The organism is Streptomyces actinomycinicus (assembly GCF_016741775.1).
Lineage (GTDB): Bacteria > Actinomycetota > Actinomycetes > Streptomycetales > Streptomycetaceae > Streptomyces > Streptomyces actinomycinicus.
Genome location: NZ_JAERRK010000027.1, coordinates 1 through 56,638, shown reverse-complemented (window position 1 = coordinate 56,638; position 56,638 = coordinate 1). Strand labels below are relative to the sequence as shown.

At 72.5% G+C, this 56,638-nt stretch carries 51 protein-coding genes and 1 riboswitch (1 of these 52 cut by a window edge); of the genes, 12 read left to right on the top strand and 39 right to left on the bottom strand.

Features of this window, described 5'->3' with window-relative positions:
• Positions 1-313 carry the 5' portion of an Lrp/AsnC family transcriptional regulator gene (locus JK359_RS34605; RefSeq protein WP_201825251.1) on the bottom strand. It extends 128 nt beyond the left edge of the window, so only the first 313 of its 441 coding nucleotides appear in the window; its start codon is at positions 311-313; its stop codon lies off the left edge, out of view.
• 234 nt (positions 314-547) lie between these two features.
• Here JK359_RS34605 and JK359_RS34600 point away from each other — a divergent pair, with 234 nt between their 5' ends.
• Positions 548-982, top strand: a complete 435-nt coding sequence (locus tag JK359_RS34600) for a hypothetical protein (RefSeq protein WP_201843593.1) — start codon at positions 548-550, stop codon at positions 980-982.
• Positions 983-1,016: 34 nt separating this feature from the next.
• Here the strand turns inward: JK359_RS34600 and JK359_RS34595 are convergent, their stop codons facing one another.
• From JK359_RS34595 to JK359_RS34585, 3 genes are all read right to left on the bottom strand, one after another.
• Positions 1,017-2,114 carry a phosphotransferase family protein gene (locus tag JK359_RS34595; RefSeq protein WP_201843592.1) on the bottom strand — a complete coding sequence of 366 codons (1,098 nt, stop codon included), beginning with the start codon at positions 2,112-2,114 and terminating at the stop codon, positions 1,017-1,019.
• A gap of 11 nt (positions 2,115-2,125) precedes the next feature.
• A complete protein-coding gene (locus tag JK359_RS34590) occupies positions 2,126-3,226 on the bottom strand; it encodes an Rv3169 family protein (protein ID WP_201843591.1) in 1,101 nt (366 codons plus the stop codon).
• A 342-nt stretch (positions 3,227-3,568) separates the two neighbouring features.
• Positions 3,569-4,741 (bottom strand): acyl-CoA dehydrogenase family protein, encoded by a 1,173-nt coding sequence (locus JK359_RS34585; protein WP_201843590.1) that lies wholly within the window; start codon positions 4,739-4,741, stop codon positions 3,569-3,571.
• Positions 4,742-5,072: 331 nt separating this feature from the next.
• Between JK359_RS34585 and JK359_RS34580 the strand changes: the two genes are divergently transcribed.
• Positions 5,073-6,305: a glycoside hydrolase family 18 protein gene (locus JK359_RS34580; RefSeq protein WP_201843589.1), complete on the top strand. Its 1,233-nt coding sequence runs from the start codon at positions 5,073-5,075 to the stop codon at positions 6,303-6,305.
• A 53-nt stretch (positions 6,306-6,358) separates the two neighbouring features.
• Here JK359_RS34580 and JK359_RS34575 read toward each other — a convergent pair whose 3' ends face one another.
• From JK359_RS34575 to JK359_RS34555, 5 genes are all read right to left on the bottom strand, one after another.
• Positions 6,359-7,006: a TetR/AcrR family transcriptional regulator gene (locus JK359_RS34575; protein WP_201843588.1), complete on the bottom strand. Its 648-nt coding sequence runs from the start codon at positions 7,004-7,006 to the stop codon at positions 6,359-6,361.
• Between the two features lie 77 nt (positions 7,007-7,083).
• Entirely contained in the window at positions 7,084-7,224 is a 141-nt protein-coding gene (locus JK359_RS34570) for an SCO1431 family membrane protein (protein ID WP_201843587.1), read from the bottom strand.
• A gap of 104 nt (positions 7,225-7,328) precedes the next feature.
• Positions 7,329-8,693 carry a C39 family peptidase gene (locus tag JK359_RS34565; RefSeq protein ID WP_201843586.1) on the bottom strand — a complete coding sequence of 455 codons (1,365 nt, stop codon included), beginning with the start codon at positions 8,691-8,693 and terminating at the stop codon, positions 7,329-7,331.
• A 257-nt stretch (positions 8,694-8,950) separates the two neighbouring features.
• A complete protein-coding gene (locus JK359_RS34560) occupies positions 8,951-10,477 on the bottom strand; it encodes an amino acid permease (RefSeq protein ID WP_236678910.1) in 1,527 nt (508 codons plus the stop codon).
• 53 nt (positions 10,478-10,530) lie between these two features.
• Positions 10,531-11,487, bottom strand: a complete 957-nt coding sequence (locus JK359_RS34555) for a hypothetical protein (protein ID WP_201843584.1) — start codon at positions 11,485-11,487, stop codon at positions 10,531-10,533.
• A 213-nt stretch (positions 11,488-11,700) separates the two neighbouring features.
• On the opposite strand from JK359_RS34555, the gene JK359_RS34550 reads away from it, so the two are divergent.
• A complete protein-coding gene (locus JK359_RS34550; RefSeq protein ID WP_236678924.1) occupies positions 11,701-12,369 on the top strand; it encodes a uridine kinase family protein in 669 nt (222 codons plus the stop codon).
• Between the two features lie 427 nt (positions 12,370-12,796).
• Positions 12,797-14,668 (top strand): AAA family ATPase, encoded by a 1,872-nt coding sequence (locus tag JK359_RS34545; RefSeq protein WP_201843583.1) that lies wholly within the window; start codon positions 12,797-12,799, stop codon positions 14,666-14,668.
• Between the two features lie 201 nt (positions 14,669-14,869).
• Here JK359_RS34545 and JK359_RS34540 read toward each other — a convergent pair whose 3' ends face one another.
• The 9 genes from JK359_RS34540 to JK359_RS34500 all read right to left on the bottom strand — a co-directional run bounded on the left by JK359_RS34540 (position 14,870) and on the right by JK359_RS34500 (position 22,218).
• On the bottom strand, positions 14,870-15,955 hold the full coding sequence (locus tag JK359_RS34540) for a hemolysin family protein (protein ID WP_201843582.1): 1,086 nt from the start codon (positions 15,953-15,955) through the stop codon (positions 14,870-14,872).
• Positions 15,952-17,286, bottom strand: coding sequence for a hemolysin family protein (locus JK359_RS34535; protein ID WP_201843581.1), 1,335 nt, complete (start codon positions 17,284-17,286; stop codon positions 15,952-15,954). Before JK359_RS34535 ends, JK359_RS34540 begins: the two co-directional genes overlap by 4 nt.
• A 164-nt stretch (positions 17,287-17,450) precedes the next feature.
• Positions 17,451-17,921, bottom strand: coding sequence for a PH domain-containing protein (locus JK359_RS34530; RefSeq protein WP_201843580.1), 471 nt, complete (start codon positions 17,919-17,921; stop codon positions 17,451-17,453).
• A 16-nt stretch (positions 17,922-17,937) separates the two neighbouring features.
• Positions 17,938-18,795, bottom strand: coding sequence for an ATP phosphoribosyltransferase (gene hisG, locus JK359_RS34525; RefSeq protein ID WP_201843579.1), 858 nt, complete (start codon positions 18,793-18,795; stop codon positions 17,938-17,940).
• Between the two features lie 55 nt (positions 18,796-18,850).
• Positions 18,851-19,123 carry a phosphoribosyl-ATP diphosphatase gene (locus tag JK359_RS34520; protein WP_189306322.1) on the bottom strand — a complete coding sequence of 91 codons (273 nt, stop codon included), beginning with the start codon at positions 19,121-19,123 and terminating at the stop codon, positions 18,851-18,853.
• Positions 19,124-19,157: 34 nt separating this feature from the next.
• A complete protein-coding gene (gene ribH, locus JK359_RS34515) occupies positions 19,158-19,643 on the bottom strand; it encodes a 6,7-dimethyl-8-ribityllumazine synthase (RefSeq protein WP_201843578.1) in 486 nt (161 codons plus the stop codon).
• Positions 19,644-19,664: 21 nt separating this feature from the next.
• Entirely contained in the window at positions 19,665-20,978 is a 1,314-nt protein-coding gene (locus JK359_RS34510; RefSeq protein ID WP_201843577.1) for a bifunctional 3,4-dihydroxy-2-butanone-4-phosphate synthase/GTP cyclohydrolase II, read from the bottom strand.
• The gene (locus JK359_RS34505) at positions 20,975-21,616 is read right to left on the bottom strand and encodes a nicotinamide mononucleotide transporter family protein (RefSeq protein WP_201843576.1); all 642 of its coding nucleotides are present in this window, start codon (positions 21,614-21,616) and stop codon (positions 20,975-20,977) included. Before JK359_RS34505 ends, JK359_RS34510 begins: the two co-directional genes overlap by 4 nt.
• Entirely contained in the window at positions 21,613-22,218 is a 606-nt protein-coding gene (locus JK359_RS34500) for a riboflavin synthase (protein ID WP_201843575.1), read from the bottom strand. The genes JK359_RS34505 and JK359_RS34500 overlap by 4 nt, the downstream gene beginning before the upstream one ends.
• A gap of 163 nt (positions 22,219-22,381) precedes the next feature.
• A riboswitch (FMN riboswitch) is annotated at positions 22,382-22,512 on the bottom strand.
• 315 nt (positions 22,513-22,827) lie between these two features.
• Between JK359_RS34500 and JK359_RS34495 the strand changes: the two genes are divergently transcribed.
• Positions 22,828-23,718, top strand: coding sequence for an RNA polymerase sigma-70 factor (locus JK359_RS34495; RefSeq protein WP_201843574.1), 891 nt, complete (start codon positions 22,828-22,830; stop codon positions 23,716-23,718).
• Between the two features lie 105 nt (positions 23,719-23,823).
• The gene (locus JK359_RS34490) at positions 23,824-24,582 is read left to right on the top strand and encodes an SDR family oxidoreductase (protein WP_201843573.1); all 759 of its coding nucleotides are present in this window, start codon (positions 23,824-23,826) and stop codon (positions 24,580-24,582) included.
• On the opposite strand, the gene JK359_RS34485 is transcribed toward JK359_RS34490, so the two are convergent.
• Positions 24,579-25,970: an ROK family transcriptional regulator gene (locus tag JK359_RS34485; protein WP_201843572.1), complete on the bottom strand. Its 1,392-nt coding sequence runs from the start codon at positions 25,968-25,970 to the stop codon at positions 24,579-24,581. The genes JK359_RS34490 and JK359_RS34485 overlap by 4 nt on opposite strands.
• Positions 25,971-26,090: 120 nt before the next feature.
• On the opposite strand from JK359_RS34485, the gene JK359_RS34480 reads away from it, so the two are divergent.
• On the top strand, positions 26,091-27,305 hold the full coding sequence (locus tag JK359_RS34480; protein WP_201843571.1) for an MFS transporter: 1,215 nt from the start codon (positions 26,091-26,093) through the stop codon (positions 27,303-27,305).
• Here JK359_RS34480 and JK359_RS34475 read toward each other — a convergent pair.
• On the bottom strand, positions 27,265-27,723 hold the full coding sequence (locus tag JK359_RS34475) for an acyl-CoA thioesterase (protein WP_201843570.1): 459 nt from the start codon (positions 27,721-27,723) through the stop codon (positions 27,265-27,267). The two genes, JK359_RS34480 and JK359_RS34475, sit on opposite strands and share 41 nt — an antisense overlap.
• Positions 27,724-27,970: 247 nt before the next feature.
• Here JK359_RS34475 and JK359_RS34470 point away from each other — a divergent pair, with 247 nt between their 5' ends.
• From JK359_RS34470 to JK359_RS34460, 3 genes are all read left to right on the top strand, one after another.
• Positions 27,971-29,374 carry a uracil-xanthine permease family protein gene (locus tag JK359_RS34470; protein WP_201843569.1) on the top strand — a complete coding sequence of 468 codons (1,404 nt, stop codon included), beginning with the start codon at positions 27,971-27,973 and terminating at the stop codon, positions 29,372-29,374.
• A gap of 78 nt (positions 29,375-29,452) precedes the next feature.
• On the top strand, positions 29,453-30,139 hold the full coding sequence (locus JK359_RS34465) for a DUF5995 family protein (protein WP_201843568.1): 687 nt from the start codon (positions 29,453-29,455) through the stop codon (positions 30,137-30,139).
• A 73-nt stretch (positions 30,140-30,212) separates the two neighbouring features.
• On the top strand, positions 30,213-31,142 hold the full coding sequence (locus tag JK359_RS34460) for a TIGR03619 family F420-dependent LLM class oxidoreductase (protein ID WP_201843567.1): 930 nt from the start codon (positions 30,213-30,215) through the stop codon (positions 31,140-31,142).
• 34 nt (positions 31,143-31,176) lie between these two features.
• Here JK359_RS34460 and JK359_RS34455 read toward each other — a convergent pair whose 3' ends face one another.
• From JK359_RS34455 to JK359_RS34410, 10 genes are all read right to left on the bottom strand, one after another.
• The gene (locus JK359_RS34455) at positions 31,177-32,889 is read right to left on the bottom strand and encodes a flavin monoamine oxidase family protein (RefSeq protein ID WP_201843566.1); all 1,713 of its coding nucleotides are present in this window, start codon (positions 32,887-32,889) and stop codon (positions 31,177-31,179) included.
• Positions 32,890-32,939: 50 nt separating this feature from the next.
• A complete protein-coding gene (locus tag JK359_RS34450) occupies positions 32,940-33,728 on the bottom strand; it encodes a carbon-nitrogen hydrolase family protein (RefSeq protein WP_201843565.1) in 789 nt (262 codons plus the stop codon).
• Between the two features lie 548 nt (positions 33,729-34,276).
• On the bottom strand, positions 34,277-34,657 hold the full coding sequence (locus JK359_RS34445) for a DUF742 domain-containing protein (protein WP_307788419.1): 381 nt from the start codon (positions 34,655-34,657) through the stop codon (positions 34,277-34,279).
• Positions 34,658-34,664: 7 nt separating this feature from the next.
• A complete protein-coding gene (locus tag JK359_RS34440) occupies positions 34,665-35,099 on the bottom strand; it encodes a roadblock/LC7 domain-containing protein (RefSeq protein ID WP_201843564.1) in 435 nt (144 codons plus the stop codon).
• The gene (locus JK359_RS34435) at positions 35,080-37,512 is read right to left on the bottom strand and encodes a sensor histidine kinase (protein ID WP_201843563.1); all 2,433 of its coding nucleotides are present in this window, start codon (positions 37,510-37,512) and stop codon (positions 35,080-35,082) included. Before JK359_RS34435 ends, JK359_RS34440 begins: the two co-directional genes overlap by 20 nt.
• A 95-nt stretch (positions 37,513-37,607) precedes the next feature.
• On the bottom strand, positions 37,608-39,074 hold the full coding sequence (locus tag JK359_RS34430; protein ID WP_307788418.1) for an HAD-IA family hydrolase: 1,467 nt from the start codon (positions 39,072-39,074) through the stop codon (positions 37,608-37,610).
• Between the two features lie 14 nt (positions 39,075-39,088).
• Positions 39,089-40,165, bottom strand: coding sequence for an ABC transporter ATP-binding protein (locus JK359_RS34425; RefSeq protein WP_201843562.1), 1,077 nt, complete (start codon positions 40,163-40,165; stop codon positions 39,089-39,091).
• An 8-nt stretch (positions 40,166-40,173) separates the two neighbouring features.
• Positions 40,174-40,995 carry an ABC transporter permease gene (locus JK359_RS34420; RefSeq protein ID WP_201843561.1) on the bottom strand — a complete coding sequence of 274 codons (822 nt, stop codon included), beginning with the start codon at positions 40,993-40,995 and terminating at the stop codon, positions 40,174-40,176.
• Positions 40,980-41,879 carry an ABC transporter permease gene (locus JK359_RS34415; protein ID WP_201843560.1) on the bottom strand — a complete coding sequence of 300 codons (900 nt, stop codon included), beginning with the start codon at positions 41,877-41,879 and terminating at the stop codon, positions 40,980-40,982. The genes JK359_RS34420 and JK359_RS34415 overlap by 16 nt, the downstream gene beginning before the upstream one ends.
• Positions 41,876-43,036, bottom strand: a complete 1,161-nt coding sequence (locus tag JK359_RS34410) for an ABC transporter substrate-binding protein (RefSeq protein WP_201843559.1) — start codon at positions 43,034-43,036, stop codon at positions 41,876-41,878. The genes JK359_RS34415 and JK359_RS34410 overlap by 4 nt, the downstream gene beginning before the upstream one ends.
• Positions 43,037-43,246: 210 nt before the next feature.
• Here JK359_RS34410 and JK359_RS34405 point away from each other — a divergent pair, with 210 nt between their 5' ends.
• Positions 43,247-43,987: a GntR family transcriptional regulator gene (locus tag JK359_RS34405; RefSeq protein ID WP_201843558.1), complete on the top strand. Its 741-nt coding sequence runs from the start codon at positions 43,247-43,249 to the stop codon at positions 43,985-43,987.
• A gap of 231 nt (positions 43,988-44,218) precedes the next feature.
• Here JK359_RS34405 and JK359_RS34400 read toward each other — a convergent pair whose 3' ends face one another.
• The 8 genes from JK359_RS34400 to fmt all read right to left on the bottom strand — a co-directional run bounded on the left by JK359_RS34400 (position 44,219) and on the right by fmt (position 53,251).
• Positions 44,219-44,671, bottom strand: a complete 453-nt coding sequence (locus JK359_RS34400; protein WP_201843557.1) for an Lrp/AsnC family transcriptional regulator — start codon at positions 44,669-44,671, stop codon at positions 44,219-44,221.
• Between the two features lie 27 nt (positions 44,672-44,698).
• Positions 44,699-46,186 carry an amino acid permease gene (locus JK359_RS34395; protein WP_201843556.1) on the bottom strand — a complete coding sequence of 496 codons (1,488 nt, stop codon included), beginning with the start codon at positions 46,184-46,186 and terminating at the stop codon, positions 44,699-44,701.
• Between the two features lie 363 nt (positions 46,187-46,549).
• Complete coding sequence (locus JK359_RS34390; RefSeq protein WP_201843555.1) at positions 46,550-47,992, bottom strand: GuaB1 family IMP dehydrogenase-related protein; 1,443 nt, start codon at positions 47,990-47,992, stop codon at positions 46,550-46,552.
• Between the two features lie 132 nt (positions 47,993-48,124).
• Positions 48,125-48,454 carry a barstar family protein gene (locus JK359_RS34385; RefSeq protein WP_201843554.1) on the bottom strand — a complete coding sequence of 110 codons (330 nt, stop codon included), beginning with the start codon at positions 48,452-48,454 and terminating at the stop codon, positions 48,125-48,127.
• A 181-nt stretch (positions 48,455-48,635) separates the two neighbouring features.
• Positions 48,636-49,679 (bottom strand): sugar-binding transcriptional regulator, encoded by a 1,044-nt coding sequence (locus JK359_RS34380; RefSeq protein WP_201843553.1) that lies wholly within the window; start codon positions 49,677-49,679, stop codon positions 48,636-48,638.
• Positions 49,680-49,769: 90 nt separating this feature from the next.
• Positions 49,770-50,456 (bottom strand): ribulose-phosphate 3-epimerase, encoded by a 687-nt coding sequence (rpe, locus tag JK359_RS34375; protein WP_201843552.1) that lies wholly within the window; start codon positions 50,454-50,456, stop codon positions 49,770-49,772.
• A gap of 129 nt (positions 50,457-50,585) precedes the next feature.
• Positions 50,586-52,004, bottom strand: coding sequence for an RsmB/NOP family class I SAM-dependent RNA methyltransferase (locus JK359_RS34370; protein ID WP_201843551.1), 1,419 nt, complete (start codon positions 52,002-52,004; stop codon positions 50,586-50,588).
• 314 nt (positions 52,005-52,318) lie between these two features.
• Positions 52,319-53,251 (bottom strand): methionyl-tRNA formyltransferase, encoded by a 933-nt coding sequence (gene fmt, locus JK359_RS34365; RefSeq protein WP_201843550.1) that lies wholly within the window; start codon positions 53,249-53,251, stop codon positions 52,319-52,321.
• 214 nt (positions 53,252-53,465) lie between these two features.
• On the opposite strand from fmt, the gene JK359_RS34360 reads away from it, so the two are divergent.
• Positions 53,466-54,008: a hypothetical protein gene (locus JK359_RS34360; RefSeq protein ID WP_201843549.1), complete on the top strand. Its 543-nt coding sequence runs from the start codon at positions 53,466-53,468 to the stop codon at positions 54,006-54,008.
• Between the two features lie 266 nt (positions 54,009-54,274).
• Here the strand turns inward: JK359_RS34360 and JK359_RS34355 are convergent, their stop codons facing one another.
• Positions 54,275-56,434: a primosomal protein N' gene (locus tag JK359_RS34355; protein ID WP_201843548.1), complete on the bottom strand. Its 2,160-nt coding sequence runs from the start codon at positions 56,432-56,434 to the stop codon at positions 54,275-54,277.
• Positions 56,435-56,638 lie beyond the last annotated feature (204 nt).

The following is a 56,638-nucleotide window of genomic DNA, read 5'->3' as shown; positions in this document are numbered from 1 at the left end:
TGAGGATGTAGTTCTCGTCGCCGGCCACGCTGTGGCAGGCCTCGATCTCGGGGACGCCGGCGAGGCGGTCGGCGATGTCGTCGGGGGCGCTGGGGTCGAACGGCTTCACCGAGATGAACGCGGTCATCGGCAGCCCGATGGCCTCGGGGTCGACCACCGCGGCGTAGCCGCGGATGACGCCACGCTGTTCCAGCCGGCGCACCCGCTGGTGCACGGCCGACGTGGACAGGCCCGTGGCCTTGCCCAAGTCTGTGTAGCTCATCCGCCCGTCCTTGACGAGCAGCTGCACGATCTGACGGTCCAGCTCCTCCATGCCGCCAAAACCTACAGTGCGCTTGATCTCCTCGGATACCTGAGAGGCGCAGGTCATTCCCGGTTCGGCAGAAAAAGCACCGGGAAGGGCACCTGCTCATGGCATGTGATGAACACCACACAGCTCGAACGGGCTCCGTGATGTTCTCGTGATTACCTCCGAGACCGGGCGGGAAGTGCTTGCTGTGGTCGAGGCCGCAGCGCCTTCACGGCCCAGCCTTAGGGGGAGAATCCCATGCAGAGTGTCAATCGCCCTGGCCGATCCGCGTCCAAGCGGCAGCAGCCGGTCGTCGAGCCCGAGCCGGAGGGCGTCGAACCCGACGCCTTCGACGAGGAACCGGACGCCTACGACACCTTCGAGATGTACCGGGTGATCTGCCCGGACTGCGCGCAGCCGATCGCGCTGCTGGCGGACGAGGAGGTCCTGCCGGAGCACGCGCTGTGCGCGTCGCCGTGGAACCCGTTCGGGCTCACGGTGTGTGCGGGCACGGGCCGTGCGGCGGCCGAGGCCGCCCCCGCGGACGAGTCCTTCGAGCCGCAGGAGCAGGACACGGCGCTGCTGCTGACGCTGCCCCAGGGGCTGGACTGGCGGAAGCAGCCCTTCTCGCACGTCGGCGGCCCGGGCTCGCGCCCGATGCGCGTGCCGGCGATGCGCCGCCAGGCCGCCTGAGCCGCCCCGCTCCGGCCCGGCCGCCCGGGCCGCCTCACTCCGCCCAGTAGGTGCCCTGCACCATGGCGCGCAGGCTGCCGTGGTGCAGGATCAGCGTGTCCGGGTCCGCCGGGACCGCGACCTCCCCGAAGTACGCCTGGCGGTAGGCGATGCGCAGCATGACGATCGCGTGCCGCAGGGCGGCGTACAGGGTGTAGAAGTCCATGTCCCGCGGGGTGTGGCCGGTCAGCCGCGCGTAGCGGGCCTCGACACGGTCGCGGCGCAGGAAGCCGGGCAGTCCGCGCTGTCCGGAGCCGACCGTGAGGTCGTGGAAGAAGCGGTGCAGATAGACCGTCCAGCCGAGGTCCACCTCGCGGGGGGCGAGTGCCGCCATCTCCCAGTCCAGCACGGCCACGGGCTCGAAGCCGTCGTAGACGACGTTCCCGATGCGCGCGTCGCCCCAGGTGAGGACGGGCTCGACCGGCTCACGCGGCCACAGCTGCGCCAGCCGGTCGAACGCGGCCTCGATCAGGGGCGACCGGGCGAGTCCGTCGATCACCCAGGCGTAGTAGGCGCGTTGGGCCGCCACGTGCCGGCGCAGCGCGTCGCCCTGCCCCGGCAGGGCGAGGAACTCGGCCTCGGGCAGGGGTGCTTGGTCGTGCAGCCGGGCCAGCAGTCCGATCGTGGCCGTTTCCAGGTGCTCGCGCTCGGCGTCGCTCGCCGCGTGCAGCCAACTGCCGTCGTAGGTGTACGGCATGACGTCCGGGGGCACGCGGCCCGCCGCCCGTTCCATGACGAAGAACGGTGCTCCGAGCGGGCCGGGGTCCTCCTCCAGCCAGAGCACCCGGGGCACGGGCACGTCCGTGTGGGCGGCCACCAGCTGCAGGGTGCGGTACTGGCGGGTCATGTCGTACTCGGGGAAGACCGTGTACGCCGCCGGGTCGGCCGCCAGGCGCAGTGCGCAGGAGCGGACCGGAGGCTGCGGGTGGTCGATGTCGAACAGCAGGGTCTCGCTGGACATGCCGTTGGAGGCCGGGACGGTGACGCCGGTCGCCTTGGCGCCGGGCAGCCGGGTGCCGAGCCAGGCGGTGAGGCGCCGGGTCAGTTCCCCGGGGTCGCGGGTGGTGGTACGGGGACGGGGTGCCGTGGCCATCTCGTCCTCCCTCAGGGCGCGACCGAGTCGAAGCCGGTGAAGCCGCTCGGGTCGTGCCGGCCGAACGTGCCGTGTTCGAAGATCCCGTGGCCGGTGCGCCCGTCGAGCCGGAAGCGGGCGGAGTGGTCGGTTACGCCGTACGCCGCCAGGGGGTGCGGCGCGGTCAGGTCGTACGTACGGCGGTCGACCCAGCCCCTGCCCTGCCAGGTCCCGTGCTGCCAGTCGTCGGCCGGCGGGTAGCCCGCGCCGAGGGCGAGCGGCGAGGAGGTGAGGATCTCCACCTCCAGCTCCTGCGGCTTGCGGGGGTCGCCGAGGTGGATGACGGCGCGCTCGGGGTGCCGGGTGCCGGACCGGTAGCCGATCTCGGCGTGCGGCCAGCCCAGTTGGCGGTCGCGCCGGCCGGGGCGGACCAGGGTGGCGTCGTTCAGGGAGCGGTGGCCGTCGGCGTCCTCCTGGGTGATGACCATCAGGAAGCGGTCCTCGAAGGCGACCGGGCACCAGATCCAGTGGAAGCCCCCGGTGGGGTGGTCGGCGGCGAGCCGGCCCCCGTCCTCGCCGGGGACCGGACGCACGCCCCAGCTGCGGTCGCGGGTGCCGGTCCAGCCCTCGGCGCGGACCCGGAACTCGGTACCGGCCGCCCGGATCTCGCCGGTGACCTGCCCCGCCTGGACGAAGCGGCGGCCCTCCAGGGTGAGCCGGTCGCCCCGGCGCTGGAGGTGGTGCGGCTCCCACAGGGCGGGGAAGGCCGCGGTCCAGGTGAGGTCGTACGACAGCTCCTCGTCGGTGCCGACCAGGCGTAGCTGCTGCAGCGGCCGTACCACCTCGATGCGCAGCGGGCCGACGGCGAGGTGCATCCGGTCCTCGCCGAGGGCGTCGGAGGCGCGCACGGCGTGCAGGGTGTTCCCGGTGCGGAAGGTGGCGTAGGCGTCGATCACGCCCAGGTTGGGGTAGACGCCGAGGCCGAGGATGAGCAGGGCGCTGCCCGTGTGGTCGAAGACGTGGAAGATGCAGCGGTCGTAGGCGTTGCGGTCACCGGTCGCCACGTGCTTCATGGACAGCGGTACCTGGTGCACCGGGTACTCGTCGAGCGGTACGGGACGATCGTCGGCCACGGACACCCCCTGAACGATGGTCAGCTGACGGTACGTCAGCTGACCGGAGGTGACCAGAGGGGGGACCGGACGCGTATGGACTGACGCTCGATTCCGCCGGGCGGTGACCTGTCCGGCCACCGCCGCGTTTCCCAGGCATGACCCCCATGTACTCGGCCACCGGGCGTCAGCGCCGCATCTTCGTACCCCGGCCGGCAGAATCGGTTCCGCCGCCCGCACCGCAGGATCCGCCCATCTACCGCGACCTCCTGCGGACCTGGGCCGACCGGGGCCGCACCCTGCCGGGCCGTGACGACCCGGAATGGGCCAGGCTCGCGGCCCCGACGGTCCTGAGGGGGCAGTTCAGCGACCCTCGGGTCCCGCCACGTGACGGGCGATGACCATCCGCTGGATCTGGTTCGTGCCCTCGACGATCTGCAGGACCTTGGCCTCTCGCATGTAACGCTCGGCCGGGAAGTCCGCGGTGTAGCCGTATCCGCCCAGTATCTGCACGGCGTCGGTGGTGACCTTCATGGCCGTGTCGGTGCAGTGCAGCTTGGCCATGGCGGCCTGCTTGGCGAACGGCCGGCCAGAGTCCCGCAGCCGGGCCGCCGCCAGGTAGAGCGCCCGGCCGGCCTCGATCTGGGTGGCCATGTCGGCGAGCATGAAGCGCAGGCCCTGGAAGTCGGCGATCGGACGGCCGAACTGGCGGCGCTCGGTCGCGTAGCCGACCGCCTCGTCCAGGGCGGCCTGGGCCAGGCCGATGGCGCAGGCCGCGATGCCGAGCCGGCCCGAGTCGAGGGCGGACAGGGCGATGGAGAAGCCCTGGCCCTCCTCGCCGATGCGCCGCTCGTCGGGTACCCGGACGCCGTCGAAGTGGACCTGCGCGGTGGGCGAGCCCTTCATGCCCATCTTCTTCTCCGGCGCCGCGCCGCTCACGCCGGGCGTGTCGCCGGGCACGAGGAAGGCGGTGATCCCGCGCGGCCCGTCCTCGCCGGTGCGGGCCATCACGGTGTAGAAGTCGGCGATGCCTCCGTGCGTGATCCAGGCCTTGGTGCCGTCGATCACCCAGCCGGCGCCGTCCCGGACGGCCTTGGTGCGCAGCGAGGCCGCGTCCGAGCCGGAGGACGGCTCGGACAGGCAGTACGCCCCGAGCAGCCCGCCGCCCAGCATCGCGGGCAGGTGCTCGACCTGCTGCTGCTTGGTGCCGTAGGTGGCGAGGGCGTACGAGGAGAGCGTGTGGACGCTGACGCCGAGGCCGACGGTGAGCCGGGCCGCGGCCAGTTCCTCAAGGACCTGGAGGTAGACCTCGTAGGGCTGCTCGCCGCCGCCGTACTCCCCGGCGTACGGCAGGCCCAGCAGGCCTGACTCGGAGAGCAGGGTGAAGACCTCACGCGGGAAGCGCCCTTCGTCCTCCTCCTGCGCGGCCTTCGGCGCGATCTCGCGCCGGGCGATGTCCCGGACGAGGTCGAGCAGGTCCCTCGCCTCTTCCGTGGGCAGTTGACGCTCCACCGGCTGCGGGTCGCGGTCGGACATGGCGTCGGGCTCCTCCCTGTTCGGGCACCGGCGGTCCGGCCCGGGGGTGGGGGCGGCTCCGCCTGATCGTGGTGCTGGGCCGAAGGCGCCCGCTCCCGGGTCCCGGAAGCTGCTGACCAGCGGCATGCGCTGTGAGTATGCCCGATCGGCGACTTCCAGTCACCAGTTAACGACCGCTTACTTCAGCAGTCCAGCCGGGACTCCGACGCGGCCCGATATTGGTCCGAACCATTGACCTAGTGGTCTAGTCCTCCTACTGTGCATGACCAACGCTTTACCGCGTTCATGCCAATCGGCGCGCGTTCCCCTCTCCCCCACGAGGAGCCACCCGATGCACATTCCCCACCGCTCGCTCCTGCGGACACTCGTCTCGGCCGCGTGTACCGCCGCCCTCGGGGCGGGCCTGCTGGCCGGCACCGGCACGGCGACCGCCGCGGCGCCGAGCGCTCCGCGGCTCAAGGCCGGATCCAAGGTCGTCGGCTACTTCACCGAATGGGGCACCTACGACCGCAAGTACTACGTCAAGAACGTCGAGACCTCGGGCTCCGCGGCCCGGCTGACCCACATCAACTACGCCTTCGGCAACGTCACCGGCGGCAAGTGCGCCCTGGGCGACTCCTACGCGGCCACCGACCGCGCCTACACCGCCGCCGAGTCCGTCGACGGCGTCGCCGACACCTGGGACCAGCCGCTGCGCGGCAACTTCAACCAGCTGCTGAAGCTGAAGAAGAAGCACCCCGGACTGAAGGTCCTGTGGTCCTTCGGCGGCTGGACCTGGTCCGGCGGCTTCGGCGAGGCCGCGAAGAACCCGGCCGCCTTCGCCCAGTCCTGCTACGACCTGGTGAAAAACTCCAAGTGGGCGGGTGTCTTCGACGGCATCGACATCGACTGGGAGTACCCCAACGCCTGCGGCAACACCTGTGACACCAGCGGCCGGGAGGCCTTCAGGAACCTGATGGCAGCCCTGCGGTCGAAGTTCGGCTCCGGCAGCCTGGTCACCGCGGCGATCACGGCGGACGCCACCAGCGGCGGCAAGATCGACGCGGCGAACTACGCGGGCGCGGCACAGTACGTCGACTGGTACAACCCGATGACCTACGACTACTTCGGCGCCTGGGACGCGACCGGTCCGACCGCGCCGCACTCCGCGCTGAACTCCTACGCGGGCATCCCGAAGGCGAACTTCCACACCTCGGCCACCATCGCCAAGCTCAAGGGCCTCGGCATCCCGGCGTCCAAACTGCTGCTCGGCATCGGCTTCTACGGCCGTGGCTGGACCGGCGTCACCCAGGCGGCGCCGGGCGGCACCGCGACGGGCCCGGCGGCGGGCACGTACGAGCAGGGCATCGACGACTACAAGGTGCTCAGGACCAAGTGCCCGGCGACCGGCACGGTGGGCGGCACCGCGTACGCCAAGTGCGGGAACAACTGGTGGAGCTACGACACCCCGGCGACCATCGGCACGAAGATGACGTACAAGAACCAGCAGGGGCTCGGCGGCACCTTCTTCTGGGAGCTGAGCGGCGACACCGCGAACGGTGAGCTGATCAAGGCGATCAACTAGCCCCGTCGCAAGGGATCGGGAGCGGAGGACCACGAGCCTCCGCTCCCTCGCGTTCAGCCGTCCCGGCGGGCGGGCGGCGGGGCCGGGTAGGCGGGGTCCAGCTCCTCGACAGCACGCAGGGCCCCGCCGAGGGTCTTCACCAGCAGTTCGCGCATGGTGTCGCGGGACAGCTCGGGGCGGTCGATCCAGTCCAGGGTTGCGCCCTCCACACTGCACACCCAGGCGAGCAGGCCCATCCGGGCCGGCGGGGCGATGTCCCTGCGGCCGTAGGCCCCTTCGGCGATGGTGGCGATGATCGCCTCCCGCACGCCGTCCCGGATCGCGTGCACCTCGGTGTCGAAACCTACGCCGCCGCTGACGATGGTGCGGTAGGCCGCCTGATGGTGCTCGGCGTAGCGCAGGTAACCGTCGATGGTGCGGTGCACCCGGTCCACGGCGGGCAGCTCGAGGTTGCCGGCGGCGGAGTCGACCAGTTCGGCGACGGAGTCCTGCACGATCGCCAGGTAGTAGCCGCGCTTGGACCGGAAGTAGTAGTAGATCAGTCCCTTGGCGACCCCCGCCTGGCGGGCGATGTCGTCCATGGACAGCGCGTCGTAGGAGGTGTCGGCGAACAACCTGCGGCCGATGGCGATGAGTTCGGCGCGACGCGCGACGGAACGCTCGGTGCCGCGCACCCGGGTGGCGGCACGCTGCTGCGGCATGTTCAAGGTCGACCCTGGTCTAGGCGCGGCGGGACATCCGCAGTATGTCAGAACAAGCCGCACAGGTGAGCGATCGGTCAGAGCAGGCCGAGCTGGGTCACGAGCATCGCGAACACGGCGACGAGGACCCAGCCCATGACGTGCTCGACGATCTTCGGGCCGTCTTCCTCGGGGCCGCCGGTGAGGGCGCGGGTGGCGGTGGCCGGATGTGCGGTCATGGTGTTACTCGCAGAGGTCGGACGTATATGGCGGAATCCCCCCATCCATCCGTCCACCATGCCACCCGCGCCCGGGTTTGCGGCGATGAGCTTGGTCACAGGCCTCAGTGCACGCCCACCGCGGCGAGCGCCTTGCGCTGACGCGGGGTCGGGTGGGCCGGGAAGTAGAGGTAGCAGACCCCTCCGGTGCCGGAGACGACCTTGCCCGAGGCGTTGTACCGCTTGGTCCTCAGCCAGATGTTCTCGAACTCGCGGCGCAGGTAGACCCGCCGTACCGCCGCGTCGTCGGCCGAGGCCGGGTCGTTGGCGATCACGTCGCCGTCCGCGGTGAAGCCGACCACGGTCATGAGGTGCCCCGAGGTGCCGTACCCGGCGCCGGTCAGTTCGCTCTTCAGGAAGGACTGGGACGTTATGGCCGGGATACCGGCCGCGATCAGCGTCTCCAGGTCGGTCAGCGAGGCGAGCCGGGTGACCACGCCCTGCAGCCCCTCGAAGGTGGCCGCGTAGGCGGCGTTGAAGGGCCAGTTGCCGCAGCCCTGGTACTGGTGGTCGTAGGTGAAGCGGGCCGCGTGGTCGACCTGCGGGTCGGCGTAGGACGGGTCGACCCAGGACAGCTGTTCGGCGGTGAGCCGGCCGCCCCAGTACTCGATGATCATCTGCGAGGAGGTGGGGCTGCACCAGGCCTCGCCGCCGTTGTCGTACTCGGGGTACTGGCCCTTGTGGATCTCCTGCGAGTAGCGCGGGACGGCCAGTTCCTGGGCGAGGCCGGGGGTGGAGGCCGGGACCGTGAAGCGGTCGGGGATGTCGGAGCCCATCGCCCCGAGCCGCCACACGGTCGGGGTGAGGCGGGTGCCCGGCCGGCGGTAGAGGGTGAGGCGCAGCCGGTACGACGCCAGGCGCAGGCCGGTGCTCGCGTCGTCGATGGCGAACGTGTCGGTCCAGACGGTGCTCCTGCCGTCGGTCTGGTCGTCCACCGAGGTCCGCTTGATGTCCTGGTCACCGGCCGCCCAGCGGCCCATCACGTACCAGGGCGTGTCGGTGCCGTCGGAGTACGTGCCCCGCAGCTCGACCTGGATCCAGGTGCCCGCGGGGGTGTGCGCGTTCCAGGAGGCGACGACCTCGGTGGCGGGCACGGTGAGCCGGCGGGCCGGGCCGGTCCAGGTGGCGAACTCCCAGGTGGCGGTGGTACCGGTGTGCGGGTCGGTGTAGTCGGTACGGCCGGCGGCGGCGCCGATCACGACACCGGGGCGCGGGCCCGGGACGGCCCGGGTGCCCTGGGCGTTCCCGCAGCGCCAGTCGCGGTACGTGGTCCAGGCGTGGTACTCGACGGGGCGGGCCTGCGCCCCGCCGGGACCGGCGGCGGTCGCTCCCGGGGCTGCGGCGGTCGCGGGGGCCGCCGCGCCGGTCACCGCGGCGGCGACGGCGACGGCCAGGACGGTTCTGCGGGACGGCTGTTCGGCTCTGCTCATGGGCGCGTTGACCCCCAGGTGTCCGAGTCGGGCTGGTCCGGTGCGCCAACTATGGAGCAGGCCGGACCCCCCTGCCAGCACTTCGGCGCATGCCGCGGCACGAATATTGGTCTGGACCGGTGAAGGGCCGGTCGCCGGGGCGCGCCGGCCGTCCAGGCCGGCTTGAGCGCGCCGAAGGGCGCGGGGAGCTGCGCGACCAGCCCCCACGCGCCCGCACACGGGCACGTCGCGCCACCGCCCGAACCGATCCCGCCCGGTCAGACGAGATCCATCGCGGCGACCTCGTCCGGGCGGCCGTAGCTGACCGGGCCCTGGAAGCGGCGACGGGCCGTGGCGAACCACCACACCGTGGCGATCAGCAGCACGCCGGCGAGCGCGATCGGCGCGTAGTTGAAGGAGTCCACGGTGATGGGCGACGCCTGCGGCAGCATGAACAGGACGCTGCTCAGCAGGATCCACACCACCGCGAGCCACCCGACCGGCCTGCCCCAGCGGCCCAGGTGCCAGGGGCCCGGCTGGAACTCGTCGCCGAGCCGCAGCCGCAGGAAGATCGGTACGGCGTAGGCGAGGAACAGCCCGACCACGTTGACGCTGACGATGGCGGTGAACGCCGTGTGCGACCACCAGCCCGGCACGACCAGGGCCAGCGAGGACGCGACCGCGAGCCATACCGCCTTCACCGGCGTACGGGTGCGCAGCGAGACCGAGTGCCACCAGCGAGAGCCGGGCATGGCACCGTCCCGCGAAAAGGCGAAGATCTGCCGGGTGTTGCTGGTGAGGTTGGCGAGGCCGCAGAAGAGCATCGCGCCGATGACGATGAGCAGCATGACCTTGGCCGTGGGCAGACCGAGGCCGTCGATGAGGATCTGCACGGGCGGGGCGGCCGCACCGGCAACCTCGGCGTAGTCACCAATGCTGTAGACCAATGCGAGCATCAGGATCAGTCCGGTGATCGCCGAATAGGCGATGGCGCGGGTGATCCCCCTGGGTGCGCTGACCGTCGCGCGGACCGTTTCCTCGGACATGTGGAAGCTGCCGTCGAAGCCGGTGAAGGTCCAGCTGGTGACGAGCAGGCCGAGCAGGCCGCCGTAAAGGCCGCTCGTGAAGCCGGTGTTGTTCTCGAAATGCGTCACGAACGACGCCGACTGATGATGGTCCGGCATCACTATGAGTGCGCCCACGATCACGACGAGTCCGATCAGCAGCCACCAGACGGAAATGCGGTTCAGTATGGCGACGAGCTGGACGGTGTAGGTGTTGGCGAGCCCCTGGAGCACGATGACGAGCGCCGTGATCAGGACCGTCTGGTGCGCCGTCGGCTGGTAGGAGGGCCACTGCAACTGCACGAAGACCTGGATGAAGGTGGCGGCTGCGTAGCCGGTGGCGGCGGTGCCGCCGATCTGGCCCACGAAGTTGAGCCAGCCCGTGAACCACGACCAGGCGCCCTTGTTCCGCTTGGCGAGTTTGCCGGCGGAGAAATAGAGCGCGCCGCTCGTCGGATAGGCGGAGGCGACTTCCGCCATGGCCGCACCGATGAGCAGGACCATGACCGAGACGCCGATCCAGCCGAACACGAGAATGCGGGGACCACCCGCGTTCATGCCGAATCCGAATGACGAGAAAATACCCGAGAGGATATTGATGATGGTGAAGGAGATCGCGAAATTATCGAACGCCTGGAAGCGCCTGGTCAGTTTCCGCGGATAACCCATCGCGTGCAGGGTGGCGTCGTCGTCGAGCACGACGGGATCCGCCGCGCGCGCTCGCGCCCGGGGAGTCGACATCCGTTCCGACACAGATCGGCCTTTCTCTCGCTGGGGAAATGGGGGACGAGCGGTCAGGCGGGCCCCGGGACGGGCAGGCCGCAGGCGCGCCGGGCCCGGGTGAGCTGCTCGGCGGGGTCACCGAAGGCGCTCCAGGGCATGCGCGAGGCGTACGGGCCCATCGCCGTGAACACCGCCCGGGCCTCGAACTCGCGCTGGGCCATGACCAGCGCGTGCGCGAGGTAGGCCAGGTCGAGCACCGGGGTGAAGCGATAACCGGCCACCGTGGGCAGCCAGTTCTGGTAGATCGCGAGTGCGGTCGAGCGCCACTGCGGCTGCTCCCAGACCTGCTCGGCGAGGAGCTGGGTCGGGTTGTAGCTCTCCACCAGGGCCACCAGCGGCAGCAGCCGGAGGGCGGACCCGGCGGGCGCCCGCTGGCTGAGGAAGGCGGCCACGTCCCAGGCCGCGTTGACCGAGCCGCCGTACCGCGTGAAGAAGAAGGACAGGAAGCGGTGGTGGGCCTCACGGTGCCAGGGGTCCAGGGACAGGATGTGCGCGAACAGCCGCCAAGGGCCCGGCGGCGCGGTGAGCAGACCGTGGGGTGCGGGGTCGCGCAGCCGGTGCAGCCGGGCCATGGCGAGCCTGGCGACCCAGGGGGTGGGGTCGGCGGGGGCCGACTCGGCGGCCCGGTCGCAGGCGGTCAGCGCGATCCGCTCCAGCGCCTCGGCACGGTCGTCGCGCGCGTCGGCGGCCCGCAGCGCACGCTGCACCGCGACCCGCGCCCACATCAGCTCCGCCTCCGGCGTCGGCTCCTCGGCCAGCCAGCGTTCGACCAGGTCGGTGCCTGCCGCCTCGGAGGCGAGGACCAGCGAGCGGTGGGCGCGGAGGGCGAAGTCGGAGCGCGTCTCGGCGAGCGCCTCGTGGGCATACCGATATCGCCCGGCGCGCACATCGACGCATACGTTCGCCAGGACGCGGTCGTCGGCCGCCGGATGCCATACATAGTGCCCTTCGAATAACTCCGCGACCATGTGCTCCTGCCGTCCCCGTTCCGCCGCATCACGTTGCGCAAGAGGCACCTTACTCAGCGTCGGCCACACCCGGAACGCCGAATTCGACATATTGGTCAGGGAATTCGCATCGTTTATGACCGTCATTGACTGGCCGCCAGCCGGTGGTTCAAAGTGTGACGTTTTCCGGCCCGTCGGCTCCCGCCGGTCCGGCCGCTATGGGCCCCTACTAGACTGTTCCGCGGAAATCAGCCCACACCACACCACACCTCGGGAATCGCCATTCACGACCTCGCCGCCCGGCTGCGCGGGCTCCCCCCTTCCCTGGGACCGGTCCGGCTGATCGGTGTCGACGGGCACGCCGGCTCCGGCAAGTCCACCTTCGCCGGGCGGCTGGCCCGGGCGCTGGGCGGGGCCCCCGTGCTCCACCTCGACGACATCGCCAGCCACGAGGAGTTCTTCGCCTGGACCGGCCGGCTCCGGACGCAGGTGATCGAGCCCCTCGCCCGGGGCGAGCAAGCCCGGTACACGCCGTACGACTGGCGCACCCGCGCCTTCGGCGCCCCGCTCCCCTTGCCGCCGGCGCCCGTGATCGTGGTCGAGGGCGTCGGCGCCGGCCGCCGGGCGCTGCGGCCGCACCTGGCGCGGCTGCTGTGGATGGAGCTGCCCGCGGAGGAGTCTTGGGCACGCGGCCGGCTGCGGGACGGCGCGGAGCAACGGGAGTTCTGGGACGGCTGGATCGCGGCGGAGCGCGCGCACTTCACCGCCGACGCCTCGCGCCCCCATGCCGATCTGCTGGTGCTGCAGCGACCGGAGGGGTACGAGGTGCTGCCGGGACCCGGCGCGGCTGCCACGGCCGACCATGGCGTGACCCTGAGTGATGGATTCTCGGCGATGGGGTGAGGCCGCTAGGAGCCGTGTGAGGCAACTTCCCGGAGTGCCTCAACTCTGCTTGACCCGGGGGCCGTACAGGACTTACGTTCTCAATGTGCGGCTTTCGGAGCCGCCCACCGACGCGAAGCCCCCGGTTGTTCCCCCGTGACCGGGGGCTTCGTCCTGTCCGCGGCCTCCTCCCCGCCCGCCTCGCGCGCCGATCCGCTCACCCTCGGTCACCAACGCGTGTACGCCCCGTCTGCTCCCGCCCCGGCGAACGCCCGGTGCGGCACCCTTCGGCCCGCGGTCGTACCGCAGGTACGATGCCCTCGGTGCGACCTTCGAGCCTGCCTCGCGCACCAGCAACTCCGGTCCGCGGCACAGCTGTTCGACCGCGGCGGCCGTCGGGCGACTGCCCGGCGGTGAACCACGGGGGCACGGTCTGTGGGGGGACGTGATGGACTTCGGCACGCAGGGCCCCGAGGCCCCGGCCGACCTCGCCTGGCTACGGGGTGTGGACGCCTACACGATGGGCGCCTACCCGCAGGCGGAGGAGGAGTTCCGTACCGCGGTGCGCATGGACCCGGGCATGGCGGACGCCTGGCTCGGTCTGCACGCGCTCCGCGTCGACACGACGACCGCGCTGCTGCGGATGTTCCGGCACCGCGAGCGCTTCGGAGAACAGCGCACCCGGCACCGCCGGCCCCTCAACTCCTGGTACTGGCTGGGGTGGTGGGTGCAGCCGGTGCTGGAGAGCCCGCGCGATCTGCTGCTGGCGCACGCCTCGCACTGGCTCGACGGCCGGCACGTGCCCGAACTGGACCGCGCCCTCGCCGGACTGCCCCCGGTCGACACCGACGCCCAGGTCCGCTTCCTGCACGCATGCCGCGCCTACCTGGTCAAGGACTGGGAGCAGCTGGTCCGGCACACCGATCCGCTGCTGGACGATGCCATGCTCGGCATCGAGGCCGGCCTGTTCGGCGGCATGGCCCGGGTCCGGCTGGAGATGTACGGCCAGGCCGAGCCGCTGCTGTCGGCGGCGCTGATGAGGTGCCGCAGCGAGCAGCCGCAGCGCAAGGAGCTGCGGTACTGGCTGGCGCGGGCCCACGAGGGCACCGGCCGCAGCGCCGCCGCGCTCCCCCTGTACCGGGCGGTGCACCGGGTCGACCCCGCCTTCATGGACACCTCCGCGCGGCTCGCCGCGATCGCCGAGGGCGACGGGTACGACGACGCGGCCGGCCTCGCCGCGATCACGCTGGCCGGCGCGGGGCAGGACACGGTGGACGGGCAGGACGCGTTCGATGCGCTGTTCGGCACGGAGGGCCGGGATCTGCGGCTGCCCGAGCCCGATCTGCCGACCGGGCCGCTGCCGTCGGTGAGTGATCCCTCGGTGCGGACGAAGACCGGGGTGTCCGGGGTGTCCGCCTCACCGATCCCGGCCGGCCCGACCGACCCAGGGCTGCTGGAGGAGGCGCTCGCCGAGCTGGAGCGCATGGTGGGGCTCGAGCCGGTGAAGCGCCAGGTCAAGGCGTTGTCCGCACAGCTGAACATGGCCCGGCTGCGGGCCGGGCAGGGGCTGCCGGTGCAGCCGCCCAAACGGCACTTCGTCTTCTCCGGGCCGTCGGGGACCGGCAAGACCACGGTCGCCCGCATCCTGGGCCGGGTGTTCTACGCCCTCGGCCTGCTCGGCGGCGACCACCTGGTGGAGGCCCAGCGGGCCGACCTGGTCGGCGAGTATCTCGGGCAGACCGCCGTGAAGGCCAACGAGCTGATCGACTCCGCGATCGGCGGGGTGCTGTTCGTGGACGAGGCGTACTCGCTGTCCAACTCCGGGTACGGCAAGGGGGACGCGTACGGCGACGAGGCGCTCCAGGTGCTGCTGAAGCGTGCCGAGGACAACCGGGACCACCTCGTGGTGATCCTGGCCGGCTATCCGGAGGGCATGGACCGGCTGCTCGCCGCCAACCCGGGCCTGTCCTCACGCTTCACGAGCCGCGTGGACTTCCCTTCCTACCGGCCGCAGGAGCTGACCGAGATCGGCAAGGTGCTCGCGGCCGAGAACGGGGACCGCTGGGACGAGGAGGCCCTGGACGAGCTGCGGTCCATCGCCGGGCACGTGGTCGATCAGGGATGGATCGACGAGCTGGGCAACGGGCGGTTCCTGCGGACGCTGTACGAGAAGAGCTGCGCGTACCGGGATCTGCGGCTGTCGACGTACGCGGGGGCACTGTCCCGGGACGACCTGGCGACCCTCCGGCTGCCGGATCTGATGCAGGCGTACGGAGAGGTGCTGTCGGGACGGGGCCCGCAAGACCCGTCGGCCATGTGAAACCCGCCCGAAGAGACCCGGGAAAGGCAAGCGCGCCCGAACGAGCACGGGCAAGGCAGACGCGCCCGAACGAGCACGGGCAAGGCAGACGCGCCCGAAGGGGCGCGGGGACGGGAGACGCGCCCGAAGGGGCGCGGGGAACCGCGCGACCGGCCACGACGGACCCGCGGCCGCACAGTTCCCCGCTCCACCACCCGGCCGCTAGGCGAGCGCTCCTTCCGGTTCCCCGCTCACCCTCGGCTCCGTCAGCTTCACGCCCGGCACGTCCCGGTGCGCCGGGTCCCGTACCTCACCCACCAGAAGCTCCAGTACGTCCTCCAGGGCGACCAGACCCAGCACCTTGCCGGTGGCGTCGGCCACCTGGGCCAGATGCGTGGCGGCCCGGCGCATCACGGTGAGCGCGTCGTCGAGGGGCAGCTCGGCGCGGAGGGTCGTCATCGGGCGCCAGACGTGCTGGGGCACGGCCCGGTCGGAGTCCTCCAGGTCGAGGACGTCCTTGACGTGGACGTACCCCATGAAGGAACCCTTCTCGGTCGCCGCGACCGGGAAGCGGGAGTACCCGGTGCGGGCCGTCAGCCCGACGATCTGGCCCGGGGTGACCGCCGGGGTCACCGTGACCAGGGACTCCCGGCGCAGCAGGACGTCCGTCACCGGACGGGAGCCCAGTTCCAGGGCGTCCTCCAGCCGTTCCTGCTCCTCGGGGTCGAGGAGACCGGCCTGGCCGGAGTCCTCCAGGAGCCGGTTGAGCTGCTCGGTGGTGACGACCGCCTCCACCTCGTCCTTCGGCTCGACCCGGAACAGCCGCAGGATGCCCTGGGCGCAGGCGCCGAGGGCCACCGTGATCGGCCTGCACAGGCGGGCGAAGTACACCAGGCCGGGGCTGAGCCAGAGCGCCGCCTTCTCGGGCGCCGCCATGGCGAGGTTCTTCGGCACCATCTCGCCGATGACCAGGTGGAAGAAGACCACGGCGGCCAGGGCGATGACGTAGCCGAGCGGGTGGATCATGCCCTCCGGCAGGTGGATCCACTCGAACACCGGCTCCAGCAGGTGCGCCACCGTCGGCTCGGCGACCGCGCCGAGCGTCAGGGAGCAGACGGTGATGCCGAACTGTGCGGCGGCCATCATCTGCGGCAGCCGCTCCAGGCCGTACAGCACCTGGCGGGCCCGGGCGGTGCCGAGCGGCTCGATCTGGCTGCGGCGCACGGAGACGAGCGCGAACTCGGCGCCGACGAAGAAGCCGTTGGCGAGTACGAGCAACGCGGCGAAGACGAGTTGGAGGACGCTCATCGGGCGGCCTCCATCACGTTGACCGCCGCGGCCGTCCTGACCAGGCGGACCCGCTCGGCGCGGTAGTGGCCGACCTGGCGGACGGAGAGCCGCCAGCCGGGCAGTTCGGCCTTGTCGCCGGGGGCCGGGATCCGGCCCAGCAGGTCGGCGACCAGGCCGGCGACGGTCTCGTACGGCCCCTCGGGCACGTCGAGGCCTATGCGCAGGAGGATGTCGACGCGGCAGCTGCCGGCCGCGTCCCAGGCGGGCCGGCCGTCCTCCGGCGGGGCGGGGGCCAGCTCGGGGACGTCCTTGGCGTCGTGCTCGTCGCGGACCTCGCCGACGAGTTCCTCGACGATGTCCTCCAGGGTGACCACGCCGGCCGTGCCGCCGTACTCGTCGACGACGACCGCGATGGGCTGCTCGCTGCGCAGCCGCGCGAGGAGCGGCTGGACCGGCAGGGTCTCGGGGACGAGGAGCGCCTTGCGGGCGATGCGGCCGACCGGGGTGCGCAGCCGGTCGTGCACGGGCACCGCCAGGGCGTCCTTGAGGTGGGCCATGCCGACGATCTCGTCGATCTTCTCCCGGTAGACGGGGAAGCGGGACAGGCCGGTGGCGCGGGTGAGGTTGACGACGTCCTCGGCGGTGGCCGAGTCCTGCAGCGCGCTGACCTTCACTCGCGGGGTCATGACGTGCTGCGCGGTCAGCTCGCCCAGGGACAGGGTGCGGACGAAGAGGTCGGCCGTGTCCTGCTCCAGGGCGCCGGCCCGGGCGGAGTGACGGGCGAGGGACACCAGTTCGCCCGGGGTGCGGGCGGAGGCCAGTTCCTCGGCCGGTTCGACGCCGAGGGCGCGCACGAGCCGGTTGGCGACCGTGTTCAGCGCGGAGATCACCGGGCGGAACAGGCGGGCGAAGCGGTGCTGGGGGCCGGCGACGAAGCGCGCGACCTGCAGCGGCCGGGACACCGCCCAGTTCTTGGGTACGAGTTCGCCGACCACCATCTGGATCGCCGAGGCCAGCAGCATGCCGACGACCACGGCGACCCCGGAGACGGCGCCCCCGGGAATGCCGAGCGCGGCGAACGGGCCGTGCAGCAGCTCGGCCAGGGCCGGTTCGGCGAGCATGCCGACGACCAGGGAGGTGATGGTGATGCCGAGCTGGGTGCCGGAGAGCTGGAAGGACAGTTCCTTCAGCGACTCGACGACCGTACGGGCACGCTTGTCGCCGTCGGCGGCGGCCTTCTCGGCGTCCGGACGTTCGACCGTCACGAGACCGAACTCGGCCGCCACGAAGAAACCGTTGGCGAGAATCAGCAGGAACGCCGCTCCGAGGAGCAGCAGGGGGATGGTCACGCTGCCACCGCCTTCCCCGTATGTCGGGTCGGGGCGGCGCAGGTACTACAGGACGATCCGTCCATCGCCGGAGGGAGTCACTCCTCGGGTAGCAGGAGCCCCTGGGCACCGGGCGGAGCGCAGGGGCGGAGGCACAGCGAGACGGCCTCCGCCCACCAGATTAATCAAGACTTGGGCTCGTGCGGCAGGGCGGAGGAGCCCGAGTGGGCCTCGGTGAGGGCGCGGAGGGCCTTGGCGTCGGCGATGGCGCGCTGTCTGGCGATGCCCGGCTGGATGCCGAGCGCGGGCTGGCTGGTGCCGTCGCTGAGGTCGAGGAACACCCACGGGTCACCCGGCCGGAGGTTCACCCGGAGGATCTCCGCCCAGGCCAGACGCCGCTTGCGGGCGATGTTGACCACGGTGACACCGGACTCGTCGGCGACCACCTTCACCCGGGCCAGCCGGGCCAGGAACCAGAAGCAGAGCGCTCCGGTGAGGATGAAGGTGAACCGGTCGCCCGGGCCGAGCTGCTCCAGCAGCAGCGCGACCCCGGAGATCACCACGAAGATCACTACACCGGCGGTGAGCAGGATCACCCGGGTGCGGCCCGGCCGGAAGGTGACGGGGAGGGCGGGAAGGGGGGTCGGGTCGGTCATCGGTCGGCGTACCCCTCTAGAGGCGGCAGGCGTGGATGGCCGTGGTCAGGATGGCCCGGGCGCCGATGGAGTACAGGTCGTCCATGATCCGCTGCGCCTCCTTGGCGGGGACCATGGCGCGGACGGCGACCCAGCCCTCGTTGTGCAGCGGGGAGACGGTCGGGGACTCCAGGCCGGGGGTGAGCGCGACGGCCTTCTCCAGCTGCTCGACCCGGCAGTCGTAGTCCATCATCACGTACGTCCGGGCGACCAGGACGCCCTGCAGCCGGCGCAGGAACTGCTGCACCTTGGGGTCGGCGCCCTCCTCGGCGTCGGCGCCGGTGCGGCGGATGACGATCGCCTCCGACTTCATGATCGGCTCGCCGAAGACCTCCAGGCCGGCGTTGCGCAGGCTGGTGCCGGTCTCCACGACGTCGGCGATGACCTCGGCCACGCCCAGCTGGATCGCGGTCTCGACGGCGCCGTCCAGGTGGACGACGGAGGCGTCGATGCCGCTGTCCGCGAGGTGCCCCGCGACGATGCCCTCGTAGGAGGTGGCGACCGTCCTGCCCTTGAGGTCCTCGATACCGTTCGCGGTGCCCGGCCTGGCGGCGAAGCGGAAGGTGGAGCGGGCGAAGCCGAGCGGCAGGATCTCCTCGGCGTCGGCGCCGGAGTCGATCAGCAGGTCGCGGCCGGTGATGCCCACGTCGAGGCGGCCGGATGCGACGTAGATCGCGATGTCGCGGGGGCGGAGGTAGAAGAACTCGACCTCGTTCTCCGGGTCGACGACGCGCAGCTCTTTGGACTCGCGGCGCTGCTGGTAGCCGGCCTCATGCAGCATCTCCGCCGCAGGGCCGGACAGTGAACCCTTGTTGGGGACGGCGATGCGCAGCATGAGGTCGGCTTCCTTTGCGTGAAGGGGTTTTCTACGGCTCGTTACAGCGGGCGGGTCACAGGTGGGCGTAGACGTCGTCCAGGGAGATCCCGCGGGCGACCATCATCACCTGGACGTGGTACAGCAACTGCGAGATCTCCTCGGCGGCCGCTTCCTTGCCCTCGTACTCGGCGGCCATCCAGACCTCGGCGGCCTCCTCGACGACCTTCTTGCCGATGGCATGGACGCCCTTGCCGACCAGCTCGGCGGTGCGGGAGGTGGCGGGGTCGCCGTGGGCGGCCTTCTGCTGGAGCTCGGTGAAGAGCTGCTCGAACGTCTTCTTGGACATGGTGAGCCCCACCCTACGCGGTTCGGCCGACTCCCTAGTGCCAGGGTTCAGATACTGAGCGGAGCGTGGCCGCGGTCGCGACCGCGGCGGTCACCGCCTCGTGGCCCTTGTCCTCGTTGGAGCCCTCCAGGCCGGCCCGGTCCAGGGCCTGCTCCTCGGTGTCGCAGGTGAGCACGCCGAAGCCGACCGGGACGCCGGTCTCGATCGAGACCTGGGTGAGGCCCTGGGTGACGCCCTGGCACACGTAGTCGAAGTGGGGGGTGCCGCCCCGGATGACGACGCCGAGCGCGACGACGGCGTCGTAGCCGCGGCCCGCGAGGACCTTGGCGGCGACCGGCAGCTCGAAGCTGCCGGGGACCCGGATCAGGGTCGGCTCGTCGATTCCGAGGTCGTGCAGGGCGCGCAGGGCGCCGTTCACCAGACCGTCCATCACCTTCTCGTGCCACTGCGCCGCGATGACGGCGACCCGCAGGTCGCTCACGTTGCGTACGGACAGTTCCGGTGCACCCTTGCCGCTCACGTCTCTCCTCCGTGCTTTCTCTTACTGGTTGCCGCAGGTGGCCGCGGACGCGGCCGTGGCGGCTGCCACGGCCGGCGTGTCGAGCCAGGGCAGGTCGTGTCCCATCCGGTCCCGCTTGGTGCGCAGGTAGCGGAGGTTGTGCTCGCCGGCCTGGACGGGCATCGGCTCGCGGCCGGTGACCTTCAGTCCGTGGCGCAGCAGTGCGTCGGTCTTGTCGGGATTGTTGGTCATCAGCCGGACGCTGCGCACACCGAGGTCGACGAGCATCTGCGCGCCGGCGCCGTAGTCGCGGGCATCGGCGGGCAGGCCGAGTTCGAGGTTGGCGTCCAGGGTGTCGCGGCCCTGCTCCTGCAGCTCGTAGGCGCGCAGCTTCGACAGCAGGCCGATGCCGCGTCCCTCGTGTCCGCGCAGGTAGACGACGACTCCGCGGCCCTCGTCCTGGATGCGTTCCAGGGCGGTGTCGAGCTGGGGGCCGCAGTCGCAGCGCAGGGAGCCGAAGACGTCGCCGGTGAGGCACTCGGAGTGCACGCGGACCAGGACGTCCTCGCCGGTGCCGAGGTCGCCGTGGACGAGGGCGACGTGTTCGACGCCGTCGAGGGTGGACCGGTAGCCGTAGGCCCGGAAGGTGCCGTGCCGGGTGGGCAGGCGGGTCTCGGCCTCGCGGCGGACGGTGGGCTCGCTGCCGCGGCGGTAGGCGATCAGGTCCTCGATGGAGATGATCGTCAGGCCGTGCTTGCGGGCGAACGGGATCAGCTCGGGCAGGCGGAGCATGCGGCCGTCCTCGCCGGCGATCTCCACGATGGCGCCGGCCGGGCGCAGGCCCGCGAGCCGGGCGAGGTCGACGGCGGCCTCGGTGTGGCCGTTGCGGACCAGGACGCCGCCGGACCGGGCGCGCAGCGGGAAGATGTGGCCGGGGCGGACGAGGTCGCTGGGCTCGGCGGTGCCGCTCGCCAGCAGCCGGAGCGTGGTGGAGCGGTCGGCGGCCGAGATGCCGGTGGTCACCCCGTGGGCGGCGGTGGCGTCCACCGAGACCGTGAACGCGGTCTTCATCGACTCGGTGTTGTCCTCGACCATCTGGGGCAGCCGCAGCCGGTCGAGTTCCTCGCCCTCCATGGGGGCGCAGATCAGACCGCGGCACTCGCTCATCATGAACGCGACGATCTCGGGGGTCACCTTCTCCGCGGCGACGACGAGGTCGCCCTCGTTCTCCCGGTTCTCGTCGTCGACGACCACGACCGGGCGGCCGGCCGCGATGTCGGCGATGGCCTGCTCTACGGGGTCGAGCACGAAGTTCTCGATGGTGTCCGTGTCGTACAGGATCGGTGCCGAGGTCATGCCGGCGCTCCTTCCAGGACGGGCTGCGGGCTCCGGCGGGAGCGCAGCCACCAGTCGCGCATGCCCCACAGGACGAGTGCGCCGTAGATGACGTAGACGAAACCGGAAAAGGCGTAGCCGTTGGCGAAGTTGAGGGGGACGCCGACGAGGTCGACGAGCAGCCAGGCGAACCAGAACTCGACCATGCCCTTGGCCTGGGCGTACATGGCGACGATGGTGCCGACGAAGATGTAGGCGTCGGGCCAGGGGTCCCAGGACAGGCTCGGGTACGCCTTGAAGAGGAAGGCCACGGCGACCGTGCCGGCGGCGGCAGCGGCGAGCATGGCCGCTCGCTCGCGTCCGGTGGCGAAGCGGGGGGCGATGTGGCCGTCCGCGGACCGGTCCTTGTCGCGCTGCCACTGCCACCAGCCGTACAGGGCGACGGCCATGACGACGGCCTGCTTGCCGGCGCTGCCGGTGAGGTGGCCGTAGAAGGCGGCGAAGAGGACGAGGCCGGACAGGAACTGCACGGGCCAGGTCCACAGGGAGCGGCGCCAGCCGAGGGCGAGGGTGATGAGGCCCAGGATGTTGCCGGCCATGTCCGACCAGATGATGTGCTGGCCGAGGAGGGTGAACGCCTCCGAGTTCAGCCAGTTCACCGGCCGGCCCCCTGCCCGGCCGCGAGCAGCCGCTCCACGTACTTGGCGATGACGTCCACCTCGAGGTTGACCGGGTCGCCGGCCTGCTTCACGCCGAGCGTGGTCAGGGCGAGGGTGGTGGGGATGAGGCTGACGGTGAAGTAGTCCGGGCCGGCCTCCACGACCGTGAGGCTGATGCCGTCGACGGTGATGGAGCCCTTCTCGACGACGTAGCGCGCGAGGTCCGCCGGGAGTGAGATCTTGACGATCTCCCAGTTCTCGGAGGGGGTGCGGGCCAGCACCTCGCCGGTGCCGTCCACGTGCCCCTGCACGATGTGCCCGCCGAGGCGGGCGCCGACGGCGGTGGGGCGTTCGAGGTTCACGCGGGAGCCGACGGTGAGCGCGCCCAGGCTGGAGCGCTTCAGGGTCTCGGCCATGACGTCGGCGGTGAACTCGTCGCCCTCGTGCTCGACGACGGTGAGACAGACCCCGTTCACGGCGATGGAGTCGCCGTGCTGCGCGCCCTCGGTGACGACGGGGCCGCGGAGCCTGAAGCGGGAGGCGTCGCCGAGGGTCTCGACGGCGGTGACCTCACCAAGCTCTTCGACGATTCCGGTGAACACTTCCCGGGTCCTCCTGCCTGTTCGGGCACGGACTCCGGGGCCTGTCGATGACGACAGAATCTACGGGTGAGCACACACCGGAGGCGTCGCCGGAAAAGGACGCGTCCGCACACGGACACATCCAGATACGGCGGCGCGCACACGGAAAACGCATGCCCGCCCGCCGCGCACTGCCTCCCATCCGGACTTTAACCGTCGGTCCAGGAATTTCACCTGGTCAACCGGCCGCTGGAAGCGACCGGGTCGCGGACTGTAACCGCCGGTTCGGACTTTCACCGACCCCGGAGTGCGCTGCTTCTGGTACAGGGCCAGTTTGCCACGCCCGGTGCTCGTCCATACGGATGAACGGTGTGGGCTCGCTCACAGTGCGTGTCGCCGGTTTCGCGCCACGCGGTCGGCCCGGCCAACTCGCCCTCGGGTCAGGGCGGTTGACGGCGGTTGACCTTGGTCCGGACCCATTGACCATACTGGTCTAGTCCTTTTAGGGTGCGGGCGGGCCCGGTGGCGGTGACGACGGCCCTTGCCCGCCGCCGGGCCGCCCAGGGCTCCGGGCGGATCCCGTCGCGCCCCTCCGGCGGGACGGGATCAGGGCTCTGGCAGGGTGAGCGCATGACGACCGTCCCGCCCGCCGAGGCGTTCGAAGCCCATCGCGCCCGCCTCTTCGGCCTGGCCTACCGGCTGCTCGGCTCCGCCCAGGAGGCGGAGGACGCGGTGCAGGACGCGTATCTGCGGTTCAGCGGCGCCGACCGGGCCGCCATCGAGCACCTCGGGGCCTGGCTCGCGAAGACGGTGACCAACCTCTGCCTGAACCGGCTGACCTCGGCCCGCGCCCGGCGCGAGCAGTACGTCGGGACCTGGCTGCCGGAGCCGGTGGTCACCGCCGACGGCACGCTCGGCCCCCTGGAGTCCGCCGAACGCCGGGACCAGGTCTCGCTGGCCCTGCTCGTGCTGCTGGAGCGGCTCACCCCGGCCGAACGCGCGGTGTACGTGCTGCGGGAGGCGTTCGGTTACGCGCACCGGGAGATCGCGGACGTCCTGGAACTGAGCGAGGCCAACTGCCGTCAGCTCTACCGGCGGGCGGCTCTGCGGGTGGCCGAGCCGGAGGGCCGGTTCGAGGCGGCTCCGGAGCGGCAGGCGGACCTGGTCGCCTCGTTCGTCACGGCTGCCCGCGAGGGTGATCTCGCCGCGCTGGAGCGGCTGCTCGCGGCGGACGTCATCTGGTGGGCCGACGGGGGCGGCAGGGTGACGGCGGCGCTGCGGCCGATCGAGGGCCGGGACAAGGTGGTGCGCTTCCTGGCGGGCATCTCCCGGCGGTTCGCGCCGGACACGGAGTTCACGGCGGCCGAGGTCAACGGCGAGGCCGCGCTGGTCACGTGGGCCGGCGGCACGCTGGTGGCGATCGCGGTGCCGGAGCTGCGGGGCGGGCTGATCACGCGGGTGCGGGCGGTGGTCAACCCGGACAAGCTTCGGTTCGCACGGCAGCAGCTCGCCCGCGTCTGAAAGTGGTCCGCCGGGGTTGTCACATTCTCCGGGGGCTGTCCGGTCCCAGCTGGTGGAGGGCGCTCCGGCCGGAGCGCCCCGGTGTCCGAAGGGACGGAGAACAGCATGACCACGATCCTGGTGACCGGCGGAACCGGAACGCTGGGCCGGCTCGTCACCGAGCGGCTGCGGGCGGACGGGCACGAGGTCAGGGTGCTCAGCCGGCACACCCTGCCGTACGCCGTCGACCTGCGCGAAGGCGGGAGCGGGCTGGAGGCGGCCCTGGCGGGGGTGGAGACGGTCGTGCACTGCGCCAGCTCTCCGCGCGGCGGGGACGAGGACGCCGCCCGGAACCTGATCGCGACGTCGCGGCGGGCCGGGGTCGGTCACCTGGCCTACATCTCCATCGTCGGCGTCGACCAGGTGCCGTTCGGCTACTACCGGAGCAAGCTCGCGGTGGAACGGCAGATCGAGGAGTCGGGGCTCGGCTGGACCGTCCTGCGGGCCACCCAGTTCCACGACCTGCTGGTGACGCTCTTCCAGGGGCTGGCCAAGCCGCCGGTGATGGCGCTGCCCGCGCACGTGCCGGACCAGCCGGTCGAGGTCGCCGAGGTGGCCGGCCGGCTGGCCGACCTGGCGCTCGCGGCACCGGCCGGCCGGGTGGCGGACCTGGCCGGCCCGGAGGTCCGTACGCTCGACTCGCTGGCCCGCGCCTATCTGCGGGCGACCGGCCGGCGCCGGCCGGTGGTCCCGGTCCCCCTCTTCGGGAAGACGTACCGCGCCTTCCGCGCGGGCGGCCACACGGCCCCGGACCGGGCCCTGGGCAAGATCACCTTCGAGGAACACCTGGCGCGCCGGTTCGGAGAGGGAGCTGCGAGGTTCTAGTACGCCGGTGGTGCGAAGACGTCGTCCTGGGCCCGGTCCCTGGCCGTCAGCAGGGCTCCGCGCAGGACCGCGGCGCCGCCGAGGGTGCTCGCGCGCACCTCGGTGGCCAGGGGTGACATACGGCGCAGCCGGGCCTCCACGAGGCCGGCCAGCACCCCTCCCCCGGCCTGGCCGACCTCGCCGCCGAGCACGACGCGCCCCGGGTCCAGGACGGCGACGACGGAGGCGGCGCCTATGGCGATCCGGTCGGCGAGGATCCCCAGGAAGCGGGCGGCTCCGGTGCGCTCGCGCGTGCCGTCCCGGAGTTCCGCGCGGCCTTGCGCACGGTCTCCCGCTGGGCCTTCCGCACGGTCTCCCGCGAGGCCTTCCGCGCGGTCTTCCGGGCCTTCCGCTGGGCCTTCCGCACGGACTCCCGCTGGGCCTTCCCCACGGACTCCCGCTGGGCCTTCCGCGCGGTCTTCCGAGAGGAGTTCCGCCGGGTCCTCCGCCGGCTGTGCCACCGCGTCCCGCACCACCGCCGCGACGCCCGGTCCGTCCGCCGTCTCCGGCGTCGGCAGCCCGCACTCCCGGGCCAGTGCGGCGATCGCGGCCGCCCCCGTCAGCGAGTGGAAGCCGCCCTCGCAGTCCGTCGCCGAGGGGAGCGACGGCGTGCCCGGGACCGGCAGGAAGCCGATCTCGCCGGTGCCGCCCGAGGCGCCCCGCCGCAGGGTGCTTTCCAGGACGACCGCGGCGCCGACACCGTGGCCCAGCCACAGCAGCACGAAGGTCTCCCGGTCACGGGCGGCGCCCTCACGCTGTTCGGCCAGCGCGGCCAGGTTGGTCTCGTTCTCCACGATGACGCGGGCCCCGGGCAGCCGGTCCGGGAGCGCGGCGGCCAGACTGCGGTGCCAGGCGGGCAGCCCCGCGGAGTCCCGGAGGTCGCCGGTGGCCGGGTCGATCAGGCCCGGTGCGCCGATGCCTACGGTGTGCAGCCGGTCGGCACCGGCCTCCTTGGCGGTGCGCTCGACCGCGGCCACCGCCTGCTCCACGGCCGGCCCGGTCCCGGCGTCCGGGCCGATCGGCACGAAGGCCTCGGCGAGCACCCGCCCTACCAGGTCGGAGACGAGGACGAAGAGGCCCTCCGTGCGGACGTCCAGGGCGGCGAGGTGCGCGCGGTCGGCGACGATGCCGTAGAGCCGGGCGTTGGGGCCGCGGCGCTGCTCACCGGACTCACCCACCACGGTGATCAGGCCGGAGACGGTGAGCCGTTCGACGAGGTCCGCGACCGTCGGCCGGGACAGTCCGGTCAGCTGTTTCAACTGCCCCGCCGTCAGCGGGCCTTCCTGCTGCAGCAGGCGCAAGGCGAGCCGGTCGTTGATGGCCCGGGCGGTGCTCGGGGATGCGGGCATGACGGGAATCCTCCCAGACGCGGGCGGCCTCCCTGCACACTATCTATCAGGCAGGGACCCTGATAGTTTGCGGCGGTGCCGCGACGGCGCGGTGGGGAACTCCCGGGGAGGGGCTGGAACATGGGTGACGTGGGTGGCGCACGGGACGAGGTCAGGCGCGCGCGCTACGCGGTCGCGGCCGTCTTCGCCGTGCACGGCGCCGTGACCGGCTCCTTCGCGACCCGGGTGCCCTGGATCCAGGACCACGCCTCGCTGAGCGCGGGACAGCTCGGCTTCGCGCTGGCCTTCACCGCGTTCGGCGCCTCGTGCGCCATGCCGCTGGCGGGACGCATCAGTCACCGGTTCGGCAGCCGTACGGCCCTGCGCGGACTGCTGGCGCTGTGGACGCTGTCGCTGATCCTGCCGTCCCTCTCGCCGAACCTGTACACCCTGTGCCTGGCGATGTTCGCCTACGGCGCGACCTCCGGCATGGCCGATGTCGCGATGAACGCGCTGGGCGTCGAGGTCGAGCGACGGCTCGGGAAGTCGATCATGTCGGGGCTGCACGGGATGTGGAGCGCGGGCGCGCTCGCCGGGTCGGCGGCCGGCACCCTAGCCGCGCACCTCGGCTCGGACGCGCGCGTGCACCACGTGCTCGCCGCGGCCGCCCTGACCCTCCTCGGCCTGCTGGCCTGCACCTGGGTGCCGGACGTGCAGCCGGCCGAGGACGAGGAGCCGCCGCCGCGGTTCGCGCTGCCGCCACGCTCGGCGCTGCTGATCGGCGCGGTCGGGTTCTGCGCGGTGTTCGCCGAGGGCGCGAGCCTGGACTGGTCGGCGGTGTTCCTGCGGGACCGGCTGGACGGTTCGGCCGGTCTGGCGGCGGCGTCGACGACCGGGTTCATGCTGACGATGGCGGTGGCCCGGATCGCCGGGGACGCGGTGGTGAACCGCTTCGGCGCGGTGCGCACCGTCCGCGGCGGCGGTGTCCTGGCCGGTGCGGGCGGGCTGCTGATCGTCCTCGCGGGGCATCCGGCGGTGGCCATGGCCGGGTTCGCGCTGACGGGTCTCGGGATCGCCGTGGTCGTACCGCTGTGCTTCGCGGCGGCCGGGCACGCCGGCCCGAACCCCAGTCAGGCGATAGCGGGCGTGGCGACGGTCACCTACACCTCGGGGCTGATCGCCCCCAGCCTGATCGGCGGGGTGGCGCAGGCGACCAGCCTGACGGTGTCGTTCTGTGTGGTGACCGCGCTGTCCTGCGGGCTCGCGGTGTTCGCGGGAGTCCTGCGCACCGCCGGGCGCGGCGGCCGGACCGGGGTCAGCCGGCCGGCCGCAGCAGTTCCCGACCCGCGGTCCTGAAGGCGTCGCTCCAGGGCGCGGGACGCATGGTGGTGGCGTCCAGCCGGACGAGCACCCGGCTGCCCTCGGCGTAGGTCTCGGCCCCGTCGGCCGAGCAGAACCGGAAGCCGTAGGTCAGACCGGTGGTGCCGAGCCGCTCCAGCCAGAGGTGGACGGCGTAGGGGCCGGGACGGGTCACCGGTGCCCGGTAGGTGATCCGCAGTTCCTTGACCGCGTTGCAGGCGTCGCCGGCCGCCACCCAGTCGCCGTCGAAACGGACGCCGTGCTGGTACCACAGCTCGGTCCAGGCCCGCTCGACCATCAGCGGGTAGCGGGCGTTGTGGAGGAGCCCGAGCGCGTCGAGGTCGTCGAAGTGGACGGTGACGGGTATGAGCCGGCCGTGGGAGACGGCGGGGGCGGTCGGGGCTTGGGCGGTCACGGAAGGGGCTCCTGAGCAGCTCGGGCGGGGTGGACGACACCTCGTACGGAACCATACTAAGCGACCGCTCAGAAGCGACCCCGCCCGCGCATGCCGTCCGGACGCGGGCGATCAGCCGCATCAAGCCCTCCGAACCGCGATGGATCGGGAACGCAGTTCATGAGTGAGGCCGTGCGGGCGTGGAGCGGCCAGGTACCCCTGACAATGGTCCGGACCGTCCTCACGTACGTAAGAAAGCGAAACCACCATGGATCTCGGCGTGCGCTGGAAGCTGCACGGTGACGGGCGCACGCCCGCGCCCGGAGCGGTGGTACGCCCCGACGAACGGCTCTCCTGGCCCCGCACCGTGGGCCTGGGCGCCCAGCACGTGGTCGCGATGTTCGGGGCGTCCTTCGTCGCCCCGGTACTGATGGGCCTGGACCCCAATCTCGCGATCACGATGTCCGGTGTCGCGACGATGATCTTCCTCCTGGCCACCCGCGGCCGGGTGCCGAGCTACCTCGGCTGCTCCCTGTCGTTCGTGGGCGTGGCCGCCGTCATCCGCGCCCAGGGCGGTACGAGCGCGACGGTGACCGGCGCGGTCCTCGTCGTCGGCGCCGTGCTGTTCCTGGTGGGCCTCGCCGTGCAGCGCTTCGGCGCCCGGATCATCCATGCCGCCATGCCGCCGATCGTCACCGGCGCGGTCGTCATGCTGATCGGCTTCAATCTCGCCCCCGTGACCGCGTCCACGTACTGGCCGCAGGACCAGTGGACGGCCCTGCTGGTGATGCTGTTCACCGGTCTTGCCGTCGTCTGTCTGCGTGGTTTCTGGTCCCGCGTCGCGATCTTCCTGGGCCTGGTCTTCGGGTACGGCATTTCCTGGGCGTTCGACAGGGTCTTCGGCAAGATCCACTCCATGAGCCCGGGCGGCAAGCTCACCGACCACTGGCGTCTGGACCTCTCCGGTGTCGCCAAGGCCGACTGGATCGGCCTGCCGCACTTCCACGGTCCGTCCTTCCAGTGGTCGGCGGTGCTGGTGGCGCTGCCGGTCGTCATCGCCCTGGTCGCGGAGAACGCGGGGCACGTCAAGGCGGTCGGTGAGATGACCGGCGACCCGCTGGACGACGAGCTGGGCACGGCGATCTCGGCCGACGGCGTCGCCTCCGTGCTGTCGACGGCCGTCGGCGGCCCGCCGAACACCACCTACTCGGAGAACATCGGCGTGATGGCCGCGACCCGCGTCTACTCCACCGCCGCCTACTGGGCCGCCGCCTGCTTCGCGCTGCTCTTCGGCGTCTGCCCGAAGTTCGGCGCGGTCGTGGCCGCCGTCCCGGGCGGGGTCCTCGGCGGGATCACCGTCATCCTCTACGGCATGATCGGCCTGCTCGGCGCCCAGATCTGGCTCAACGCCAAGGTGGACCTGCGCAACCCGCTGAACCTGGTCCCGGCCGCCGCCGGCATCATCATCGGCGTCGGCGACGTCCCCATGAAGTTCACCGACCACTTCTCGCTCAGCGGCATCGCCCTCGGCACCCTGGTCGTCATCACCGGCTACCACGCCCTGCGCGCCTTCGCGCCGGACCACCTGAAGCAGCAGCAGCCGCTGCTGGACGAGGGCACGTCCTCCTACGACGCGGAGCCGGGCACCGGGACGCCGCGCGCAACGTCGTAGTCCCGGGGGTTCCCCCGTTCCGGCGAAGCACCGGGCCGGTCGGCACGCCGGCCGGCCCCGGGCTGGGACCCTTCCCCCATGGCGCAGCCGGCTCACCTCACCACCCCCGTCGACGCCGTCGTCACGCGGATGCGCGCGCTCGACGCGGCCCTGCCCGAACGGGACGGCGTCGCCGTGTTCAACCGCGTGTACCTCGCCGTCACCGAGGAGGTCGACCGCCGCCTCGACGCCGGGGAGTTCGCGGACCCGCGCGCGGCGGCCCTGCTGGACGTGCGGTTCGCCGAGCGCTATCTCGCGGCGGTCGACGCCGCTGCCGCGGACCGCCGTCCGCCCGCCTGCTGGCGGCCCCTGTTCCAGCTGCGACGCCACCCGGGGGTGCGTCCGCTCCAGTTCGCGCTGAGCGGCATCAACGCCCACATCGGGCACGACCTGGCGCTGGCCGTGGTCGACACCTGCCGTTCGCTCGGTTGTGAACCGGCCGACCTGGAGGACGAGTTCGACCGGGTCGGCGATCTCCTCGTGTCGCTGGAGGAGCGCATCCGGGAGGAACTGATGCCGGGCCCCGACCTCCTCCAGATCGCCGATCCGCTCACCCACCTGCTGGGCTCCTGGAGCCTGGAGCGGGCCCGCGAGGCGACCTGGGCGGCCGCCCGGGCGCTGTGGGCGCTGCGGCACTGCACCGACGTCGCCGAGGAGTTCACCGAACGGCTGGACGCGGCGGTGGGGTTCGCCGGGCGGATGCTGCTGACACCATTGCCGGACTGACCGGTCCGGCCAGGAACTCCCCCATGTCCGCCGTGCACCGGCGGCACGGACTCGATCGCGAAGGAGCAGCCCCATGGCGACCCGGCTCGGCCTCGGTCTTCCTCAGATGCGGCAGTACTCGATCGGCACCGACGTGCCCGAAGTGGCCAGCGCAGCCGAACGGATCGGCTACGACAGCCTGTGGGTCTTCGAGCGGGCCCTGTTCCCCGAGCCCGCCACCCAGGGTCTGTACGGCATCGCGGGCCTGCCCTGGCCCGACGAGTACCGGCACGTGGCCGACCCGCTGGTCACCCTCACCCTGGCCGCGGCGGCCACCCGACGGGCGGAGCTGGGCTCCAGCGTCCTGGTGGCGCCGCTGCACCTGCCGTTCCAGCTGGCCAAGGCGCTGGCGACGCTGGACGCGGCGAGCGGGGGCCGGGTGATCGCGGGCTTCGGCAGCGGCTGGTCCCTGGACGAGTACGCCGCATCGGGCGTCCGGCCGTTCGAGGAGCGCGGCGCGGTCCTGGACGAGGTCATCGAGGTGTGCCGGGCGGTGTGGGGCCCGGATCCGGTCGTCCATGACGGGAAGCTGGCCAGCATCGCCTCCGCCGTGGTGGGGCCCAAGCCGGCCCGGCCGATCCCCGTCCTGCTGGCCGCGGGCAGCAAACGGGCCTTCCGGCGGCTGGTCGACCACGCCGACGGGTGGCTGCCGACGAGCCTGCGCGCCGAGCAGGTCGCCGCCCAGTGGCGGGAGCTGCGGGAGACGGCCGAGGCGCGGGGCCGTACCGAGCCGATCCGGACGGTGCTGCGGGTGAACACCGCCCGCCAGGCCGAGCCGTACGAGGGCACCGGCCGCAGGCCCTTCCAGGGCAGCGTGGACCAGATCGTGGCCGACCTCGTGGACTACGCGGAGATCGGCCTGGACGAGGTGATCGTGGACCTCCAGGGCTCCGCGCGGGACGCGCGGGAGCTGGCGGACGTCGCCGCCGAGCTGTTTGAGAAGGCGCGGGCGGCCGGAGTCTGAGGCCGGCCGCCCACGCCTTGGTCCTGGTTCCCGGTCAGTCCTCGGGAAGCTCCACCGGGGCGATCTCGTCGTAGACGTCACCCGGGCCCGGGTTGGCCGCGTCGGTGGTGCCGCCGAAGTGGTGCATGACGCCCCAGACCGCGTTCAGCGCGGTCTGGATCGCGCCCTCGGCCCAGCCGGCCGTCCACGAGATGTCGTCACCGGCGAGGAAGATGCCCCGCTTGTCCTCGGGCAGCCGGTCCTGCATGAAGTGGGTGAACAGGCGCCGCTGGTAGCGGTAGTGGCCCGGCAGGTTGGCCTTGAACGCGCCCATGAAGTAGGGCTCGTTCTCCCAGGAGACGGTCACCGGGTTGCCGATGATGTGCTTCCTGATGTCGACCTGGGGGTAGATCTCGCCGAGCGACTTCAGCATGACCTCCATCCGCTCGTTCGCGGACAGCGGCAGCCACTTCAGGCTGTCGTCGCACCAGGTGTAGGACAGGCAGATCACGGCCGGCTTGTCCGGGCCGTCGTCCAGCAGGTAGGTGCCGCGGGTCATGCGGTCGGTGAGCGTCATCGACATGACGTCCCGGCCGGTCGGGTTTCCCCTGTCGTCGACGGCCTTGTCCAGCCAGAAAGGCCGGTCCACGGGCACGAAGAGCTTCGAGGACTCCATGTAGTGGGTGCGCTCGATCGCGGTCCAGTGGTCGATCGGGAAGAGCGAGTCGTCGCAGGCGATCTTGGACAGCAGCATCCAGGACTGGGCGGTGAAGATCGCCGCCTGGTAGGTGCGGATGTCGCCGTTCGCGTCGGTCACGGTGATCTGGTTGCCCGCGGTGCGGTGCAGCCGGGTCACGGCCGGCTTCGGCTCGCCGTCCGCGTGCAGGGACTTCAGCGAGGTGCCGTACGGCCAGTGGACGATCTTCTCCGGCTCGCGCTCCCACAGACGCAGCGGCAACTGCTGGGAGCCGCCGACGATGCCGCGGTGGTGGTCGTCGGCCTCGGTGTAGACGACGCGCAGGATCTCCAGGATGGAGTTCGGGAAGTCGGTGTCCCAGCCGCCGGTGCCGAAGCCGACCTGGCCGAAGATCTCGCGGTGCCGGAAGGACTTGAAGGCCTCGGAGTCGCAGAGGAAGCCGTAGAAGGTCTGGTTGTCGAGCTTCTCGACCAGCTTGGCCCAGATCTCACGGATGCGCGGGACGTCCCGCTCGCGCATGGCGCGGTTCATGTCGGAGAAGTCGGCGCCCTCTTCGAGGCACTTGTTCCAGGCGTCGGCGACGTCCCGGTACACCTGCGGCAGGTCGTCGATGGTCTCGGCGTAGTGCGACTCGCCCTTGAGGTCCACGACGGTGGACGGGGTGGCCTCGGCGAGCGGGTTCGGGAAGGGCCTGGTCTCCAGGCCGACCATGTCGATGTAGTGCTGCAGCGCGGTGGAGGACGGCGGGAAGCGCATCGCGCCCATCTCGGCGGTCAGCGACTCGTCGCAGCCGTCGAAGCCGACCGTGCGCAGCCGGCCGCCGATCTGGTCGGCCTCGTAGACGACGGGCTTGAGGCCCATCTTCATCAGCTCGTACGCGGCCACGATGCCGGACAGGCCGCCGCCGATGACCGCGACCTCGGTGCCGTGCTCGGTCGCCGGGACCTGGCCCAGGCCCGCCGGGTGGGCGAGGAAGTCGTCGTAGGCGTAGGGGAAGTCCGGGCCGAACATGGTGATCGGCGGCTGCTGCTCGTCGGCGTGCTCGACGGCGTTGGGCACCGTGGACGTCATGGGGTACGGACTCCTTGCGCGGGGGTGGATCGGGGAAAGGCTCGGGGGGATCAGACGAGCGACCCGTACAGACCGGGGCGGCGGTCTTTCAGGTACGGGTTCGCCTCGCGGGAGGCGGCCAGGAACGCGGGGTCGACGTCGGCGACCACCAGTTCCTCGCCGCGGCCGGCGCGGGAGCGGGCGATGCCGTCGGGGCCGGCGAGGGCGGAGAGCCCGAAGAACTCGAACTCGCCCTCGTGGCCGACCCGGTTGACGTAGGCCACGTACATCTGGTTCTCCCAGGCACGCACCGGCACCATGGACTCGGCGACGAACTGGAACGGGTGCATGTTCGCCGTCGGCACGACCAGCAGGTCGGTGCCGGCCAGGGCGTGGGCGCGGGCGTTCTCCGGGAACTCGACGTCGTAGCAGATCATGAGGCCGACGGTCAGGCCGCCCAGCCGGGCCTGGACGAGGGACTGCTCGCCCGGGGTGAAGTGCTCGCGCTCGGCGCAGCCGAAGAGGTGGGTCTTGCGGTAGTTCGCGAGACGGGTGCCGTCGGCGGAGATCAGCTGGGCGGAGTTGTAGACCGTCTCGCCGTCGCGCTCCGGGTAGCCGTAGGCGATCGCCAGGCCGTGCCGGGTGGCGATCTCGGCGACGGCGTCCGCGGACTCGCCGTCGGCGGGCTCGGCGAGTCGGGCGATGTCGTCGCCGATCGCGTACCCGGTGAGGAACATCTCCGGCGCGGCCATCAGCCCGGCGCCCGCGGCGGCGGCCCGGCCCGCGGCGGCGTCGAGGACCTGGAGGTTCTCGGCGGTCGAGCCGGGGCGGCCGGAGCTCTGGAGCAGGGCGGTGCGCATGCGGGATCCTCACCGGTACGGGGTTTCGGGGGCCAGCTAGAAAGGTACGGTCGGCGCGCTCGGCCGGACAAGAAGGAGCCGTTGCGCGCCGGTGCGCGGATCGTTGCGTGGCAGGGGGGTCGGGCGGCGATTCGTTGCGCACCCCCGCAGGCCGGGCCCGGCCTCCCCGGGGCACGGCACCCGCTCGGGCTCCCGGGCCGAGCGGCGGTGGTGGGGCGCGGTCCGCACCGTGCAGGACGCGAGGCGGCGCGACGGGCGGGCGGCGGGCGTTCGGTCGAACCAGTCGCTCCGGGCCTCGTCGAGCCTCGTCGGCGGAACCTGTCACTGCGAGCCTTGTCGAGCCTCGTCGGCCGAACCTGTCACTGCGAGCCTTGTCGAGCCTCGTCGGCCGAACCTGTCACTGCGAGCCTTGTCGAGCCTCGTCGGCCGAACCTGTCACTGCGAGCCTCGTCGAGCCTCGTCGGCCGAACCTGTCACTGCGAGCCTCGTCGAGCCTCGTCGGCGGAACCTGTCACTGCGAGCCTCGTCGAGCCTCGTCGGCCGAGCGGCTACAGATCCCTGAGCCGCGCCACGATCTCCCTGAGCAGCCCGGGATCGGCCGCCGGGCCCGCGGTCACGATCCGGCGGGGCGGGTCGATGCGGATCAGCCGGGCCCCGGCCAGGTCACCGAGGAGCACGCGGACGACGGTCAGGGGCAGGTCGGCGTCCGCGGCCAGCTCCACGACGGGACGCGGGCCGCGCCGGACGAGTTCGAGCAGGGCGGCACCGGCGTGGTCGACGGCGGGGCCCGGGCCGTCGGTGTCCAGTGCGGTGACCCGCGACATCAGGTCGATGGCGTGCCGGCCGTCTGGACGCGTGCGGCCTCGGGTGACCGTGTACGGGCGCACCATCGCCCCGGTCTCGTCCTCGTACCAGTGCTCGTCGCTCACCGCGCGGTCACGGGGTGCTGCGGGCCGCGGCGTCCAGGTGGCGGCCGAGGCGGCGGACGAGCAGGGCCATCTCGTGGGCGAGCTGGCCGACGTCGGTCCCGGCCTCGCTGAGCACGGCGAGGCGGCTGCCGTGCCCGGCCGGGGTGATGAAGAGGTAGGCGTCCTCCAGCATCACCATGGTCTGCCGCACCTTCCCCGCGCCGAACCGCTCGCCCGCCGATCGGGCCAGGCCGTGGAAGCCGGAGCAGACGGCGGCCAGGTGCTCGATGTCCCGCCGGCGCGTGCCGTCCGAGCTGCTGAGCGGGAGGCCGTCGGCGGTGAGCAGCACGGCCTGGCGGACGTGCTCGGTACGGGCCACGAGGTCGTCCAGCAGCCAGCCCAGGTCCGTGCCGGGCGCGGCGGGCTGCTCGGCGGTCTGGTCGTCACGGTCGCCACCGTGCATCGTCGGTGTCCGTCCCTTCGTCGGCGGAGCCGGTGGCCGTATCGGCGTCACCGGACACGGGCAGTCCCTTGCGGCCACGGTCGAGACCGCGCTGGAAGGCGCCGAAGATCGCCCGCATCTCCTCGGCGTCCATTTCCGGTCCGGCGGTGCCGCCCTGCGCCGGCGGCTCCTCGCGAAGCTCCGGAACGAGGGAGGCCTGCCGCACCCGGGTGGGCAGCTCGGGCACGGAGGCGTCCCGCCTCGGCGACGGCGGCCCGGAGACCCCGGCACTCCCCTCCCCCGACGGCAACTCCCGCACCACGGTGTCCCCCCTCCGCGACGGCAGCCCGGAGACCCCGGCACTCCCCTCCCCCGACGGCAACTCCCGCACCGCGGCGTCCCCCCTCCGCGACGGCGGCCCGGAGACCCCAGCGCTTGCCTCCCCCGGCGGCAGGTCCCGCGTCTTGGGCGGTCGCCGCTCTCCGGCCGCGTGGAGGGGGGCCGACCGGTCCGGTGTCGCCGGGTCCGGTTCGGCCAGTACCGCCGAAGGCAACCGCACGACCGCGGTCGTCCCCCCGTACGGGGAGTCCCGGAGGGTGACCTCGATGCCGTGCCGGGCGGCGAGGCGGCCGACGACATAGAGGCCGAGGCGGTCGTGCCGGGTGGGGTCGAAGGCGTCGGGGTCGGTGAGGGTGCGCTGGGCCGCGGCGCGCGCGTCGGCGTCGAGGCCGAGTCCGCGGTCGTCGATCTCGACGACGAACCCGCTGCCGACCCGCCCCGTGCGCAGCGTGACCTGGGTGTGCGGCGGCGAGAACACGGTGGCGTTCTCCAGGAGTTCCGCCATGAGATGGACGACGTCGGCGACCGCGTCCGCCGTCACGCCCACCACGGGCATCGGTGGCACGGCCACGCGCGCGTAGTCCTCGATCTCGCCGACGGCCGAGGCGACGACGTCCGCGACCGGCACGGGCCTGCGCCAGCGCCGGCCGGGTACGGACCCGGAGAGGATGATCAGGCTCTCGGCGTGCCGGCGCATGCGCGTGGTCAGGTGGTCGATGCGGAACAGCTCGCGCAGCACGTCCGGGTCGTCGGTGCGCCGCTCCAGCATGTCGACGAGTTTCAACTGCCGGTGCACCAGCGCCTGGTTGCGGCGGGCGATGGTGAGCAGCACCGCGAACTGCCCCCGGCGCAGCGTGGCCTGCTGCACGGCGGCCTCCACGGCGGCCAGGCGCGCGGTGTTGAACGACCGGCCGACCTGGCCGATCTCGTCGTCGCGGACCTCGTCGGCGGCCAGCGGCGGCGCCTCGGTCACCGCGTCGACGTCCTCGCCGGCGCCCAGCCTGCGCATGACGTCCGGCAGTTGCCGCTGGGTCAGGACGTCGGCGGCGTCCCGCAGGACCTCCAGGCGCCGCGAGATCCGCCGGGCGCCGCGCACCGCGAACCACAGCGACAGGGCCACGGCGGCAAGTCCGACGGCGCCCACGACGGCGGCCTTGGTCAGCTCCCGGTAGGCGAAGGCCCGCCCGCGCGCGGCGGAGTTCTCGGCGGCGCTGGTGCACAGCTCCCGGTAGCGGACGACGGCCCGGTCGATGGTCGACCGCCAGCTGCCGGCCGCGACGGCCTGCCCGGCTCCGTCGGCTCCGGCCCGCAGCAGGGTGTCCTCCTCCAGCACCAGCGAGCCGTGCAGTGCGCCGCGCCGGAAGTGCTCGAACAGGGCGCGCGAGTCGGCGGGCAGGTCGGGCACGTAGGTCCGCTCGAAGACGCGCCGGTCCTCGACGGTCGCGGTGAGGGTGTCGTACTGCCGGTCGGTCAGGGTGCCGGCCGCCCGCGCCCCGGCGACCAGGGCGTCCTCACGCGAGACGAACTCCCGTACCCGCACCAGCTCCACGACGACCTGTGCCTCGCGGGCGAGCTGTCCGGCCTGCAGCGCGGTGAGCGTGGACTGGATGTCGAAACCGGGCTCCACGAGCGCGCTGTACTCCTCGACGGCCCGGTCCCAGGTGATGTCCCGGGACAGCACGCGCGAGCGCAGCCCCTCCAGCGCGTCCGTCGCCCCGACCATGGCGTCCAGTGCCTGCCGTTGCCGGCGGGTGAGCCGGTCGCGGTCGCCGTCCCGGACCGCCTGCCGCATGGCGTCGACGGCCCGGTCGGTACGGCGCTGCTGGCCGAGCAGGTCCCCGGCGGCGGCCGGGTCGAGGCGCGCGCCGAGATAGGCGGCGGACATCCGGCGCTCGATCTGGATCTGCCCGATCGCGGTGTCCACGGGGGTGCCGAAGTCCTCGTACACCCCCTGGAGCCGGACGAGGGCGCGCAGTTCGGCGGTGACGGACACCATGGCGAAGCTCCACAGGGCCATCAGGGCGACCGCCGGGGCGAGCGCGAGCGCCACGATCCGCGTGCGGACGGTGGTGGGACGGCCGAGGGGCCAGCGCATGAGGTACCTGCCGGTGTTACCAGTCAGTAGAAAGTGCGGGACAACCTACGGGATCGTCGCCCCGCACCGCAATGGTGACCTGCGGTAACCCCGAGTCACCCCGTGGGCAGCGCGAAGGTGGTGAGCACGGCGGCGTGGTCCGAGGGCCAGTCGTTGTCCGCCACGTCCGGCCAGGGGCGCGGCTCGCCGGTGACAAGGGTGCGCGCGTCCCGCACGGTCAGACCCCGGTGCAGCACGTAGTCGATCCGGTCCTGCGGCTCGGGCCGGCCGCTGCCGTCCTCGTGCACGGGGTGGATCGGCGACCAGGTGTGCCCGGGCGCGGCGGCCGGGTCGGGGTGGACCTCGCGGTAGGAGTCGCGCAGGCCCGCCTCCTCGGCCGCCCGGGTCACCGGCCACTCGACGTCCGGCCGGTCCAGGTGCGAGGGGCAGTTGAAGTCGCCGACGAGTACGACCGGTACGCCGTCGCGCGCCGACCGCCCGATCCGCTCCAGCGCGTCCCGCATCTGCGCGAGCCGCACCCCCTCGTGGGCGATCAGTTCGGCCGCCGGCAACCCGTCGAAGGCGGACTCGTAGGGCCCGTACGGCGTGTAGTGCAGGTGCACGGTCCACACATCGACCTCACGGCCCGGTGCCACCTCGATCCGGACACCGGCGGCGCCGTAGAAGCCGACGTCGGGGTCGCCGAACCGGGCGGTGATCGGGTGGCGGCTGAGCACGCCGAGGTTCTCGCCCGCCCGGTGGTGGTGCCAGCCGAGCGCCTCGGCCAGCTCCTGCGCCGCGGTGCCGCCGGTCTCCTGGAGTCCGACGACGTCGGCGCCGCTCTCCAGGATCACCTTCAGCTGCTTGGCGCGGTGCTCGTCTACCTTGCTGCCGCCGAGCCACAGGTTCCAGCTCATGACCGTCAGTACGGGCGCGACCATGCGGCCCAGGCTCTGCGGGGTGACCCCGACCAGGCTGTCCCGTACGGTCCGTCCGGGTGCCGCGCCGATCGGCGCGAGCGACGGCACGGCCAGCACGGCGCACCCGGCGGCCTCGGCGGAGGCCACGCCGGTCTCGGTGTCCTCGACGGCCACGCAGGCGGCCGGCTCGACGCCGAGGGCGCGGCAGGCCGCGAGGTAGGGATCGGGGGCCGGCTTGGTGCGCGCGGTGTCGTCGGCGGTCACGGAGGCCGCGAACCGGCCGGCGCCGAGCGCGTCCATGACCACGTCGGCGACCGCGCGCGGGGACGCGGTGACCAGGGCGGTGGGAACGGCGGCTGCGGCCAGCGCGTCCAGCAGTTCCAGGGCGCCGGGGCGGGGCACTGTGCCGGTGCGGACGCGCTCGGCGAACTCGCGGTGCAGTTCGGCCGCGAGGTCCGTGGCGGGGCGGCCGGTGGCCGCGCCGAGCCAGGCCGCGGTGTGCTCGACGGGGCGGCCGAGCACGTCCGGCTGGTCGGCCTCGGTGAGCGGGCGGCCGGCGACCTGCTCGACGGCCTCCCACCACAGGCGCTCGGTGTCCACGAGCGTGCCGTCCATGTCGAACAGGACCGCCTGCGGCGGGAGGGTGGGGATGTGGGGGGTCACGTCGGTGTCGTTCCTCACTTCTGGATGCGTTCGGCCACCAGGACGGCACGCTCGGGCAGTGACACGCCGACGGGCGACCCGGCGCCGAGCCCGGCGGCCTCGTGCGCGGGCAGGTCGGCCTTGGCCTCGGTGCCGTCGGCGAGCCGCACGGTGACCCGCACGACCGCGCCGAGGAAGGCGGTGGCGACCACGCGGGCGCTGCCCTGCTCGTCGGCGTGCACGCGTACGGCCTCGGGCCGCACCAGCACGTCGACGGCGCCGTCCGGCACCTCTCCGTCGGCCGGCAGCCGCTGCCCGAGCACCTGCACCGTGCCGTCCTCCAGCTCGCCCGGGATCCGGCTCATGGTGCCGACGAACTCGGCGACGAAGGCGGTGGCGGGGCGGCCGTACAGCTCGGCGGGTCCGGCGCACTGCTCGAGGCGGCCGGCCCGCATCACGGCGACCCGGTCGGCGACCGAGAGGGCCTCTTCCTGGTCGTGCGTCACGAACAGGGTGGTGATGCCGAGTTCCTGCTGGAGCCGGCGGATTTCCTCGCGCAGGCTGAGCCGGACCTTGGCGTCCAGCGCGGACAGCGGTTCGTCCAGCAGGAGCACGCGCGGGCGCAGGGCGAGGGCACGGGCCAGCGCGATGCGCTGCTGCTGGCCGCCGGAGAGCTGGTGCGGGTAGCGCTCGGCCTTGTCGCCGAGGCCGACCAGCTCGAGCAACTCGGCGGCACGGGAGCGGCGTTCGGCGGTGCGGACCTTGCGCATGCGCAGCCCGAACGCGACGTTGTCGACGGCGTTCAGGTGCGGGAAGAGGCTGTAGGACTGGAAGACCATCCCGGCGTCGCGGCGGTGGGCGGGGACGTGCGTGACGTCCTCGCCGTCGACCAGCACCGCGCCGGAGTCGGGGTGTTCGAACCCGGCGAGCATGCGCAGTGCGGTGGTCTTGCCGCAGCCGGACGGGCCGAGCAGCGCCAGGAACTCTCCCGGGCGGACGGTCAGGTCGAGTCCGTCCAGGGCGACGGTGGAGCCGAACTCGCGCCGCAGCGAGCGGAATTCGACGGTGGCGGCCTGTTCGGAGACGGCCTTCTCGAGCGTGGTGGCGGTCATGGTGTGTGTCATCCCCGGGGAGGAGCGGTTCGGGAGCGTCCGCCGCCGGCACCGGCGAGCGCGAGGAGCAGGGCCCAGGTGACGAGCAGGCTGAGCACGGACACGGCGACGGACATCTGGGCCTGCGAGCCGCCGATGTTGTAGATCCACACGGCGAAGGGGCAAAAGCCCAGCAGCTGGGCGACCGTGAACTCGCCGAGGACCAGGGCCAGCGTGAGGAAGGCCGCGTTCAGCAGGGCGCCGCGCAGGTTCGGCAGCACGGCCCGGACGAGGGCCTGCGGCAGGGAGGCACCGCAGCTGCGGGCGGCTTCGACGAGGGTGCGCACGTCGATGGCGCGCAGCCCGGCGTCCAGGGCCCGGTAGACGAACGGCAGGGCCATCACGACGTACGCGAGCACCAGGACCACGGGGAAGTCCGGGTCCTGGATCGCCACGAAGGTCTGGAACAGCGGGGTCCGGGACAGGTGCTCCGGGCCCCACTTCAGCACGCTGACGATGCCGGCGACGAAGGCGATCGGCGGCACCACCAGCGGCAGCGAGCACACCACCTCCACCACCGGTCGCAGCCGGGGCGCGCCGAGCCGGAGCGCGACCGCCGCGGGCACCATGAGCAGCAGCACGACCGCGATGGTGGTCACGGCCAGCTCCAGCGAGAGCAGCAGGCTGGAGACGAAGCCCTCGGTGGAGAGGATCTTGCTGTAGGCGTCGAAGGTGATGCCGTGGCCGGGCACGTCGACGGTGAAGACCACGGACGCGCCGAGCGGCACCAGGAAGTACAGGGCGGCGAGACCGAGGACGACCCACCGCCAGAGGGTCAGGCGTCGAGCCATCGGGCACTCCGTCGCTGAAGGGGCAGGTACACGGCCATGACCAGGCCCGCGACCAGGACCATGTCGAGGCTGAGGGCGAGGGCGACGTTCTCCTGGCCGACCAGCACGTTGCCGGAGAGGGCGTCGGCGATCTGGAGCGTGACCAGCGGAACGGCGCTGCCGACCATGGCGGCGGCGGTGGCGTAGGCGGCGAAGGCGCTGCCGAACAGCAGGACCAGGCCGCCGAGCAGGGAGGGCGCGAGCACGGGGAGGGCCACGTGCCGCCAGTACTGCACGCCGGTGGCGCCGTTGTTCAGTGCGGCCTCGCGCCACTGGGTGCGCAGGCCGTCCAGCGCCGGGGTGATGGTGAGGACCATGAGCGGGACGAGGAAGTACAGGTAGACGAGGACCAGGCCCCAGAAGCTGTACAGGTCCCAGCCGCTGTCCTTCAGCCCCAGGTGCACCGTCAGCACGCCCGCGTTGCCGAGGGTGGCGACGAAGGCGAAGGCCAGCGGGACACCGCCGAAGTTGGCGAGCACACCGGAGGCGGTGAGCACGGCCTCGCGCAGTGCGCGGGAGCGGGAGCTGACCACGGCCTGCGCGAGCGGCAGCCCGAGCAGGACGCCGAGTGCGGCGGAGATCGCGGACAGCTTGACGCTGCCGAGCAGCGCGGTGAGGTACGGCCCCTGCAGCGAGGCCGTCAGATTGGCGCCGGTGTAGGAGGCGGCGCCGGTGGTGGCGTCCTTGACCGTGAAGGCGCCGTCCACGATGGCCACGGCGGGCAGCCCGAAGGCGATCGCCGTGAACACCAGCAGCGGCACCACGGCCAGCCAGCCGGGGGCGCGGCGCCGCCGCTTCGCCGAAGCGACGGGCGCCACGTCCGCACGCGGGAGAGCGGCGGTCATCCGGAGACGGCCTTCCCCCAGCCCTGCGCGAGGACCGTCTTGGCCTTGCTCTGCTGGTCCTCGGTCGGGAAGGTGGGCGTGCCGGTGACCTTGGGCAGCTTGGCCGCGGCCGTCTTATCGAGGGTGCCGGCCTTGTCCATGGCGGTCATCAGGGCCGGGCGGGCGTAGCCCTTGAGCCACAGGTTCTGGCCCTCGGCGCTGTAGAGGTACTCCTGCCACAGGCGGGCGGCCGCGGGGTGCGCGGCGTCCTTGTTGATGGCCTGGGAGTAGTACTGGGCGTACTGGCCGTCGCCCGGGATGGCGACCTTCCAGTCGACGCCCTTGGACTTGAACTCGTCGGCGTAGCCGGCGTTGAGGTAGTCCCAGTCGATCGAGATCGGCGTCTCGCCCTTCTCGACGGTGGCCGGGGTGGACTCGACGGGCGTGTAGTTGCCGTTCTTCTTCAGCTTGGCGAAGAAGTCCAGGCCGGGCTGGATGTCGTCGAAGGAGCCGCCGTTGGCGAGTGCCGCCGCGTAGACGCCGCCGAAGGCCGAGCCGGACTTGGTGGGGTTGCCGTTGAGGGCGACCTGGCCCTTGTACTGGGGCTTGAGGAGGTCCTTGAAGCTGGTCGGGCACTGCTTCACGCGCCCCGCGTCGCAGCCGATGGAGATGTAGCCGCCGTAGTCGTTGAACCAGCGGGCCTGCGGGTCCTTCTGGCCCTCGGGGATGTCGGCGAAGGAGGCCACCTTGTAGGGCGCGAGAAGGCCCTGCTGGGCGGCGCTCAGCGCGAAGGAGCTGCCGAGGTCCAGGACGTCGGGGGCGCGGTCCTGGCCCTTGCGGGAGGTGACGGCGTTGATCTCGTCCTGGCTGGAGCCGTCGGGGCTCTCCACCTCGATCTTGATGCCGTACTTCTTCTGGAAGCCGTCGAGGAGGGCGCCGTAGTTGGCCCAGTCGCGCGGGAGCGCGATGGCGTGCAGGGTGCCTTCCTTCTTGGCCGCCTTGACCAGGGCGTCCATGCCGCCGAAGTCGGCGGCGGAGGTGGCGGTGGCGGCGCTCTTGCCGTTCTTGGTGGTGGACGACGCGTTGTCGGGGGCGGCGCCGCAGGCGCTCAGCGCGAGCGCGGCGACGACGGCGAGGGAGCCGCCGAGGACGGCGGTTCTCGGCAGGGACACGGTCACGGTCTCTCCAGGGGACGCACGGGAGTGGAGGTAGTGCGGGCAACTTGTCTGAACAAGTTGGCCCCAGTACGCCCGTCGTCGGTGTCCTGTTCATGAACACCGGTGAAACGGCGGGCCCCGTTTCCCTGCACACTTCCGGCTGACACGGATCACCTGGGGTGTGGATTACGCTGGTCACGCTGTGCACAGTGATCTGAGCAGAGGGGAAGCATGACGGCGCGACACGAGGAGATCGCCGACGCACTGCGGCGGGCGATCGACCGCGAGGAGTACACCGTCGGCAGCCGGCTGCCCTCGGAGTCGGAACTCGCGGCGCACTACGGCGTCTCACGCGGGACGGTCCGCCAGGCCGTCGCGACCCTGACGGCGGAGGGGCTCATCGGCTCCCGCCAGGGGGCCCGCAGGGTCGTGCTCGCGAGCCGCCGCAGCCAGAGCTTCGCCGAACTGCGCAGCTTCGCCCAGTGGGCGCGGGCGATGGGCCGCGAGGCCACCGGCCACGTGGTGTCCCAGGAGTACCGCCCGGCCACGCAGGAGGATGCCGTACGCCTCCAACTGCCGGCGGGGACTCGGGTGTTGCACGTGCTGCGGGTGCGCGGCCTGGACGGCGAGCCGGTGCTGCTGGAACGCACGGTGTACGCCGACTGGATCGCCGCGGCGGTGGAGGCAATCGAGCCCGACTGCGCGTCGGTCACCCAGCGCCTGTACGACGACACGGGCCTGGTCTTCGCCTACGGCGAGCACGTGATCGACGCGGTCGCCTGCGGCGCGCTGGACGCCGAGCTGCTGGGGGTGCGCCGGACGAGTCCGCTGCTGCGGGTCCGCCGGGTGACGACGACACCGGAGGGCCGCCCGGTGGAGTGGTCGGACGACCGCTACCGCTCGGACGCGGTGAGCTTCAGCGTGCGCAATTCCATAGGAAGCAACGCGCTGGCGCGGAAGACCGCGGAGTAGAACTCGGGGCGCCTCACCGTCGCCGGGCACGAGTCGGCGTAAGACCGGAGCAGAACTCGGGGTGCCCGTGCCGTCGCCGGGTGCGGGCGGTCCGTGGCTTGTCGCGCAGTTCCCCGCGCCCCTTCAGGGCGCTGAGCCGAAGCGCCCCGAAAGGGGCGCGGGGAACTGCGCGAGCGACCACGACGGACCCGCAGCCGGCGACGGCGAAGGCGCCCCGGGCCGGGGCCGCTCTCAGCCCGGCGCCCCCGAAGAGAAGCGGCGCAGCAGCGGGGACAGCACCAGAACCGACTTGGTCCGCTCGACGAACGGCTCTCCTGCGATCCGCTCCAGCACGCGTTCGAAGTGACGCATGTCGGAGGCGAAGACCTGGGCGATCGCGTCCGCGTCGCCGGTGACGGTCGACGCGGCCACGACCTCCTGGTAACGCTCCAGACCGCGCTGGATCGTCTCCGGAGACGTGTTGCTCCGGCAGTAGATCTCGATGTATCCCTCGGTCTCCCAGCCGAGCGCTCCCGGGTCCACCCGGACGGTGAATCCGGTGATGGCTCCGGTGGCCCGCAGCCGGTCCACGCGCCGCTTCACCGCGGGCGCGGACAGGCCGACCATCTGCCCGATGTCCGCGTAGGAGCGGCGGGCGTCCTCGGCGAGGGCGTGCACGATGCGTTCGTCGAGATCGTTCAGCACAGGGGGTGGTTCACTTCTTCGGTCCGGTCACTTCTCTGCCGTCACCGCGAGGTCCTCACCGGTCGCGAGACGGGAACGGCGATAGCCGTACACGAAGTAGAACACGAGCCCGACGGCCATCCAGACACCGAACACGATCCAGGTGACGGAGTCGAGGCTGAACATGTTGTACGCGCAGAACACGAAGCCCAGCACCGGCAGTACCGGCCCGAACGGCACCTTGAACGTGCGCTCCAGCCCGGGCCGCTTGTAGCGCAGGACGATGACGGCGATGTTGACCAGCGCGAAGGCGAACAGCGTGCCGATGCTGGTGGCGTCGACCAGCTTGCCCAGCGGGATGAGGGCGGCGAGCACACCGCAGAAGAGCGACACGAGCACCGTGTTGAGGCGGGGGGCGCCGGTCTTCGGGTGGACCTTGCCGAGCGCCTTGGGCACCAGGCCGTCACGGGCCATCGCGAAGAGGATGCGGGTCTGGCCGTAGAGCACGGTCAGCACCACGCTGGCGATCGAGATGACGGCGCCCAGCGCGAGCATGGTGCCCCAGAAGGTCTGGCCGGTGACGTCGTTCATGATCGCGGCGAGCGTGGCCTCGGACCCGTCGAACTTCTTCCAGTTCCAGGCGCCCACGGCGACACCCGCGACGAGCACGTACAGCGCGGTCACGATGATCAGCGACAGCATGATCGCCCGCGGCAGGTCGCGCTTGGGGTTCTTCGCCTCCTCGCCGGCGGTGGACGCGGCGTCGAAGCCGATGTACGAGAAGAACAGCGTGGCACCGGCGGCGCTGACCCCGGACATGCCGAGCGGCATGAAGTCGCGGTAGTTGCCGGACTTGAAGCCCATGAAACCGACCGCGCAGAACAGCACCAGGGCGGCGATCTTCACACAGACCATGATCGTGTTGGCGCGGGCGGACTCGCGGGCGCCGCCGAGCAGGAACACCATCGCCAGGAGCACGACGATCAGGGCGGGCAGGTTGACGATGCCGCCCTCGCCCGGCGCCGAGGACAGCGCGGCGGGGATGGTCACGCCGATGGTGCCGTCGAGCAGCTCGTTCAGGTACTCGCCCCAGCCGACGGCGACGGCGGCCACCGACACGCCGTACTCGAGGACCAGGCACCAGCCGCAGACCCAGGCGACCAGCTCGCCCAGCGTTGCGTACGCATACGAGTAGGAGGATCCGGCGACGGGGATGCTGCCCGCCAGCTCGGCGTAGGACAGGGCCGAGAAGAGAGCCGTGAGGCCGGCGATCACGAAGGCCAGGGTGACCGCGGGACCGGCCTCCGGAACGGCGTCGCCGAGGACGACGAAGATGCCGGTGCCGAGAGTGGCACCGATGCTGATCATGGTCAGCTGCCACAGCCCGAGGGAGCGCCGGAGCTGGCCTCCCTCACCCTGGCCGCCCTCGGCGACCAGGCGTTCCACGGGCTTGCGACGCATCAGGCGCGCGGCGACGCCCGGGGACGCGGGGGCGGCCGGTATCTGGTTCTGCGGGGGTGCGCCTTGGTCGAGCACGCGCTGGCTCCTTCTCGCTGCCGGTCATAGGGGGTACGGACCGGCGAGCGCCGGCCTTCGCGGACGGGGACCGGTGGAACCTGCGAGGGCAGGAACCCACCGAGCGGGGTCCCCGCCACGCCACGTACTAGCGCATGACCCTACGAGGCAGGGCTTCACGGGCGTAATGCAGCAACCTTGCGCATCCCCGCATGATCATTGCGTTCATCGGGCCGGAATGACAAATCGTTGCACGCGGGCTGTCGACCGTTGCACGAGCCCCTCGCACACCCTTCCGCAGTCGCTGTCCCGCGCCGGGAACGCCGACGGCCCCCGCCGTTCCCGGGAGGGGAACGGCGGGGGCCGTGCGGACGGGACCGGCGGTCAGCTCCAGCTGGCGTGCAGCGGCTTGCCCTCGGCGTAGCCGGCCGCGCTCTGTATGCCGACGATGGCCTTCTCGGCGAACTCCTCCAGGGAGCCGGCACCGGCGTACGTGCAGGAGGAACGGACGCCCGCGATGATCGAGTCGATCAGGTCCTCGACGCCGGGGCGGGCCGGGTCGAGGAACATGCGGGAGGTCGAGATGCCTTCCTCGAACAGCGCCTTGCGGGCCCGGTCGTACGCCGACTCCTCCGACGTGCGGTTGGCCACCGCCCGCGCGGACGCCATGCCGAACGACTCCTTGTAGGCGCGGCCGTTGGCATCGTGCTGGAGGTCGCCGGGCGACTCGTAGGTGCCCGCGAACCAGGAGCCGACCATCACGTTGGACGCGCCGGCGGCGAGCGCCATGGCGACGTCGCGCGGGTGGCGGACACCGCCGTCGGCCCACACGTGCTTGCCGTACTTCTTCGCCTCGGCGGCGCACTCCAGGACGGCGGAGAACTGCGGCCGGCCCACACCGGTCATCATGCGGGTGGTGCACATGGCGCCCGGGCCGACACCGACCTTGATGATGTCCGCGCCCGCGTCGATCAGGTCCTTGACGCCCTCGGCCGAGACGATGTTGCCCGCGGCGATCGGGACGTGCGGGTCGAGCGCGCGCACCAGCTTGATGGCGCTGATCATCGATTCCTGGTGGCCGTGCGCGGTGTCGATCACGAGGGTGTCCACACCCGCGTCGAGCAGCTGCTTGGCCTTGCCCGCGACGTCGCCGTTGATGCCGACGGCGGCGGCGATCCTCAGCCTGCCGTTCGCGTCCACGGCCGGCGTGTACAGCGTGGCGCGCAGGGCGCCCTTGCGGGTGAGGATGCCGGCCAGCCTGCCGTCCTTGTCGACGGCGGGGGCGTAGCGGCGGTTGTGGTGGTCGAGGGTGTTGAAGGCCTCGCGCGGGTCGATGTCGGCGTCCAGCAGGAGCAGGTCCTTGGACATGACGACCTCGAGCTGGGTGAAGCGGTCGACGCCGGACAGGTCCGCATCGGTGACGACACCGACGGGCCGCTGGTCCTCGTCCACGACGACCCCGGCGTTGTGCGACCGCTTGGGCAGCAGCGCCAGGGCGTCGGCGACGGTCTGGTGCGGGGCCAGCACGATCGGGGTGTCCAGCACCAGGTGGCGGCTCTTCACCCAGGTGACGACGTCGGTGACCACGTCGATCGGGATGTCCTGCGGGATGACCACGAGGCCGCCCCTGCGGGCCACCGTCTCGGCCATGCGGCGGCCGGCGATGGCTGTCATGTTGGCGACGACGAGCGGGATGGTCGTGCCCGTACCGTCCGGAGAGGCGAGGTCCACGCCCTGACGCGAGCCCACCGCGGAGCGGCTCGGCACCATGAACACGTCGTCGTACGTCAGGTCGTACGCGGGCTGGATGTCATTGAGGAAACGCACGTGCTGCACATCCCAGTCGATCAGAGGTGACCCCCGGACGGGTGCGCCAGGGGGAAAGAGCACGTACTTCATTGTCCCATGGCCGGACCGCGGTCACGCCCTCACAAAACATCCAGGCTGGTCGGAGGGCCCTTAGGAGGATCCTCCAAGGGCGAGGAACACGGTGAGCGCGGGTGTCCGGTCCGCCGCCTCCGCGAAGACCTCCTCGGCGGTCCGCCACTCGTCCGGCGCCGCCTCGGCGTACGGGCGCCAGCCCCGTACGACGATGAGCAGCCCTCGCTCCACTGCCCCCTCGGGCCAGACCGTGTGGTCGCCGAGGGAGTCGGCGAGCGCGTCCCAGTTCCGGCCGAACCAGTCGGGCAGCGTCAGGGCCCGGGCGACGCGGTCCATCAGGCCCGCCTTGCCCGTGACCCCGTCCAGGTCCAGCGTGACCGTGTACCGGCCGCCCAGGTCTTGCGTCATCTCAGCACCGTCCCGAACGACTCGTAGTGATCACCGGTGCGGTGAATCTCCCCGCCCTGCCCGGTGGCGATGCGCCGGGCGCCCGCCGTACGCACCCGGGGGGACGAACCGCGGCAGCATGTATCCGTCGCTGCCACGGCCGTCCCGCCTCGGCGGATGAGGACCCGCTGTGCGGGCCCCGTCAGTGCCCGTCGGGGTCCGCCCGGCTGAGCGCCGGCTTCGGCGCCGGGCCCGCCGTCATCAGGTAGTCGGCGGCCGAGGTGTCGGTCACCAGGCTGGTGACCAGACCGGAGCGCAGCACCGCGTCGATGGCGGACGCCTTGCGCTGACCGCCGGCGATGGCCACGACCTCCGGGATACGGCGGAGCTGGTCGGCCTTGACCGTGATGCACCGCTCCCCCAGGTCCCGCCCGATCCGGCGGCCCTCGGCGTCGAAGAGGTGCGCGGACATCTCGGCGGCGACACCGAGCGAGGCGTAGTGCGCGCGCTCCTCGTCGCTGAGCATGTCGTGCACGGTCGAGATGCCCGGCTCCCAGGAGCCGATGGAGACACAGGCGACCGTGACCTTGTCGAAGTACTCGAAGGCCCGGGCCAGCCCGGTCTGGTTGCGCAGCGCCGCCGCGGTGGCCGCGTCCGGCAGCAGCATCGGCGCGTAGATGGGGTGGGCGTCACCGCCGGACACCTGGGCCGCCCGGCGGACGGCCTCCACCGAGCCGCGCTCGGCGGTCCCGGCGTCGTACACGCCCGTCAGCTGCACCACCGTGCAGGGCGGCAGCCGGTCGAGCGCCGCCGCCATGTGGATGGTGGACCGGCCCCAGGCCAGCCCGAGCACGTCCCCCTCGTTGACCAGCTCGCCGAGCAGATCGGCGGCGACCTCGCCGAGGTTCTCGGGGTCGGGGGTCTCCTCGGCCTCGGCCGGGGACTCGACCACGACGGCGTGCCTCAGGCCGTAGCGGGCGCGGAGCGCGTCGGAGCGCTCGGCGTCCAGCTCGGCCGGGACGCGGATCTCGATGCGCACGAGATCCCGTTCGAGGGCCGTCTCCAGGACCCGGGCCACCTTGAAGCGGCTGACGCCGAACTCCTCCGCGATCTGGATCTTGGACTTGCCCTCGAGGTAGAAGCGGCGGGCCATGGCCGCCGCCTGCACCAGCTCAGCGGGTCCCATCCGCATGGCTGACCGGCCCGCCGACATACCCGACACGGCGATCTCCTCACTGCTGTTCACACTCTGGATTCGCCGTTCATCCTTGCAGATTCGGCGCTGCTGATCCGCCCTGATGGGCGCCGTTCACTTAACCGTTCACTTGACTGTGGCTCAGTGGTCGCATGCCCAGGACGCCTTGGCGGTGGCCGTCTCCGCCTGTGTGCGCAGGGCACGTACCGCCTCCGCCGGGTCCTGCGCCCCGTACACGGCCGACCCGGCGACGAACACGTCCGCCCCCGCGTCCGCGCACTGCTCGATCGTGGAGGCCGAGACACCGCCGTCGACCTGCAGCCACAGCTGCAGCCCGTGCTTCTTGATCAGCTCACGGGTGCGGCGGATCTTCGGCAGCATGATGTCGAGGAAGGCCTGGCCGCCGAAGCCCGGCTCGACCGTCATGATCAGGAGCATGTCGAGTTCCGGCAGCAGGTCCTCGAACGGCTCGATCGGCGTGGCGGGCTTGAGCGCCATGGAGGCGCGGGCGCCCTTCGCGCGGATCTCCCGGGCGAGCCGTACCGGAGCGGCGGCGGCCTCCACGTGGAACGTGACGGACGACGCCCCCGCCTCGACGTACCGGGGCGCCCAGCGGTCGGGGTCCTCGATCATCAGATGGCAGTCCAGCGGGGTGTCCGTCGCACGGGCCAGGGACTCCACGACCGGGACGCCGAGCGTCAGGTTCGGGACGAAGTGGTTGTCCATGACGTCGACGTGGAGCGCGTCGGCGCCTTGGACCGCCTTGGCCTCCTCCGCCAGTCGGGCGAAGTCGGCGGACAAGATGCTGGGGTTGATCTGCACGGCCATGACCCAAGCCTGCCATGCCGCTGCGCTCGGCTGTAGCCGCGGGCCCTCCGGCCGCCGTTCGGCCGAGGGCCGTCGTGGGTCGCTCGCGCGGTTCCCCGCGCCCCTTCGGGGGCGCTGTCCTCTCCGGCGTCAGGCGGTTCTGCGGATCAGTGCCAGGTACATCGCGTCCGTGCCGTGCACGTGCGGCCACAGCTGGACGTCCGGGCCGTCGCCCAGATCCGGTACGCCGGGGAGCAGGGGGCGGGCGTCGATCAGGTCGGTGTCCGGGCGCTGCTTGAGGACGTCGGCGACGACCGCGCGGGTCTCGGCCAGGTGCGGGGAGCAGGTGGCGTAGCCGACGACACCGCCGACCCGCACCGAGTCCAGCGCGGTGCGCAGCAGCCCGCGCTGCAGCGGGGCGAAGTTGTCGAGGTCCTCGGGGCGGCGGCGCCAGCGGGCCTCGGGACGGCGGCGGAGGGCGCCGAGGCCGGTGCACGGGACGTCCACGAGCACCCGGTCGAAGGTGCCGGGCCGCCACGGCGGGCGGGTACCGTCGGCGGCGACGACCTGGTACGGCCCGGGGTTGCCGTGCAGCGCCTTCGCCACCAGGCCGGCCCGGTGCGGCTGCTTCTCCGAGGCGAGCAGGACCGCCCCGCGCTCGGCGGCGAGGGCGCCGAGCAGCGCCGCCTTGCCGCCGGGCCCGGCGCACCCGTCGAGCCACTTCCCGTCGGGTCCGTCGAGCGGGGCGTTCGCCAGCGCGAGCGCGACCAGCTGACTGCCCTCGTCCTGCACACCGGCCCGTCCCTCGTGCACGGCCTCCACCGCTCCCGGTTCACCGCCCTCGGCGAGCCGTACGGCGTACGGGGACCAGCGCCCGGGTACGGCGGCCTCCTCGCGGAGCAGTTCCGCGGTGGTGGCCCGGCCCGGCCGCGCGACGAGGGTGACCTCGGGGCGCTCGTTGTCCGCGGCCAGCAGCTCCTCGATGCCGGCCCGGCCGCCGCCGAGGGAGTCCCAGAGCGCCGAGACGACCCAGCGGGGGTGCGAGTGCACGACGGCGAGGTGGTCCTCGGGATCCTCGTCGTAGGGCGGCGCGACCTTCTCCAGCCAGCCCTGGAGGTCGTCCTGGGCGATCTTGCGGAGCACCGCGTTGACGAACTTGGCCCGTCCGTCGCCGAGCACGACCCGCGCCAGCTCCACGGAGGCGGAGACCGCGGCGTGCGTCGGGATACGGGTGCCGAGCAGCTGGTGCGCGCCGAGGCTCAGCACGTCGAGCACGGGCGGGTCGACCTCGCGCAGCGGCCGGTCCACGCAGGCGGCGATGACGGCGTCGTACGTGCCCTGCCGGCGCAGGGTGCCGTACACCAGCTCGGTGGCGAGGGCGGCGTCCCGGACGTCGAAGTCGCCCTTCTCCCGGGCCTTGCGCAGCAGCGGCGGAAGCACGAGGTTGGCGTACGCGTCCCGCTCGTCCACCGCGCGCAACGCCTCGAAGGCCAGGACGCGGACGGGATCCCTCTGGGGACGGCGGTAGGGCTTGGCGGGCCTGCGCGGCCGCCGGGACTGCTCGCTCACGAAAAGGTGCTCCGGGTGTGAAGAAGAGGATGCGCCTCCAGCCTACGTCGGCGCGCCCCCGCCTCCGCCGCCCGGGGACCGGCCCGCCACGACCCGCCGCCCCGAGATCCGGACCGCCGGCCGCCGCAGGCCCGCCAGGTCCCGCACCGGCTGCCGGCCGGCTGCCTCGCCACCTCGCCGTGGATCCGGCTGCACCTCGCCGTGGATCCGGCTGCCTCGCCACCCCGCCGCGGACACGGTCCGGCACCGGCCGCCTCGCCATCCGGTCATGGACACGGTCCGGCACCGTCACCGCCCCGCCGCCCCGCCGGCCGTCAGCCGCCCAGGGACTCGCCGTCCGCGATGCGCACCCCGCGGGCCCAGTCGGCGGCCCGCATCGGCTTCTTGCCCTGGGCCTGTACCCACAGCAGCTCGACGCCGTACGAACCGGTGCCCACGTGCACGCTGTTCTTGCCCACCGCGAGCCGGCCCGGCGCGAGGTCCGTCCGGCCGGGCACCGGCGTGACCTGGATGAGCTTGAGCCGCTCGCCGCGGAAGGTGGTCCAGGCACCGGGCGCCGGGGTGCAGCCGCGCACGACCCGGTCGACGCGCAGCGCCGGCGTCGCCCAGTCGACCTGGGCGTCCTCGACGGTGATCTTCGGCGCGACCGTGATGCCGTCGGCGGGCTGCGGTACGGCCTTCAGGGTGCCGTCCGCGATGCCGTCCATGGTCGCGGCGAGCAGTCCGGCACCGGCGAACGCGAGCCGGGTGAGCAGGTCGCCGCTGGTGTCGGTGGGGCGGATCTCCTCGGTCACGGTCCCGTACACGGGCCCGGAGTCGAGCCCCTCCTCGATGAGGAAGGTGGAGGCCCCGGTGATCTCGTCGCCCGCCATGATGGAGTGCTGCACGGGGGCGGCGCCGCGCCAGGCGGGCAGCAGCGAGAAGTGCAGGTTCACCCAGCCGTGGACGGGGATGTCCAGCGCCGGCTTCGGCAGCAGGGCGCCGTAGGCCACGACCGGGCAGCAGTCCGGCGCGATCTCCCTCAGCCGCTCCAGGAACTCCGGGTCCCGCGGCTTCAGCGGCTTCAGCACCTCGATGCCGGCCTCTTCCGCGCGCTCGGCCACGGGGGACGCGACCAGCCTGCGCCCGCGCCCGGCCGGGGCGTCGGGCCGCGTGACGACGGCGGCCACCTCGTGCCGTCCGGAGGCGAGCAGAGCGTCCAGGGCGGGAACGGCGACCTCGGGGGTACCGGCGAAGACGAGCTTCATGGGCGGGATCGGGCCTCTCGGGCGGGGGCGGGCGGGCAGCGCACCAGTCTATGACCATGAACGGCGCACGACCGGACGGGCGGCGTACGCATATGCCTGCACGCCCCCACCCCGTGACCCGCGGACGGCAGGCGCGTTGGTCAAGAGAGAGTTGACCACATCGGGCCCCTTTCACGGCCCAATTCCTTTCAACGCCGGTTCGAGAGGCTTGTTCATGGCCGACCACGCAACCCACGACGCCCAGGCCCGCGCCAGCCTGCACTTGCTGGTGCGGGACATCGAGCGGGTCCGGCGGCAGGTGGACGCGCTGCGCACGCTCACCGCCCAGCTGGGCAACGTCTACCGTCCACGCCGCTCCGGCCCGTCCACGGGCTTCGTCGTCTACGGACGTGCCCCCGCCCCGACGGTCCGCCTCGCCCAGGAGCTGCGGGACAGCGTCGAGACCCTGGTGACGGCCGCCGTGGACTTCGACCGCTCGCTCGGTTTCTCGTGGGACGCGGTCGGCTCGGCGCTCGGGGTAACCAAGCAGGCGGTGCACCGCCGCTACGGCGCCCGCCGCGCCGCGGCCCAGGCGGCGACCGAGCCGGAGCGGACGCCGGAGCCGTCCGGCACCCGCACGCTCAACGTGAACGCGGCGCTGCCCCCGGTGCCGACGGTCCCCGCGGCCCGGTCCATGCCGACCCAGCCGACCGCGGGCAGCCCGACGCTCCGCGACGACGCCCGCCCGACGGCCTTTCCCGGCCCTCGCAACGGCTGACGTCCCCACCCGTACGTCTGCCCTCCCGGCTCTCTCCGGGAGGGCAGACGTACGGCTGCGGCCCGTCGGCACCTGGTTCCCCCGCACCGGCTCTCCCGCACGTCGTCACCCGGCACCTGGTTCCCCGCCACCGGCTCTCCCGGACGTCGTCACCCGGCACCTGGTCCCCCCACACCGGCTCTCCCGCACGTCGTCACCCGGCACCTGGTCCCCCGCCACCGGCTCTCCCGGACGTCGTCACCCCGCACCGGCTCTCCCGCACGTCGTCACCCGATGTCCGGCGGGTCGATCCGCACCCGGACCGCCTCGCCGCTCCCCCGGGCCATCCGCGCGGCCTGGGCGGTCTTCAGGGCGGTGGCGAGCGCGGCCCCGCTGCCCGGGGGCACACGGACGAGTGCCCGTTCCCAGTGCTCACCCGGTGGCGGTGCACCGGTCCGGCGCGGGCTGCCGGGCCGTGTCGGCGGCAGGGGCACCGGTCCCAGCAGCTCGGCGTCCGGCGGCAGCTCGACCGTGCCCAGGAACTCGGCGACCGCGGCGGGCGGCCCGGACACGGCCGCCATCCGGGACACCGGCGGGAAGCCCAGCTCGGCCCGCTCGGAGAGTTCGCGCACCGCATGCCCGACGGGGTCCCAGCGCACCAGCGCCTGTACCGGCCGCAGGGTGGGCTCGGCCACCACGACCACGGTGCCGCCCTCGGTCTGCGGCCGCACCAGCGCTCCGGCCGAGATCCACCGGCGCAACGCGTCCTCGCCGGCCCGCAGGTCGGGGCGCACCAGCATGGCCCAGCCGTCCAGCAGCAGGGCCGCCGCGTAGCCGCCCTCGGCGACCGGTTCGGCGCCCGGCGTGCTGACCACCAACGCGGGCGTGGCCGGCACGGTGTCCAGCACGTGCTCTCGGCCCGAGGTGCGCACCGGTACCGCGGGAAAGGCCCGCCCCAGCTCCTCCGCGGTCCGCCGCGCCCCCACGACCTGGGCACGGAGCCGGAAGCCGCCGCAGTCCGGACAGTGCCAGGCGCTCTCCTCGCGCCCGCACCAGGCGCACCGCAGCGCACCCGCGTCCTGCCCCTGGAGCGGCCCGGAACAGTGCCGGCACCGTGCGGGCGCCCGGCACCGGGCACAGGCCATGCGCGGCGCGTACCCGCGCCGGGGCACCTGCACCAGCACCGGTCCGTGCCGCAGCCCCTCGCGGGCGGTCTGCCAGGCGAGCGTGGGCAGCCGGGCGGCGCGTGCGGCCTCGTCGCGCGCGAGGTCCTCGTCGCCGACCGTGCGGACGAGGGGCGCGGTACGGCGCACCTGTTCCCGCCCCGCGACCAGCGGCCGGGCCCAGCCGCTCTCGACGAGCTGGGCGGCCTCCACGGTGCAGCTCCAACTGCCCATCAGGAAGGCACACTTGTCCAGCGCGGCGCGCAGCAGCAGTACGTCCCGGGCATGCGGCTGGGGGGCGTGCTGCTCGCTGTGGCTGTCGTCCCCGTCGTCCCAGACGGCGACGAGCCCCAGGTCCCGCACCGGCGCGAACATCGCCGCCCGCGTCCCCACGACGGCCCGCACGGAGCCCCGGCGCACCGCGAGCCACTGTGCGTACCGCTTCTCGGGCCCGGCATCGGCGGTGAGCAGGGCGTGCCGGCCCGTGCCGAGCAGCGCGGTGAGCGCGGCGTCGACCCGCGCGGCGGCCCGCCCGTCCGGTACGACGACGAGCGCGCCGCGTCCCGAGGCGAGCGTGGCGGCGACGGCCCGGGCCAGCTCCTCGCTCCACAACGGCCCCGGCAGGGCGTTCCACACGGCCCTGGGCGCCCCTCCGGAGGCCAGTGCGTCCAGGAACGCACCCCCGTGCTCGTACCGCTCCCAGGAGCCGGTTGCGGGGGCCGGTGGCGGCGGCAGCGGCGCCGGGGACGGCCGCTGCTCGGCCCGTGCGCTGCGCGGCGGAACGGCCAGCTGGAGGACGTCGGCGAGACTTCCCGCGTACCGGTCGGCGACGGCCCGCGCGAGTCCCAGCAGCTCCTCGCCGAGCACCGGCTCCGGCGACACGACCTGGGCGAGCGCGGCCAGGGGTCCGGAGTAGTCGGACTCGGCGCGCCGCTCGACGAGGAAGCCGTCGATGAGCCCGCCGCCCTCCCGGCGGCCTTCCCGCACCCGGCCGCGCCCGGCCCCGAACCGCACCCGCACCCGCACGCCGGGCTGCGCCTGCGCGTCCAGCTCCTCGGGCACGGCGTAGTCGAAGTACCGGTCGAGGTGCAGCACACCCTTGTCGACCAGAACCCGTGCGACCGGCAGCTCCTTGGCGAGCCCGGCCCCCCGCCAGGTGCGCGGCTTGGCCCGCGGTTCCCTGGCCTTGCGCACACTCTCCCGGATGAGCGCGAGCTGCTCCGGCGGCGCCTCCTCGGCCCCGCCGTCCCCCGCCGCCCGGGGCTCCCCGTTCTCCCTGCTCACGCTTGCATTCTTACCAAACCCCACTGACAACCGACGTCCGCCGGCCGGTGCGGGACGCGCCGAGGCCCGGCTCCCCGCGATCGGGAAGCCGGGCCTCGGCGAGAGGAGCCGGCGGACTACAGGCCGACGGCCTTGCGCAGGGCGTCCACGCGGTCGGTGCGCTCCCAGGTGAAGTCGGGCAGCTCGCGGCCGAAGTGGCCGTAC

What these genes read in the sequence shown, in the direction of transcription:
- JK359_RS34470 (WP_201843569.1), top strand. Translation starts at nt 27,971, where the DNA reads ATGGATCTCGGCGTGCGCTGGAAGCTGCACGGTGACGGGCGCACGCCC.
- JK359_RS34495 (WP_201843574.1), top strand. Translation starts at nt 22,828, where the DNA reads ATGACGACCGTCCCGCCCGCCGAGGCGTTCGAAGCCCATCGCGCCCGC.
- JK359_RS34530 (WP_201843580.1), bottom strand. Translation starts at nt 17,921, where the DNA reads ATGACCGACCCGACCCCCCTTCCCGCCCTCCCCGTCACCTTCCGGCCG.
- JK359_RS34405 (WP_201843558.1), top strand. Translation starts at nt 43,247, where the DNA reads ATGACGGCGCGACACGAGGAGATCGCCGACGCACTGCGGCGGGCGATC.
- JK359_RS34425 (WP_201843562.1), bottom strand. Translation starts at nt 40,165, where the DNA reads ATGACCGCCACCACGCTCGAGAAGGCCGTCTCCGAACAGGCCGCCACC.
- JK359_RS34540 (WP_201843582.1), bottom strand. Translation starts at nt 15,955, where the DNA reads ATGAGCGTCCTCCAACTCGTCTTCGCCGCGTTGCTCGTACTCGCCAAC.
- JK359_RS34450 (WP_201843565.1), bottom strand. Translation starts at nt 33,728, where the DNA reads ATGCGCACCGCCCTGCTCCAGAGCTCCGGCCGCCCCGGCTCGACCGCC.
- JK359_RS34485 (WP_201843572.1), bottom strand. Translation starts at nt 25,970, where the DNA reads ATGCCCGCATCCCCGAGCACCGCCCGGGCCATCAACGACCGGCTCGCC.
- JK359_RS34585 (WP_201843590.1), bottom strand. Translation starts at nt 4,741, where the DNA reads ATGTCCGACCGCGACCCGCAGCCGGTGGAGCGTCAACTGCCCACGGAA.
- JK359_RS34595 (WP_201843592.1), bottom strand. Translation starts at nt 2,114, where the DNA reads ATGGCCACGGCACCCCGTCCCCGTACCACCACCCGCGACCCCGGGGAA.
- JK359_RS34520 (WP_189306322.1), bottom strand. Translation starts at nt 19,123, where the DNA reads ATGTCCAAGAAGACGTTCGAGCAGCTCTTCACCGAGCTCCAGCAGAAG.
- JK359_RS34545 (WP_201843583.1), top strand. Translation starts at nt 12,797, where the DNA reads ATGGACTTCGGCACGCAGGGCCCCGAGGCCCCGGCCGACCTCGCCTGG.
- JK359_RS34490 (WP_201843573.1), top strand. Translation starts at nt 23,824, where the DNA reads ATGACCACGATCCTGGTGACCGGCGGAACCGGAACGCTGGGCCGGCTC.
- JK359_RS34455 (WP_201843566.1), bottom strand. Translation starts at nt 32,889, where the DNA reads ATGACGTCCACGGTGCCCAACGCCGTCGAGCACGCCGACGAGCAGCAG.
- JK359_RS34480 (WP_201843571.1), top strand. Translation starts at nt 26,091, where the DNA reads ATGGGTGACGTGGGTGGCGCACGGGACGAGGTCAGGCGCGCGCGCTAC.
- JK359_RS34460 (WP_201843567.1), top strand. Translation starts at nt 30,213, where the DNA reads ATGGCGACCCGGCTCGGCCTCGGTCTTCCTCAGATGCGGCAGTACTCG.
- JK359_RS34385 (WP_201843554.1), bottom strand. Translation starts at nt 48,454, where the DNA reads ATGACGCAAGACCTGGGCGGCCGGTACACGGTCACGCTGGACCTGGAC.
- JK359_RS34555 (WP_201843584.1), bottom strand. Translation starts at nt 11,487, where the DNA reads ATGGTCGCGGAGTTATTCGAAGGGCACTATGTATGGCATCCGGCGGCC.
- JK359_RS34440 (WP_201843564.1), bottom strand. Translation starts at nt 35,099, where the DNA reads ATGCACGGTGGCGACCGTGACGACCAGACCGCCGAGCAGCCCGCCGCG.
- JK359_RS34575 (WP_201843588.1), bottom strand. Translation starts at nt 7,006, where the DNA reads ATGCCGCAGCAGCGTGCCGCCACCCGGGTGCGCGGCACCGAGCGTTCC.
- rpe (WP_201843552.1), bottom strand. Translation starts at nt 50,456, where the DNA reads ATGGCCGTGCAGATCAACCCCAGCATCTTGTCCGCCGACTTCGCCCGA.
- fmt (WP_201843550.1), bottom strand. Translation starts at nt 53,251, where the DNA reads ATGAAGCTCGTCTTCGCCGGTACCCCCGAGGTCGCCGTTCCCGCCCTG.
- JK359_RS34580 (WP_201843589.1), top strand. Translation starts at nt 5,073, where the DNA reads ATGCACATTCCCCACCGCTCGCTCCTGCGGACACTCGTCTCGGCCGCG.
- hisG (WP_201843579.1), bottom strand. Translation starts at nt 18,795, where the DNA reads ATGCTGCGCATCGCCGTCCCCAACAAGGGTTCACTGTCCGGCCCTGCG.
- JK359_RS34565 (WP_201843586.1), bottom strand. Translation starts at nt 8,693, where the DNA reads ATGAGCAGAGCCGAACAGCCGTCCCGCAGAACCGTCCTGGCCGTCGCC.
- JK359_RS34510 (WP_201843577.1), bottom strand. Translation starts at nt 20,978, where the DNA reads ATGACCTCGGCACCGATCCTGTACGACACGGACACCATCGAGAACTTC.
- JK359_RS34570 (WP_201843587.1), bottom strand. Translation starts at nt 7,224, where the DNA reads ATGACCGCACATCCGGCCACCGCCACCCGCGCCCTCACCGGCGGCCCC.
- JK359_RS34420 (WP_201843561.1), bottom strand. Translation starts at nt 40,995, where the DNA reads ATGGCTCGACGCCTGACCCTCTGGCGGTGGGTCGTCCTCGGTCTCGCC.
- JK359_RS34435 (WP_201843563.1), bottom strand. Translation starts at nt 37,512, where the DNA reads ATGCGCTGGCCCCTCGGCCGTCCCACCACCGTCCGCACGCGGATCGTG.
- JK359_RS34465 (WP_201843568.1), top strand. Translation starts at nt 29,453, where the DNA reads ATGGCGCAGCCGGCTCACCTCACCACCCCCGTCGACGCCGTCGTCACG.
- JK359_RS34560 (WP_236678910.1), bottom strand. Translation starts at nt 10,477, where the DNA reads ATGTCGACTCCCCGGGCGCGAGCGCGCGCGGCGGATCCCGTCGTGCTC.
- JK359_RS34415 (WP_201843560.1), bottom strand. Translation starts at nt 41,879, where the DNA reads ATGACCGCCGCTCTCCCGCGTGCGGACGTGGCGCCCGTCGCTTCGGCG.
- JK359_RS34360 (WP_201843549.1), top strand. Translation starts at nt 53,466, where the DNA reads ATGGCCGACCACGCAACCCACGACGCCCAGGCCCGCGCCAGCCTGCAC.
- JK359_RS34600 (WP_201843593.1), top strand. Translation starts at nt 548, where the DNA reads ATGCAGAGTGTCAATCGCCCTGGCCGATCCGCGTCCAAGCGGCAGCAG.